Source organism: Oceanobacillus sp. FSL K6-0251 (assembly GCF_038004725.1).
GTDB lineage: Bacteria > Bacillota > Bacilli > Bacillales > Amphibacillaceae > Oceanobacillus > Oceanobacillus oncorhynchi.
Genome location: NZ_JBBORS010000001.1, coordinates 230,236 through 287,906, shown reverse-complemented (window position 1 = coordinate 287,906; position 57,671 = coordinate 230,236). Strand labels below are relative to the sequence as shown.

The 57,671-nt window shown below is 41.0% G+C and carries 51 protein-coding genes, 10 tRNA genes and 3 rRNA genes (2 of these 64 only partly in view); 17 read left to right on the top strand and 47 right to left on the bottom strand.

What is annotated here, in order from left to right:
* On the top strand, positions 1-132 hold the 3' end of the coding sequence (locus MKY45_RS01535; protein WP_193064935.1) for an AAA family ATPase. 462 nt of this gene lie to the left of the window's left edge; only the last 132 of its 594 coding nucleotides appear in the window; its start codon lies off the left edge, out of view; it ends in the stop codon at positions 130-132.
* Positions 133-190: 58 nt separating this feature from the next.
* On the opposite strand, the gene MKY45_RS01530 is transcribed toward MKY45_RS01535, so the two are convergent.
* The gene (locus MKY45_RS01530) at positions 191-1,984 is read right to left on the bottom strand and encodes a S9 family peptidase (protein WP_341172398.1); all 1,794 of its coding nucleotides are present in this window, start codon (positions 1,982-1,984) and stop codon (positions 191-193) included.
* Positions 1,985-2,291: 307 nt separating this feature from the next.
* On the opposite strand from MKY45_RS01530, the gene MKY45_RS01525 reads away from it, so the two are divergent.
* Positions 2,292-3,359, top strand: a complete 1,068-nt coding sequence (locus MKY45_RS01525; RefSeq protein ID WP_193064933.1) for an LLM class flavin-dependent oxidoreductase — start codon at positions 2,292-2,294, stop codon at positions 3,357-3,359.
* A gap of 3 nt (positions 3,360-3,362) precedes the next feature.
* On the top strand, positions 3,363-3,929 hold the full coding sequence (locus MKY45_RS01520; protein WP_042531059.1) for an NADPH-dependent FMN reductase: 567 nt from the start codon (positions 3,363-3,365) through the stop codon (positions 3,927-3,929).
* Between the two features lie 63 nt (positions 3,930-3,992).
* On the opposite strand, the gene glmM is transcribed toward MKY45_RS01520, so the two are convergent.
* From glmM to sigW, 5 genes are all read right to left on the bottom strand, one after another.
* Entirely contained in the window at positions 3,993-5,336 is a 1,344-nt protein-coding gene (gene glmM / locus MKY45_RS01515) for a phosphoglucosamine mutase (protein WP_042531057.1), read from the bottom strand.
* Positions 5,337-5,370: 34 nt separating this feature from the next.
* Positions 5,371-6,603: a CdaR family protein gene (locus MKY45_RS01510; protein ID WP_042531055.1), complete on the bottom strand. Its 1,233-nt coding sequence runs from the start codon at positions 6,601-6,603 to the stop codon at positions 5,371-5,373.
* The gene (gene cdaA, locus MKY45_RS01505; protein ID WP_042531053.1) at positions 6,596-7,417 is read right to left on the bottom strand and encodes a diadenylate cyclase CdaA; all 822 of its coding nucleotides are present in this window, start codon (positions 7,415-7,417) and stop codon (positions 6,596-6,598) included. The genes MKY45_RS01510 and cdaA overlap by 8 nt, the downstream gene beginning before the upstream one ends.
* Positions 7,418-7,900: 483 nt before the next feature.
* Entirely contained in the window at positions 7,901-8,542 is a 642-nt protein-coding gene (gene rsiW / locus MKY45_RS01500) for an anti-sigma-W factor RsiW (protein WP_042531051.1), read from the bottom strand.
* Positions 8,543-8,557: 15 nt separating this feature from the next.
* Positions 8,558-9,121, bottom strand: coding sequence for an RNA polymerase sigma factor SigW (sigW, locus tag MKY45_RS01495; RefSeq protein WP_042531049.1), 564 nt, complete (start codon positions 9,119-9,121; stop codon positions 8,558-8,560).
* Positions 9,122-9,258: 137 nt separating this feature from the next.
* On the opposite strand from sigW, the gene MKY45_RS01490 reads away from it, so the two are divergent.
* Positions 9,259-9,411 (top strand): aspartyl-phosphate phosphatase Spo0E family protein, encoded by a 153-nt coding sequence (locus tag MKY45_RS01490; RefSeq protein ID WP_139089041.1) that lies wholly within the window; start codon positions 9,259-9,261, stop codon positions 9,409-9,411.
* A gap of 288 nt (positions 9,412-9,699) precedes the next feature.
* Here MKY45_RS01490 and MKY45_RS01485 read toward each other — a convergent pair whose 3' ends face one another.
* From MKY45_RS01485 to MKY45_RS01440, 10 genes are all read right to left on the bottom strand, one after another.
* Positions 9,700-10,815, bottom strand: coding sequence for a phosphomevalonate kinase (locus tag MKY45_RS01485; protein ID WP_256705526.1), 1,116 nt, complete (start codon positions 10,813-10,815; stop codon positions 9,700-9,702).
* A 9-nt stretch (positions 10,816-10,824) separates the two neighbouring features.
* Positions 10,825-11,799: a diphosphomevalonate decarboxylase gene (gene mvaD / locus MKY45_RS01480; protein ID WP_193064931.1), complete on the bottom strand. Its 975-nt coding sequence runs from the start codon at positions 11,797-11,799 to the stop codon at positions 10,825-10,827.
* 96 nt (positions 11,800-11,895) lie between these two features.
* A complete protein-coding gene (gene mvk / locus MKY45_RS01475; protein ID WP_042531043.1) occupies positions 11,896-12,852 on the bottom strand; it encodes a mevalonate kinase in 957 nt (318 codons plus the stop codon).
* A complete protein-coding gene (locus MKY45_RS01470; RefSeq protein ID WP_193064930.1) occupies positions 12,849-14,138 on the bottom strand; it encodes a hydroxymethylglutaryl-CoA reductase, degradative in 1,290 nt (429 codons plus the stop codon). Before MKY45_RS01470 ends, mvk begins: the two co-directional genes overlap by 4 nt.
* 334 nt (positions 14,139-14,472) lie before the next feature.
* A tRNA-Lys gene (locus MKY45_RS01465) sits at positions 14,473-14,545 on the bottom strand.
* 95 nt (positions 14,546-14,640) lie between these two features.
* Positions 14,641-14,715: transfer RNA gene (locus MKY45_RS01460), tRNA-Gln, on the bottom strand.
* Positions 14,716-14,724: 9 nt separating this feature from the next.
* A tRNA-Tyr gene (locus tag MKY45_RS01455) sits at positions 14,725-14,809 on the bottom strand.
* Positions 14,810-14,851: 42 nt separating this feature from the next.
* Positions 14,852-14,927, bottom strand: a tRNA-Thr gene (locus MKY45_RS01450).
* Positions 14,928-14,931: 4 nt separating this feature from the next.
* A tRNA-Val gene (locus MKY45_RS01445) sits at positions 14,932-15,007 on the bottom strand.
* Between the two features lie 3 nt (positions 15,008-15,010).
* Positions 15,011-15,085, bottom strand: a tRNA-Glu gene (locus MKY45_RS01440).
* Between the two features lie 438 nt (positions 15,086-15,523).
* On the opposite strand from MKY45_RS01440, the gene fabI reads away from it, so the two are divergent.
* From fabI to MKY45_RS01425, 3 genes are all read left to right on the top strand, one after another.
* On the top strand, positions 15,524-16,300 hold the full coding sequence (gene fabI, locus MKY45_RS01435; protein WP_042531039.1) for an enoyl-ACP reductase FabI: 777 nt from the start codon (positions 15,524-15,526) through the stop codon (positions 16,298-16,300).
* A gap of 183 nt (positions 16,301-16,483) precedes the next feature.
* Entirely contained in the window at positions 16,484-17,908 is a 1,425-nt protein-coding gene (locus MKY45_RS01430) for an aldehyde dehydrogenase family protein (RefSeq protein WP_042531037.1), read from the top strand.
* A gap of 235 nt (positions 17,909-18,143) precedes the next feature.
* On the top strand, positions 18,144-19,382 hold the full coding sequence (locus MKY45_RS01425) for a metal ABC transporter solute-binding protein, Zn/Mn family (protein WP_256705524.1): 1,239 nt from the start codon (positions 18,144-18,146) through the stop codon (positions 19,380-19,382).
* A gap of 56 nt (positions 19,383-19,438) precedes the next feature.
* Here the strand turns inward: MKY45_RS01425 and MKY45_RS01420 are convergent, their stop codons facing one another.
* The gene (locus MKY45_RS01420) at positions 19,439-20,032 is read right to left on the bottom strand and encodes a class D sortase (protein ID WP_256705523.1); all 594 of its coding nucleotides are present in this window, start codon (positions 20,030-20,032) and stop codon (positions 19,439-19,441) included.
* Positions 20,033-20,192: 160 nt separating this feature from the next.
* Here MKY45_RS01420 and MKY45_RS01415 point away from each other — a divergent pair, with 160 nt between their 5' ends.
* From MKY45_RS01415 to MKY45_RS01405, 3 genes are all read left to right on the top strand, one after another.
* Positions 20,193-20,558, top strand: coding sequence for a helix-turn-helix domain-containing protein (locus MKY45_RS01415; protein WP_193065333.1), 366 nt, complete (start codon positions 20,193-20,195; stop codon positions 20,556-20,558).
* 251 nt (positions 20,559-20,809) lie between these two features.
* On the top strand, positions 20,810-21,583 hold the full coding sequence (tpiA, locus tag MKY45_RS01410; RefSeq protein WP_256705522.1) for a triose-phosphate isomerase: 774 nt from the start codon (positions 20,810-20,812) through the stop codon (positions 21,581-21,583).
* Between the two features lie 260 nt (positions 21,584-21,843).
* Positions 21,844-22,326 carry an RpiB/LacA/LacB family sugar-phosphate isomerase gene (locus tag MKY45_RS01405; protein WP_193065331.1) on the top strand — a complete coding sequence of 161 codons (483 nt, stop codon included), beginning with the start codon at positions 21,844-21,846 and terminating at the stop codon, positions 22,324-22,326.
* 96 nt (positions 22,327-22,422) lie between these two features.
* On the opposite strand, the gene MKY45_RS01400 is transcribed toward MKY45_RS01405, so the two are convergent.
* From MKY45_RS01400 to MKY45_RS01355, 10 genes are all read right to left on the bottom strand, one after another.
* On the bottom strand, positions 22,423-23,202 hold the full coding sequence (locus MKY45_RS01400) for a DeoR/GlpR family DNA-binding transcription regulator (RefSeq protein WP_042531025.1): 780 nt from the start codon (positions 23,200-23,202) through the stop codon (positions 22,423-22,425).
* A gap of 303 nt (positions 23,203-23,505) precedes the next feature.
* Positions 23,506-25,518, bottom strand: coding sequence for a transketolase (gene tkt, locus MKY45_RS01395; RefSeq protein ID WP_341172397.1), 2,013 nt, complete (start codon positions 25,516-25,518; stop codon positions 23,506-23,508).
* A gap of 99 nt (positions 25,519-25,617) precedes the next feature.
* Positions 25,618-26,277: a dihydroxyacetone kinase subunit DhaL gene (dhaL, locus tag MKY45_RS01390; RefSeq protein ID WP_226895223.1), complete on the bottom strand. Its 660-nt coding sequence runs from the start codon at positions 26,275-26,277 to the stop codon at positions 25,618-25,620.
* Positions 26,278-26,297: 20 nt separating this feature from the next.
* Entirely contained in the window at positions 26,298-27,287 is a 990-nt protein-coding gene (locus MKY45_RS01385) for a dihydroxyacetone kinase subunit DhaK (protein ID WP_256705521.1), read from the bottom strand.
* An 89-nt stretch (positions 27,288-27,376) separates the two neighbouring features.
* Positions 27,377-28,375 (bottom strand): PdxA family dehydrogenase, encoded by a 999-nt coding sequence (locus tag MKY45_RS01380; protein WP_256705520.1) that lies wholly within the window; start codon positions 28,373-28,375, stop codon positions 27,377-27,379.
* 109 nt (positions 28,376-28,484) lie between these two features.
* Entirely contained in the window at positions 28,485-29,990 is a 1,506-nt protein-coding gene (locus MKY45_RS01375) for a tripartite tricarboxylate transporter permease (RefSeq protein ID WP_042531015.1), read from the bottom strand.
* A 19-nt stretch (positions 29,991-30,009) separates the two neighbouring features.
* The gene (locus tag MKY45_RS01370; RefSeq protein WP_052484944.1) at positions 30,010-30,525 is read right to left on the bottom strand and encodes a tripartite tricarboxylate transporter TctB family protein; all 516 of its coding nucleotides are present in this window, start codon (positions 30,523-30,525) and stop codon (positions 30,010-30,012) included.
* A gap of 61 nt (positions 30,526-30,586) precedes the next feature.
* On the bottom strand, positions 30,587-31,558 hold the full coding sequence (locus MKY45_RS01365; RefSeq protein ID WP_042531013.1) for a tripartite tricarboxylate transporter substrate binding protein: 972 nt from the start codon (positions 31,556-31,558) through the stop codon (positions 30,587-30,589).
* A gap of 84 nt (positions 31,559-31,642) precedes the next feature.
* Positions 31,643-32,476: a sugar phosphate isomerase/epimerase family protein gene (locus MKY45_RS01360; RefSeq protein ID WP_256705518.1), complete on the bottom strand. Its 834-nt coding sequence runs from the start codon at positions 32,474-32,476 to the stop codon at positions 31,643-31,645.
* A gap of 695 nt (positions 32,477-33,171) precedes the next feature.
* Positions 33,172-33,408 (bottom strand): hypothetical protein, encoded by a 237-nt coding sequence (locus tag MKY45_RS01355; protein ID WP_042531011.1) that lies wholly within the window; start codon positions 33,406-33,408, stop codon positions 33,172-33,174.
* A gap of 200 nt (positions 33,409-33,608) precedes the next feature.
* Here MKY45_RS01355 and MKY45_RS01350 point away from each other — a divergent pair, with 200 nt between their 5' ends.
* The gene (locus MKY45_RS01350) at positions 33,609-34,004 is read left to right on the top strand and encodes a VOC family protein (protein WP_042531008.1); all 396 of its coding nucleotides are present in this window, start codon (positions 33,609-33,611) and stop codon (positions 34,002-34,004) included.
* A 644-nt stretch (positions 34,005-34,648) separates the two neighbouring features.
* The gene (locus MKY45_RS01345) at positions 34,649-35,560 is read left to right on the top strand and encodes a glycine betaine ABC transporter substrate-binding protein (RefSeq protein WP_226895222.1); all 912 of its coding nucleotides are present in this window, start codon (positions 34,649-34,651) and stop codon (positions 35,558-35,560) included.
* Between the two features lie 329 nt (positions 35,561-35,889).
* On the opposite strand, the gene MKY45_RS01340 is transcribed toward MKY45_RS01345, so the two are convergent.
* The 7 genes from MKY45_RS01340 to MKY45_RS01310 form a co-directional block, all read right to left on the bottom strand.
* A tRNA-Thr gene (locus MKY45_RS01340) sits at positions 35,890-35,962 on the bottom strand.
* Between the two features lie 6 nt (positions 35,963-35,968).
* Positions 35,969-36,040: transfer RNA gene (locus tag MKY45_RS01335), tRNA-Asn, on the bottom strand.
* Between the two features lie 27 nt (positions 36,041-36,067).
* A 5S ribosomal RNA gene (gene rrf, locus MKY45_RS01330) occupies positions 36,068-36,183 on the bottom strand.
* Between the two features lie 70 nt (positions 36,184-36,253).
* Positions 36,254-39,175 (bottom strand): 23S ribosomal RNA (locus tag MKY45_RS01325).
* Positions 39,176-39,302: 127 nt separating this feature from the next.
* Positions 39,303-39,375 (bottom strand) — tRNA-Ala (locus MKY45_RS01320).
* Positions 39,376-39,395: 20 nt separating this feature from the next.
* A tRNA-Ile gene (locus tag MKY45_RS01315) sits at positions 39,396-39,472 on the bottom strand.
* 76 nt (positions 39,473-39,548) lie between these two features.
* Positions 39,549-41,109: ribosomal RNA gene (locus MKY45_RS01310) — 16S ribosomal RNA — on the bottom strand.
* The 16S, 23S and 5S rRNA genes sit together here with 4 tRNA genes alongside, the layout of an rRNA operon.
* 719 nt (positions 41,110-41,828) lie before the next feature.
* Between MKY45_RS01310 and pdaB the strand changes: the two genes are divergently transcribed.
* A complete protein-coding gene (pdaB, locus tag MKY45_RS01305; RefSeq protein ID WP_256705517.1) occupies positions 41,829-42,584 on the top strand; it encodes a polysaccharide deacetylase family sporulation protein PdaB in 756 nt (251 codons plus the stop codon).
* Between the two features lie 254 nt (positions 42,585-42,838).
* On the opposite strand, the gene MKY45_RS01300 is transcribed toward pdaB, so the two are convergent.
* Complete coding sequence (locus MKY45_RS01300; protein WP_193064229.1) at positions 42,839-43,492, bottom strand: KinB-signaling pathway activation protein; 654 nt, start codon at positions 43,490-43,492, stop codon at positions 42,839-42,841.
* A 272-nt stretch (positions 43,493-43,764) separates the two neighbouring features.
* On the opposite strand from MKY45_RS01300, the gene gerD reads away from it, so the two are divergent.
* The gene (gene gerD / locus MKY45_RS01295) at positions 43,765-44,397 is read left to right on the top strand and encodes a spore germination lipoprotein GerD (RefSeq protein WP_042531002.1); all 633 of its coding nucleotides are present in this window, start codon (positions 43,765-43,767) and stop codon (positions 44,395-44,397) included.
* 75 nt (positions 44,398-44,472) lie between these two features.
* On the opposite strand, the gene MKY45_RS01290 is transcribed toward gerD, so the two are convergent.
* Both MKY45_RS01290 and cwlD read right to left on the bottom strand, forming a co-directional pair.
* Positions 44,473-45,531 (bottom strand): Mrp/NBP35 family ATP-binding protein, encoded by a 1,059-nt coding sequence (locus MKY45_RS01290; protein WP_042531000.1) that lies wholly within the window; start codon positions 45,529-45,531, stop codon positions 44,473-44,475.
* A 281-nt stretch (positions 45,532-45,812) separates the two neighbouring features.
* A complete protein-coding gene (gene cwlD, locus MKY45_RS01285) occupies positions 45,813-46,541 on the bottom strand; it encodes an N-acetylmuramoyl-L-alanine amidase CwlD (protein ID WP_042530998.1) in 729 nt (242 codons plus the stop codon).
* A gap of 356 nt (positions 46,542-46,897) precedes the next feature.
* Here cwlD and MKY45_RS01280 point away from each other — a divergent pair, with 356 nt between their 5' ends.
* Entirely contained in the window at positions 46,898-47,329 is a 432-nt protein-coding gene (locus MKY45_RS01280; protein ID WP_042530996.1) for a DUF948 domain-containing protein, read from the top strand.
* A 43-nt stretch (positions 47,330-47,372) separates the two neighbouring features.
* Here MKY45_RS01280 and MKY45_RS01275 read toward each other — a convergent pair whose 3' ends face one another.
* Genes MKY45_RS01275 through MKY45_RS01265 form a run of 3 tightly spaced genes read right to left on the bottom strand, consistent with a single transcriptional unit; the run spans position 47,373 to position 48,491 of the window.
* Positions 47,373-47,606 (bottom strand): hypothetical protein, encoded by a 234-nt coding sequence (locus tag MKY45_RS01275; RefSeq protein ID WP_042530993.1) that lies wholly within the window; start codon positions 47,604-47,606, stop codon positions 47,373-47,375.
* Complete coding sequence (locus MKY45_RS01270; protein WP_042530991.1) at positions 47,596-48,048, bottom strand: DUF948 domain-containing protein; 453 nt, start codon at positions 48,046-48,048, stop codon at positions 47,596-47,598. Before MKY45_RS01270 ends, MKY45_RS01275 begins: the two co-directional genes overlap by 11 nt.
* Entirely contained in the window at positions 48,045-48,491 is a 447-nt protein-coding gene (locus MKY45_RS01265) for a DUF948 domain-containing protein (protein ID WP_193064228.1), read from the bottom strand. The genes MKY45_RS01270 and MKY45_RS01265 overlap by 4 nt, the downstream gene beginning before the upstream one ends.
* Positions 48,492-49,062: 571 nt before the next feature.
* On the opposite strand from MKY45_RS01265, the gene MKY45_RS01260 reads away from it, so the two are divergent.
* Positions 49,063-49,923, top strand: a complete 861-nt coding sequence (locus tag MKY45_RS01260) for a YihY/virulence factor BrkB family protein (protein ID WP_042535876.1) — start codon at positions 49,063-49,065, stop codon at positions 49,921-49,923.
* A gap of 60 nt (positions 49,924-49,983) precedes the next feature.
* Here MKY45_RS01260 and MKY45_RS01255 read toward each other — a convergent pair whose 3' ends face one another.
* From MKY45_RS01255 to MKY45_RS23210, 5 genes are all read right to left on the bottom strand, one after another.
* Positions 49,984-51,159 (bottom strand): GNAT family N-acetyltransferase, encoded by a 1,176-nt coding sequence (locus tag MKY45_RS01255; RefSeq protein ID WP_193064226.1) that lies wholly within the window; start codon positions 51,157-51,159, stop codon positions 49,984-49,986.
* A gap of 78 nt (positions 51,160-51,237) precedes the next feature.
* On the bottom strand, positions 51,238-51,888 hold the full coding sequence (locus tag MKY45_RS01250; protein WP_042530983.1) for a YdeI/OmpD-associated family protein: 651 nt from the start codon (positions 51,886-51,888) through the stop codon (positions 51,238-51,240).
* 95 nt (positions 51,889-51,983) lie between these two features.
* On the bottom strand, positions 51,984-52,667 hold the full coding sequence (locus MKY45_RS01245; protein ID WP_042530981.1) for a hypothetical protein: 684 nt from the start codon (positions 52,665-52,667) through the stop codon (positions 51,984-51,986).
* Positions 52,668-52,801: 134 nt separating this feature from the next.
* Positions 52,802-54,208: an NADP-dependent phosphogluconate dehydrogenase gene (gene gndA / locus MKY45_RS01240; protein WP_042530979.1), complete on the bottom strand. Its 1,407-nt coding sequence runs from the start codon at positions 54,206-54,208 to the stop codon at positions 52,802-52,804.
* A gap of 202 nt (positions 54,209-54,410) precedes the next feature.
* Positions 54,411-54,836 carry a CotD family spore coat protein gene (locus tag MKY45_RS23210; protein ID WP_374705762.1) on the bottom strand — a complete coding sequence of 142 codons (426 nt, stop codon included), beginning with the start codon at positions 54,834-54,836 and terminating at the stop codon, positions 54,411-54,413.
* A 268-nt stretch (positions 54,837-55,104) separates the two neighbouring features.
* Here MKY45_RS23210 and MKY45_RS01230 point away from each other — a divergent pair, with 268 nt between their 5' ends.
* On the top strand, positions 55,105-55,371 hold the full coding sequence (locus MKY45_RS01230) for a hypothetical protein (RefSeq protein ID WP_042530976.1): 267 nt from the start codon (positions 55,105-55,107) through the stop codon (positions 55,369-55,371).
* 154 nt (positions 55,372-55,525) lie between these two features.
* Here the strand turns inward: MKY45_RS01230 and lhgO are convergent, their stop codons facing one another.
* Positions 55,526-56,731: an L-2-hydroxyglutarate oxidase gene (lhgO, locus tag MKY45_RS01225; protein WP_193064225.1), complete on the bottom strand. Its 1,206-nt coding sequence runs from the start codon at positions 56,729-56,731 to the stop codon at positions 55,526-55,528.
* Positions 56,732-56,751: 20 nt separating this feature from the next.
* Positions 56,752-57,671, bottom strand: partial view of a (Fe-S)-binding protein gene (locus MKY45_RS01220; protein ID WP_256705514.1) — the 3' portion only. The gene runs 361 nt beyond the window's last position; only the last 920 of its 1,281 coding nucleotides appear in the window; its start codon lies off the right edge, out of view; it ends in the stop codon at positions 56,752-56,754.

Genomic DNA, 57,671 nt, shown 5'->3' with positions numbered 1-57,671 from the left:
GACCATTTATCCATTGACGGCGTTGTAGAAATCCTTGCAGCAAAAGCCAATTTAGTATTACAAGAAGATAACCGCTCCAATCTAAAAAAGCGATTGGACCGGATAACAACACAGATAAAACATATTCGATAATTTATAAACAAAAAACATCAGCAAAGCTATCCCATTCGCAGCTTCACTGATGTTTTTTCTACTTATGCTTTTCCATAAAATCTAACATCCGCTTATACACTTTAATCTCATTCTCTTTTTTAGAGAATCCGTGCCCCTCATCCTCCAGCACCAGGTACTCCACATCGCGGCCTTTATCCTGCAGCTTTTGGACAATTTGATCTGATTCTTCCTTCACCACACGCGGATCTTTTGCACCTTGGATAACCAGCATCGGCTTTGTCATGGTTTCCAAATAAGTCACTGGAGAATCATTTACAAAGCGCTCCTTATCACGCTCTGGATCACCTAGCCATCTTTCCATAATCGGCTTCCAATCCGCCGGTACAGAATTGACAAAGGTAAATAAGTCGGACGGGCCAAAGATATCAATCACTGCTTTAAAATATTCTGGATGACGTCCATGCAGGAGCAGCGCCATATAACCGCCGTAGCTTCCTCCTACTAAGAATAGATGATCCGGGTCCGTAATCTTTTGATCAAACAGCCATTTGATGCCTTCCACATTATCGAGGCGCGGTCCATGCCCCCAATCCTGCTCGACGAGTTTCACAAAAGAGGAACCATAGCCTGTACTCCCGCGAAAGTTTGGTGCGAAAATATGATAGCCGCGATTGAGGATGCTTTGGAACATCGCACGGAAAAATTTCCGTTCTGCTGCCTGTGGTCCACCATGCGGCCAAAAAACGGTATACCCATTGGCATTTTCCGGTTTTGCCCTGAACAGAAGTGATTCGATTTCCATCCCGTCAAATGAAGCATAGGTCACAATTTCAGGATCCACGAGCTCCTCTTCCGATACACCCAGAACACGATTATCTGTGAGCTGCTCCCATTTTTCACCATTTGTCAGACGATAAATGTTATCCGGCTTAACTGCAGATCCCCCAAGGAGATAAACTGCCCCTGATTCTGTTACAGTCACCTGATCAATTAAATCAAAAGGTTTTGTGATTTCTTTCAGCTCTCCTGATTTTACTTTATACTGATAAAGCTTATCGACAACACCCTTTTCTGCTACCAAATAGAGTGAATCAGATGATTTATCATATTTTACGGTTTCAATCGATTCTTCCTCCAGCTCAAGAACTTTTGAAAACGTCTCTTGTTTCATGTCATATTTGGCTAAATACATATATTCACCTTCATAATCCGTCGGGAAATAAATGCTGTGATTATCCGTAAAAACCGGATCATAGGATACATGCACTTTTTTCGGATCAGGAGTAAGATAGATTTTCTCTTCCCCTTTTTCGATGAATATATTATTATACGTGTTCGCAAACACGCTTTCGTATATTAATGTCTCTTCATCTTCCGATACACCTGCCAGTGTAGTTGGCGCTCCTTCTCCCTCTGCTAACAGCTCATCTTTATCTGTATCCAGATGGCGCACATGTGTGTTTAAAAAGCTCGGATTATTTTTAGAGGTATTATAATAAATTCGTTTTCCGTCCTTGCTCAGGTGTGCAAACAAGTATTTTTCGTCCTCTGCTCCCGTAATCAGCGGCTGCGGTAATCCGCCCTCTGGAGGCAGGGCGTAAATGTGATAATTTTCATCTCCATCTGCATCAAAGCTTGTTAAAACATACTCCCCATTTGGATCAAACTGAATAAATGAGGAGGATTCATCCTTTTGAGAAAACTGAAATGGATACGCATGCTCTTTACTCAAGTCTAATGCCCATAAATTACGTTTACCGCTCAAGTTCGTTGAATATACCAGCTTTTGTTCATCTTTGCTCACTTGGAAATGATCGATACTATACGTATAAAAGAACTGTTCTACTTTCGGTTTTGGAAATTTTATCATTCTGCCCGCACTCCCTTTTATCTGTATTTTCTATATTATACCACTATTTATAAAATACACCATACACTCTGGCCTTTCCGTGCGGAATAGCAAAACTATCTTTAATTCAAGCTACTTTGATTGTCATTTTATCATTTGAATAGTAAAGTGATATAGAGAGGAGAATTTGAGACGATACATGCAGAAAATAACACGCCATTTTCCTATCTGCCTGTAGCTCACTTCCTCCCCAAAGCAATTTACTTCAAATACATTTTTTAATAGATAGGTTTAACCTTAAAATCTAAAACAATGGAGGAGCATAGGTATGGAACAATATCGCATTGACCAAAAGAAAGGATTAGAATTTGGGCTTTATACACTGGGAGACCATCTGGCCAACCCTTTCACCGGAAAACGGATTTCGGCACAGCAGCGTCTTCAGGAAATTATCGAATTAGCAAAGCTGGCAGAACAAGCAGGGTTAGATTTTTTCAGTGTCGGAGAAAGTCATCAGGATTATTTCACTACGCAGGCACACAGCGTGGTATTGGCGGCGATTGCGCAGGCGACAGAAACCATCAAGCTGGGCAGCTCGTCAACGATTATCAGCACTTCTGACCCCGTTCGGGTTTATGAAGATTTTGCTACGATTGATTTAATTTCGAATGGACGTGCCGAAATTATTGCCGGAAGAGCTTCCCGAATCGGGCTATTTGAATTATTAGGATATGACGTACAGGATTATGAAGCGTTATATGAAGAAAAATTTGATTTGCTGCTGCAAATTAATGAGAAGGAAAGGCTCAGCTGGGAAGGGGACTATCGTGCACCCTTAAAAGATGCCCATGTGCTGCCCCGCCCGAAAGATAATACACTGCCCATCTGGCGTGCAGTTGGCGGAACCCCGGCCAGTGCAATGAAGGCAGGCTATACCGGGGTACCGATGATGCTGGCAACACTTGGCGGACCGGCCAGCGCTTTTAAAAATGTTATTGATGCGTATCGGGAAACAGCTGAAAGAAGCGGACATCATACTGACGATCTTCCTGTCGGCGTCACCGGTTTTTTCCATGTGGCAGAAACAAGCCAGGAGGCACTGCAGCAAATGTACCCTTATATCAATGAAGGAATGAAGCTGACGAATGGACAAGGATTTCCAAAGCAGGCATTTGCACAAGCAAAGGATAAGCGCAGTGTCATCAATGTCGGCAGTCCGCAGGAGGTTATTGAAAAAATTCTCTATCAGCATGAGCTGTTTGGACATCAGCGCTACTTAGCGCAAATGGACTTTGGTGGTGTTCCATTTGAACAATTGGCTAAGAATATTGAAATGATTGGCACGAAAATTTTGCCTGCCATTCGTAAGCACACTGGCATGAATCAGGAGGATTAGCACATGAAGATCATTGGTTTATCCGGCTCCATTGTCGGTTCAAAAACACGGACAGTCATGGATGCTGTAGCAAAAGAAATTGCTGAAAAATATCCAGAAGCAGATTTTCAGCTGATTGATTTAAAAGATTATGATTTGCAATTTAGTGACGGCCGGAACTATCTCGATTATTCCGGAGACACCGCCTGGGTCACCAGGCAAGTGATGGAGGCAGATGTGATGATTATCGGCACGCCTGTCTTCCAGGCATCGATTCCGGCAAGCTTAAAGAATATTTTTGATTTGCTTCCTGTCGGGGCATTTCAGGATAAGACCGTAAGCTTTTTCGTAACCGCAGGCTCTTCCAAGCATTATTTAGTTGCTGATCATCAATTAAAACCAACTTTATCCTATATGAAAGCACAAATAGTACAAACCTTTGTTTATGTTGAGGAAAAGAGCTTTCAACAAAAGAAAATCGTCGATGACGATGTCTTCATTCGATTAGAGCGTTTGATTGAGGATACCATGGACACGTATGAAGCCAACGAAATCATCCGGAAAAAGAAAGAGGATTCCTATGGATTCTAGAAGCTAAAAAAACGCATGGATGGGTATATCCATGCGTTTTTTTACTTTAGGTACATGATATTATTAAGCACCTAAATGATTTTCAATGACTTTTACGATTCGTTCTGCATAGGTCTGGCAATCTTCCTCTGTCTTCGCCTCTACCATGACACGCACAAGCGGTTCTGTTCCAGATGGGCGGACTAAAACGCGTCCATTCTCTCCCAGTTCTTCTTCCACAGCTTGTACTTCATCTAAGATGATTGGACTGGTCAATGCTTCATTCTTATCTGTAACCCGAACATTAATCAATGTCTGCGGGAAAATAGTCATTTCGTCTGCCAGTTCTGACAAGGTCTTGCCTGATTCACGCATTACATTCACAAGCTGCAATGCAGATAACAGACCGTCTCCTGTCGTAATATAATCTAAAAAGATAATATGGCCGGATTGTTCCCCGCCTAGGTTATAGTCGTTTTTACGCATTTCTTCCATAACATATCGGTCACCGACTGCCGTCTTATCGCTTTTCAGACCAGCTTCTTCTAATGCCTTATAAAAGCCTAAGTTACTCATGACAGTGGATACGACAGTGTCCTTACGAAGCATCCCAATTTCTTTCAGGTATTTTGCGCAGATGAACATGATTTTATCGCCGTCCACGATGTTTCCTTTTTCATCCACAGCAATCAAGCGATCACCGTCTCCATCAAAAGCCAGTCCGACATCCGCTTCTTTATCCAGCACATATTGCTGTAGTCCTTCCGGATGTGTAGAACCGACACCATCATTAATATTCAGGCCGTTCGGTGTAGAGCCCATGGAATGAATGTCAGCCTCCAAATCTGCGAATAGATGTGTAGCCAGGCTGGATGTTGCTCCATGTGCACAATCTACAGCGATACGTATTCCGTCAAAATCGTTATCAATCGTATCTTTTAAGAAGGACAGGTATTTCTGTCTGCCTTCAAAATAATCACTCACTGATCCGATACCAGCGCCTGTCGGGCGAGGCAGATCATCCTCTTCTTGTTCTAATAAAGCTTCAATTTCCGCTTCCTGAGCATCTGTCAGCTTAAATCCATCTGAGCCGAAGAATTTAATCCCGTTATCTTCTACAGGATTATGGGATGCAGAAATCATCACCCCTGCCTGCGCGCTCATTGCTTTTGTTAAGTAAGCGACCCCCGGCGTTGAAATAACACCCAGCCGCATTGCTTCTACGCCTGTTGACAGAAGTCCTGCAATCAACGCGCCTTCCAGCATATGTCCAGAAATACGTGTATCTCTGCCGATTAAAACGCGTGGCTTTTCACTGCCTTTTGTTAACGTATATCCGCCAAAACGACCGAGCTTAAATGCCATTTCAGGAGTCAGCCCTTCATTTGCTACTCCCCTGACACCGTCTGTTCCAAAAAATTTACCCATTATTATATCTCTCCTTTGACCATACAATATACAACTATTCTTCTGCTGTTTCAGCCGGATCGATTATTTCCACCGTGACCTCTTCCACATTTCCTGTGGCAGTGACATCTTCAGGAGCTTCAATGTCAATAGGCACTTCATGCTCTCCTGATTCTAAATCAGATAAATCCAGTACGGCGTTGATATCATCTGCCGTTAAACCATTTACCACCGAGGCATCCCCTGTCACTTCTACTTCTAATGCAGGGTCTGCATAAGATGCTTCCAATCCATTTGCTAAGCCTTCTTCTTCTAAAGCTACATTCTCGATTACATTTGTTCCTTCTACTTCTACCGTAACTTCTACCTCTTCCGTCTCCGGTGCTTGCACGTTTTCAGGCAAATCAAGCGGTACTTCAACTGTGCCGGATTCTTCAATCTCGGATAAGTCCAGCGGCTCGGTAGTCACTTCTGAAATATCCTCCAGCACGTCACTTTGAGAGTAAATCTCCACTTCCTCTTCATTTGGAGAAATAGAGTCCAGCTCAAGGTCTTCTTCCAGCTCACCTGTTGTCTCTACAGACAGTGGTACAGACTTGCTTGGATTGTCGACTTCTACGGAGACCTGAACACTTTCAGGGTCTAATCCGACATTCAATTCATTTCCTTGTATATCATATACACTAATCGGAAGCTCCCGATTGTTAATTGACTCATCGACACCTTCCATATTCACATAAGCCCTTACAGAGCCAATCGATTCAATGACGCTCGCTGAGCTTGTTATCGTTATCGTTTCCGGATCGACACTATAATCGACCACTTCGTAACCATCTGCCATCAGGTCTTGATTAATCAGATCAGCAGTTACAGTAAACTCTTGAGATGCCCGTTCTTCAATGGTGACTTCTGCTGTTTTCGGCTCAATAAATACTTCCACATCTCCTGCTATATTATGCTGCAGTTCAACAACATGCGTTCCTTCTTCTAAGCCTTCTAAGTCGACGTATACATCAAAATTACGTTGAAGTATATACGGTGTCATACTGCCTCGATTCCCTTGTAAAGTAACATCGACCTCTTCTGGAACATCACTGACAACATAGCTGTCGCGGTCAATACGGATATCTACTGGAATTTGTTCCAAGGTTTCTGTGGAAGTGGTTGAACCAGAAAATGTTGAATCGGAATTTGGTGTTTCGGACACATTGACAAAAGCATAGAGTGTTACCGCAAAAGCTAAGGAAAGGATACGGACAAACCACTTACTCTTAAACCAATTATCCACGCTTACCAGTCCTCCGTTTCCATGATTTTTTGTCAGAGGCTTTCGGGACGATTGATAAATGCGTTAAAAGCATTTCTCTTAATTTTTCTTCATCGATATCACGATGCAGCTCTCCATTTTTTGTACAAGAGACGGCACCTGTTTCCTCAGAAACAACAATCGTTAACGCATCTGTTACTTCACTTATTCCCATTGCGGCACGATGCCTTGTTCCTAATTCCTTGGAGATAAATGGACTCTCGGATAAAGGCAGGTAACAAGCCGCAGCTGTGATCTCTTCATTTTTTATAATTACTGCCCCATCATGAAGCGGTGTATTTGGTGTAAATATGTTTGTCAGAAGCTGGTGAGTAAGCTTTCCGTTGATTGGAATCCCGGTTTCCGCATAATCCCCAATTCCTGTTTCTCTTTCAATGGAGATAAGCGCACCAATTCTTCTTTTACCCATATAATTACAAGATGTAACAATAGCCTCAATTTCATTTTGAATAATTTCTTCAGCAGAGCTTCCCGATCTGGCGAAGATATTCCCTCGCCCCAGCTGTTCCAGTGCTCTTCGTAATTCCGGCTGGAATAAAATAACAATTACAATAACTCCCCAATTAATAACTTGGCCTGTGATAAATTGGATGGTTTGTAAGTTTAACAGCATACTTACTCCCCACACAACCATTACAACTGCTATTCCTTTTAATAGCTGAATAGCCTTTGTACCTCTGATCAGCATGATTAATTTATATAATACATACCAGACGAGAGCGATATCAACGCCAATTCGCAGCAGATCTAAAAAGTCAAATCCCCCATCAAGCATGTGCACACATCCTTTACCCAATAGAATTACCTGTTTGTTTTAAACATTATCTTAAAAGCAATTATTTCTCTCGGAGAACCGGCCGTAAAATTCCCGCCTTTAAATAGAGAATGAAACTCGATTTATTTAAGCAGAAGATAACGTGATGCAGCTCTCTGAATCCTTCAGCGGAGGGAAAGAATAAATTCCCGCTGAATGAAGTTTCGTTTTATATTATCATGAACTATTATGAATTACAGTCGATAATTATTATATCATAAATTTGTAAAAACAGACCTGTCTGTAGTTTTTTATTTTCTTTAGAAAATGGAACACCATTAAAATGTGTGTGTAGAAATCCTGCCAAATTTGACCACTTCAATACCCTGAACCAGCTGTTTTTTCATAATTGATGGAGCAGCTATGTTTTACTCCATTATGACAGTTTCTTTCGCCCAAAAAAAGAGAGCGACATCATCTCGCTCCTTTTTTCATTGTTTTATCTTAAAATGCGAATAATCCTTTAAAGAAATTCTTTATATGATACCATATCCACTCAAACGTTTGGTCTACGGTTTCCAGTTCTCCGTTGACTCCTCCTGCAGAGGCCATCAGGCCGCCGCCTTCCAGCTCCGATTCGCCGTCTAAAAGCTCTCCATTAAACAAGGTAACATTGCCGTCCACCGTTCCAAGCACTAATAAATCACCGTTTTTCACGTAGACATCTCCGGAAACAGTGACACCCTCGGGCACAATCACGGTGTCTCCATCAACGACAAGCTCTTCCTGTGCAGAAACAACAAGCTGATCCGTTCCTTGATTAAAAGTGGAGGAAAGACTGCCTATCATCAACAAGAAGAAAATAGCTGCTGCAACAAGGATTGGATGATGTTTAAACCAGCGCTTATACTTTACCGATTTCTTTTCTGTCGGCAATTTATTCATAACATTTTCTGTAAAACCAACCGGGGCTTCCATCCGTTCCGCACTTTTTATTAAAGCAATGGTTCGATGAAGCTCATGAAAATGCTTCTGACAATCTTCACAATCCTCCAGATGCCTTCTTAGTAAGCTTTCTTCTTCTGCGGAAATATCCCCATCTAAATAGTCATGCATTTTTTTTATATACTCTTTATTGCAGCTCACATCAAGCACGCTCCTTTACACATGTCGAAGCCTCTTTCTCAAGGCCTCTCTTCCACGATGAATCCGCGTTTTTACCGTACCAAGAGGAACATCAAGAATTTCACTGATTTCCTTTAGTGAAAATTCTTCCAGATACCTGAGCATGATAATACTCCGGTATTTAGAAGGAAGCTGAGAAATCTCATGATGAATATACCGCTGCAGTTCTCTGCTTTCCACTTCTTCTCCAGGCAGACGTTCCGTACTGGCAAGCTGAGAATACATATCCAAACCTTCTGTCCCTTTTACTTCTGCATCAAGATGAAAGTCCGGTTTACGCTTGCGCATGCGGTCAATGGTTAAATTCGTAGCTATGCGGTATAACCATGTAGAGAATTTTCTGCTCTCATCAAATGAATCAATATTCACATATGCACGTATAAACGCTTCTTGTGCAATATCTTCCGCTTCGTGCTTATTACCCAGCATACGGTAGCAGTGCTGGTATATTTTATCTTGATAAAAGGATACGACATCCGAAAAAGCAGATTGGTCTCCTTTTTTAACTTCTATAATCTTTTTCTTTATAAATTGGTCCATCTAATTACCTCCGCACTATGCGGTACTCTCTATACGAAACAACCGCTTGTAAGGTTTCACATTTTAAAAAAGAATGTTTATTTTTTTTCCGACAGGGTATATCTAACGATAAGTATACTAAAAAAGGAGTGAAATTTGTGGATAAAAAATCGTTATTCATGGAGATTGAACAGTGCAGGCAAGAAATGCTGGCATTGTCTGAGGAGCATGGATTAGACTCAGAACCTGTTCTGTCCACAAGCGAAAAATTGGATGCATTAATTTTTGCTTATTTAAAAAAAACCTCTTAAATCATCCTTACTCAATTTTCAAAGACATCTTCTGTGTATGTCTTTTTTTGTTACATTTCCTATCCACAAACATCTCTATGTAATCTTCCCCTCACCAACTATATCTCTATGAATAATAATATCTTATTTTGTCCTTCACTTCATTAAACATTTTTTATTTTTTATAAGAAACTTGAAAATATTTGAAGATGGTATCAGAATTCCTTTGATTTAAATGCAAAAATAAAAGAACCGATTTACAATGCATCGAATTGCAAAACGGCTCTCCTTTATCTTTTCTAATATTTCTTAAACAGAATGATTCTCTTCCATCACCGTCTCTCCGCCGGTAGAAGGAGATAACGTCAAAGCTTTGATTCCTGCTTCTTCCCACGCATGCGCTAGTTGTTCCGCAGCTTCCTGCGAAGGCATAAAAGCAATCCCGCAATCTCCGCCTCCAGCGCCAGAAGGCTTTCCTGCGCCACCCAAATCCTCTGCCAAGTTACATAAGACGGTTAAATCGGGTATCTCAATATTTGTATCTGCTGCTTTCCCAACTTGATTCAACGCTTTTCGGTTAGCTGTTATCCCAGCAAATAATTGATTGATATCATTGTCTTTTGAGCCAGTTAAAAACTGAGATACGGCATGTTCACTGTCTTTCAGAAATGAAGTATAAGCTTTCGCATTGTTTATTTTCAATAAGCGCACCTGGTTCACTAAATCTTTCGTAGATGCAGCACTGCCTGTCCAGCCTACACAAAAGTAAACATTTTCTGGCAGCGTAATCGGCTTCGTTTTATAATATTTCCAATCCTTCTCTACGACTTCTGTGACAGACCCCGCTTCCTGGTATGCTTCGAGAAGCCAATCTGCCTGAAAAGAAGAGAATTGAAGCAGCCCGCCATAAGTGGATGCAGCGATATCTGCTCCCGATCCGTTTCCTTGCGTAATCACATGCGATATCGCAGCCAGACGGAAAATGGTATCTTTTTCAGCCAATTGCGGAGCCTGAAAACGTAATACTCCCGCTACGATAGAAGTAACAATCGCTGCACTGGAGCCCAATCCATATTTCACGCCAGAGGCATCATCCAGCTCACTGCGTGTAGAAACATGCATCGGAAGAACCGGCAGTCCTTGTTCTTCTAAATAACGATATGTAATCCGGAGTGCATTCTTAACAAAAGACAGCCTGGGATCGTCTGAATCAATATGTATGTCTGTCTCTCGCCAAGACCATGGAACCTTATGAAGAGAAAAGTCCGAAAGAGTCAGCTGGTGGCTATCCGCTTCCGCTACCGTCGCATAGACAAAACGGTTCACAGCCATCACTGCCAGATTCTGATAAGGCTCTAATACGGCAAATTCTCCCGCAATCATTAATTTCCCTGGTACTTTGACCGTGATTGATTTTGCCACCATATTATCCTCCTATCTATAGCTTATTCCGCTTCCGGGTTTACTGATTATAATATCCTCCACGCCTTCTGTTGCCTGCAGGCGTTTTTTCACCTTAGCTTCGTTTTCTGGTAAATATAAAACTTTTACATTCGGGCCGGCATCAATCGTAAAAAAGGCAGGAATCCCTTGTTCTCTTAAGGTTTGTACCGTCTGCATCACTCGCATCGTGGTATCCTGCCAGTATGTAAACGGAGGATTCGCTCCCAAAGTTGTAGCATGCATGCGCATGCAGTTCGCTTCTGCAACGCTTCCCATCTTCTCAAAATCCTTCACTTTAATGGCTTGTTTTATTTCTTGCAGATCCTTTGCTGTCTGCTCCAGCCAGCCTGCATAAAAAGGAGAGGTTTCTACGGTACGGCGCATCCCCTCCCTGCTTGAGACCTTTTTCTCTGTTTTTGACAAAACCACAGCAGCAATGCGAATATCCCAGTGTGACTTGTCAGCAATTTGCACGGCAAACGAATCGGATCCATCTTCCCGTTTCCCCATCTGCCATTCAACAAAACCGCCGAAAATCGAACGGGAAGCAGAACCAGAGCCTTGACGAGCCAGCTTCGATAATTCCGTATCATTTAGAGAAAGTCCGATTGCTTTGGAGCTTGCTGCAGCTAATGCTGCAAGACCAGATGCAGAAGAAGCAAATCCGGCAGCAGTAGGAACATGATTCACAGATTGAACCTGTGCATAGATTTCCTTTCCAGAAAGAGCACGCACCTTATCTAAAAATATCGCTACCTTTCCAAGCGCATCTCCTTCTACATTCTGTTCATTCAAATGAAAGGAATCTTTTTTTAACCCTTCCTGAAAATGAACGGTTGTCTCTGTAGAAAAACCATCTAATGTCACGGAAAGGTTACTGTTGGCAGGAAGAATCAATGATTCATTCCGCTTCCCCCAATACTTGATTAAAGCAATATTCGTATGCGCTCTTGCTGTTGCCTTCATATTATTTGAATCTCCTTTTCTACAATCCCTGTCAAATCATTCTTTTCATGCGGCTTCATTCAGCCGGGGAAAAGCCCCGCCGAATGAGGCATCGCTTTATTTCTTCAAAACAAACGGCCAGACTGCTGCTGCACCAAAACGGCGTAATTTCTCTGCCAGCTGCTTTGAATGAACTTCATTTTGCGCAAGCGCAATGATACAACCGCCATTTCCGCCGCCTGTCAATTTCGCACCTAAAGCCCCTTCTTCCCGGGCAAAGCGAATCAATTTATTTAAACCGGCATCACTGACTCCTAATGCTTCCAGTTCTTTTTGTGCTTCATTTAACAGTTGACCTAAAAACTGTTTACTAGCTTTTTCCAATGCATCTTTTGCATGATGCGTTAACGCCCCGATCCGTTCTATTTTGGAATGGATACGCTGCGGAGCTGCTTTTAACAGACTTGCTACCGATTCAACTGATGTACGTGTATCCCCAAATCTGCCGGAGTCTGCAACAATAAAATGCAGGTCTTCTCCTAATTCAATGTGCTCAACAGGACTTCCTTTTTTATACCACACTGGTTTATCGGAAGTGATCGTTAAGGTATCCAGCCCGCTTGGTGCTCCATGCGCATAGGTTTCTGCCACATTCGCTAATTGCAGCAAATCTTCTGTCGAGCATTCCTTATCGCAATAATGGAATAAAGAGCGAATAATAGAAATAGCGACAGATGCACTTGAACCAAGACCCTTTCCTGGCGGTACCGAGGAATTAATCCGTATTAACAAATCCTTATAAGGAATCCCAAGATATTCACAAGAACTAGAGACACATTCCACAATTCCTTCCAGCTCTTTCGGGGCATGCCGCAATGGGCCATGATAAAAGGTACTGTCCATTTTCACCGCTCCAGGAACATACTCAATTACCGTCTCTACGCCAATTAAAGGAAATGGAATAGCAATTGCCGGCTGCCCGTGTACAACCGAATGCTCTCCAATTAAAATGACCTTACTATGAGCTACGCCAATAGCTGTTTTTTCCGATGCTGTTACTTTTTCTGCACTCATTGTTTATACTGTTCCACCAATTCTTTAGCTTTTCCCACACGGATTTCTTGTTGTTCTACTAATTGTTTTGCTATCACATCAATCATCTCCCCAGTTGCTCCGCCAGCTATCGCAACAGAACGTGAATGAAGCGCCATATGCCCTTTTTGAATCCCATCGGTCGCCAACGCTTTGAGCGCTCCAAGATTTTGAGCAAGACCAACTGCTACAATTACCTGCGCAAGCTCTTCTGCTGATTCAATTTGCATAACGGATAAAGAAAAATCAGCTAATGGGTGCACGCGAGTCGCTCCCCCGACAGTTCCTATCGACATTGGCAACTCAATTTCACCAACGAGATTACCTTCTTCATCCTTTGACCACGTAGTCATGGAGCCATAATGACCATTTCTGGCAGCATAAGCATGTGCCCCCGCCTCTACTGCCCGCCAATCATTTCCTGTCGCAATCACAACAGGGTCAATGCCGTTCATAATCCCTTTATTATGCGTTACTGCACGATACGGGTCAGAGGCAGCAAATTCATACGCATGGATGACACCATCTCTGACCTCTTCTCCAGCAAACGAACCTGTTTTTAGCAGATGCGGAGGTATTACACATTTTGCTGTAGCCAGGCTGCGATCGGCATAGTTCGATAAAATACGCAAATGCACTTTTCCTTTGGTTATTTCTTCCACGATTGGCGCAATCGATTCCACCATGGTATTAATCATATTCGCTCCCATGGCGTCACAGGTGTCTACATAGATATGCATGACCAGCATTTTGCTATAAGACGATGCATCGTTCTCATTCAAAACCCGTACATCTAAGTCTCTCACACCGCCTCCGCGGCTGACAATGCTTGGATAGGCATCATCGGCAGCTTTCATTAATATATCTTTTTGACGAAGGATTTGCTGCTTTGCTTCTTGAAAATCCGGACATCCAACCACTTGAATCTGCCCAATCATCAGTCTTTCTTTTGATTCTGTCCGAAAACCGCCAGCCTCTCTGACTATCTTCGCAATATGACTGGCAGAAGCAACAACAGAAGCTTCTTCAATAGCCATCGGTACTACATATTCTTTCCCGTTTATTAAAAAGTTTAATCCCAATCCGAATGGTAATTGATAGGTGCCAATGACGTTTTCAATCATATTATCTGCTTTTCCTACCGTAAGCGCATCGGCGTTAGACAAATTTTGCGTTTCTGCATCTGTTAAAGTAAAGGCCTCACGTAATAATGCCCGCCTTTCTTCTACCGTCATATTATAAAAACCTGGTATTCTTGAAGAGGTCATGCCTAGCTCATCCTTTTTATTTATCATATCTGAAATATGCTTTTTTATTACAATGTACTAAAATAAACTATTTTGATTATAACACGAATTCTATCGTTTTTTCATTCAGAAGATACTTATTTCGTGACTTAAACTATGTTTGCAGCATTACCGTAATGCATTGGTATTTCCAGCTTCTAACATATACCAAAAACGCTGGACTGCTCAGACTATGGCAGGCTCTTTACTAACGTTGAACTGTTGTTCAAATAATATGAGATTTTTATGCTGATAAAGAAAAAAACGAGATAAGATTATCCCGTTTTTCTGTGTTTTATACTTGTCATGCTTGTAGTGAGCCATGAAGGATTCGAACCTTCGACCCTCTGATTAAAAGTCAGATGCTCTACCGACTGAGCTAATGGCTCCTATGATAAGACAGGTTATTATATATAGCCCTGTCCATAAAAAAATACTATTATCAGTAATAGTATTATCATGTATTTCTTCTAAAAAATAAAAATGGCTGGGCCACCAGGATTCGAACCTGGGGTACACGGGATCAAAACCCGATGCCTTACCGCTTGGCTATGGCCCAACAAAAACATGGTGGAGGGGGGCAGATTCGAACTGCCGAACCCTGAGGGAGCGGATTTACAGTCCGCCGCGTTTAGCCACTTCGCTACCCCTCCATATTATTGTTAACCATATTATCAATTATATACATGAAAAAATGGTGCCGGCCAGAGGACTTGAACCCCCAACCTACTGATTACAAGTCAGTTGCTCTACCAGTTGAGCTAGGCCGGCGTGATGGTGGAGGATGCAGGGCTCGAACCTGCGACCCCCTGCTTGTAAGGCAGGTGCTCTCCCAGCTGAGCTAATCCTCCATTTGGTGACCCGTACGGGATTCGAACCCGTGTTACCGCCGTGAAAGGGCGGTGTCTTAACCGCTTGACCAACGGGCCATAATGCGTTTCTGAGAGGCTTTTTGAAAGCTTCTCTCGCAAACTGACGAATTTTATTATATCGAGGAACCAACCGTTTGTAAAGGGAAAAATGAAAAAAACTTTATTTTATTTTTCAAAAGTCGATAAATCACTCCACCAAACCCGTTATGACACTATTTCCAAGGCTTCTCATTTCTTATTTCCTCTCTTTTCTTCTATAAATATAAAACCAGCGTGAGTATCTTTTTTGACAACAAGAATTCTCCGGCAGGAAAGTACCGTATATTTTCCCGACTGCGATTACCTGGGTTCTGAATCGGCAAAGCGGTCCAACTGAACTGCTTTTTTACTTATCACACATACTTCTTATAGAAAAGAAAAACAGTTTATAACTTTATCACCTGGTACTAATCCGTTATAATAGATGCTAAGTTAAATGTTGAATGGAGGATACGTATGACAAAATTATTAGAAGGTAAAAACATTGTTGTAATGGGCGTCGCTAACGAAAGAAGTATTGCTTGGGGTATTACAAAATCTCTACATAATGCCGGAGCGAACCTTATTTTCACCAATAGACAGGAAAGATCCTACAAAAAATTAGTAAAACTTTTAGAGAAGCATGAAATTGAACCAAAAGCAATCATCTCTTGCGATGTTGAATCCGATGAAAGTATTCAGGGAGCCTTTCATGAAATAAAAGAAAAAATCGGCGTGATTCACGGCTTGGTTCACTCTGTTGCCTTTGCTAAACGGGAAGACCTGCAGGGTGAATTTGTCACTACTTCCCGCGATGGTTTCCTGCTTGCTCAAGAAATCAGCGCTTATTCCTTAGTAACCATAACAAATGCTGCGAAGGAACTGATGACTGAAGGCGGTTCGATCGTGACACAAACTTACATCGGAGCAGAACAAGTCGTTCCTGGCTATAACGTGATGGGTGTTGCTAAAGCTTCTCTGGAAGCAAGCGTCCGCTACCTAGCTGAAGATGTGGGCAAAGATGGCATTCGTGTGAACGCTGTGTCAGCCGGCCCAATCCGTACACTCTCTGCAAAAGGAGTAGCTAATTTCAACGAAAAATCTCAAGTTGTGGAAGAAAAAGCTCCGCTGCGCCGCAACATCGATCAAGACGAAGTTGGAGATGCAACATTATTCCTTCTTAGCGAACTGGCACGTGGAATCACCGGCGAAGTATTGCATGTAGATGCCGGATTCAATATTATTGGCGGCTAATCTCTCAAAAACTGTCTCTCTTCATTATTTAAGAAGAGACAGTTTTTTTATTGGCTAAATCCATGTTCTCTACTACGTTTAATCACTTTTTATTGCGGGAACAAGTAGTAATGGATATTCAAAAAGGCTGATAACGTATTATTGAATATTCTTTATTGAAAAACAAGCAAAGGGGTGGAGAAAATGTATAACTATATACAGCATTATATTAACGGTCAGTGGGTTGATTCCACTGGAAACGAAACAATTGATGTAATCAACCCTGCAACCGAAGAAAAAATTGGTGAAATCAGCTCTGGTACCAAAGAGGATCTTGATAAAGCAGTTCAAGCTGCACGGGATGCTTTCCCGGCGTTTTCACAAACAACCAAAGAAGAACGTGCTGATTTATTAGACCGAATCGCAGATGAATATGAAAAACGAAAAGATCAATTTATTGAAGTTATCATGGCAGAGCTTGGCTCTCCAGTAACATTTACAACCAACGTACAATATCAGATGGGATTAAATCATTTCCGGACAGCGGCAAAACTGGTACGTGATTTTGACTTTACTGAAAACCGGGAAAACTCCTTTATCCAAAAGGATGCGATTGGCGTCGCTGGTTTAATCACGCCTTGGAATTTCCCGACAAATCAGGCGTCCACAAAGCTGGCTAGTGCGTTTGCAGCGGGCAGCACCGTCGTATTAAAACCATCAACAGAAACACCTTTCGCGGCTGTCTTATTAAAAGAAGTGTTCGAAGCTGCCGGTGTTCCAAAAGGCGTATTCAATCTGGTAAACGGAACAGGCTCTACCATCGGTAACGGCATCAGCTCTCATCCAGATATCGACTTTGTATCCTTTACAGGATCCGGCGGCGTAGGTACGAAAATTATGGAAAACGCCGCTCAAGATATTAAAAAGGTTTCCTTAGAGCTTGGCGGCAAATCGCCAATTGTCGTATTGGATGATGCAGATGTGGATTATGCTGCAAAAACAGCTATTTCCCATATCGCTGGCAATACAGGTCAAGTATGTACAGCAGGAACGCGAGCATTGGTCCCAGAATCCATGCATGATGATTTTATCCAAGCGATTAAAAACCATATTTCCGAATATCCTGTCGGCGATCCAAAAGACGAGTCTACTTTCACCGGACCACAGGTATCGGAGGATCAATGGAAAACCGTTCAAGACTATATCCAAAAAGGAATCGACAGTAACGCAACTCTAGTTACCGGCGGAACAGGTAAACCAGAAGGCTTGGAAACCGGATATTATTCTAAACTGACTGTATTTACTAATGTAAAACCTGAAGATACGATTGCCCAGGAAGAGATTTTCGGTCCTGTACTTTCCGTTATCACCTATAACGATTTAGATGAAGCAATTGAAATTGCCAATGGTACAATTTATGGGTTAGCAGGCTATGTTGTCGGTAATGATCCGGAGGCGCTGACCAAAACAGCAAAAAGCCTTCGCTCCGGCAGAATTGTAGTCAATAATGAACAAGCTGACTTTACCGCTCCATTTGGCGGTTTCGACCAGTCTGGTATTGGACGCGAATGGGGAGATTACGGCATCGAAGAATTCTTAGAACCAAAAACGATTGTCGGCTTACCTTAATAAATACCACATCCATTGTCAGCAGCAAATGAGCTGCTGACAATTTTTTTGTAAAAAACTCCTTGACAACCCCTCTAAAAACCTGTAAATTTTAAATCGTAACGATTACGAATAATAAGAATTACAGGTTCATTGTTTGTTTTTTACGAAGCAAACCATAATAGTAAGGATTACTTATTTTTCTTTTTTATAAGAAATTCAAACGCACTATATAAATTAATGGAGGTTCAATTCAATGAAAAAACGGGTCATTCTCTTTTTCGGTTTATTCCTTCTTTTCCTTGCAGGCTGTCAATCCGCAGAGGACAGTCAGGATGGAGATCAGGAACAGCTTGAAATTTCTACTACTATTTTCGCATTAGAAGATTTTATTTCCAAAATCGGCGGCGATTATGTCGATGTAGAAAGCATCTACCCGCCAAATGCGGATGCACACACATACGAACCAAGCTCACGTGAGATGGTCGATTTAGCTAAGAAGGATTTATTTATTTATTCCGGTGTCGGCATGGAGCCTTTTGCTTCCAAAGCGGAGGATATTTTAGAAGGAGAAAATGTAGAGGTTTCTGCCATCGGTGAAGATATCCCTCTTCGCGGAGAAGCGGAGCACGCTCATGAGAATGAAGAAGAACATTACAACGAGGAAGAAGCAGAGGACAACGGCGACATTATCATTGACGGCATCAATGACCATTACCACAGCGGCGATACAGCTTCCATAGAAGCAGAAGCAAATGTCGATGAAGACATCGCGGAATGGAACTGGTATTTCCGCACAGAGGGTTCAGAGGAATGGGAATTGGATGAAGAAGCGGACGATGCTTCCTTTGAAACACAAATCAACGATACGTTAGAAGTAAAACTGGAGCTTGAAGATGCAGATGGAGAAGTAATTGCCGAATCAGGCGTCGTTGAATTATTGATCGATAATCATGACGGCGAAAGCGGTGTGGGTGATCCGCATGTTTTCCTTGACCCTGTCATCAGCATTCAATTAGCTGAAAATATTACCGATCTTCTTATCGAAAAAATGCCAGAACATGAAGCATATTTCACGGAGAACTTAGAGGAATTAGAAGGACAATTGGAACAGGTGGATCAGGAATTAGCACAAACGATTGAGAACGCAGACCATCCGCAAATGATTGTCTCCCATGCAGCATATGGCTATTGGGAAGATCGATACGGCTTAGAACAAATCAGCATCCATGGACTCTCCTCTTCGCAGGAGCCTTCTCAGTCTGCTTTGGTGGAAATAGTGGATACTGCCCGCGAATATGATTTAAAGTATGTTGTCTTTGAACGAAATATCAGCAGCAGAATTAGTGAAATTATCCAAGACGAAATTGGCGCTGACAGTGCTGTACTGAGCAATATGGAGACTATTACCGAAGAGGATATAGAAAACGGCGAAGATTACTTCAGTCTAATGGAAAAAAATATTGAAACGTTAAAAACCGTACTAAATGATTAAAAAGAAGCTTTCAGCCAGATATGATTTATCAGGTTGAAAGCTCCTTTTTTGTTCTATTATTCAGAAACCGGATAAGCATAGGCAACAAAACGATCCGGCGCACTGCCCACAAAGTGGAATGGATAACAGGTAGTGACAACTAATACCTCTTCCCCCATCTCACCGATGACAGAAGTGTCATCCTCAGGCACAATTTCCGTTTCTCTTATTTCATACGTATACTCACCATAAGGCATCTGCACCACAAATGTATCCCCTATCTCCAATTCACCAAAATCACGAAAAACCGTATCCCGATGCCCGGATAAGAGGATTTGCTCCCCCTGCCCAGGAAAAACGGAATTGGATAAGTGTCCGACTCCTTTTTGCAATGAATCTGGGTCTGTCCCCTCCACAATAGGCAACGTTTTTCCCAATTTAGGTATCTCTAATGTAGCAAATGCTTCGTCCTGGTCCGCATCGAACGCTTCTATTGATTTTTCTGTATCCTCCCCGCCTGCTTCACCCTGCTCATTGGCGCCTTGTTTGATTCTTTCCTCCGCCTGAATCAAAGACTGCTTTTGCGATTGTTCGTGTCCTATAATTTGATAGCCAAAAACACCAATACAAATGACACCTGCTATTATAAAAAGGATTCCTACCCGTTTCATTGAAGCCGCTCCTTCATCAACCAAAATATGTATCTCCAACACTGAATCTATAACAATTATACTATACTTTCGCTTTTCTATCCAAACCTCGCCAGAAGTTATTTTTCACCGTTTTCATATGTTATAATTAATTTCTAAAATAGAAATAAAGAGGTGCGCAATGAATACCGGTCAACGAATCATTCAATTACGGTCGCAACGAAATTGGACACAAAAAGAGCTGGCTAAACAAGTAAATATGAACGTCAGTGTCATGAATCGGATCGAATCTGGCGAACGCCCAATTAAAGGAGAAGAATTAACCGCTATTGCCGATACATTGAAGGTTACTGCAGACTATTTATTAGGCAGAGCAGAAGAAGCTCCTTCTAGTGCAGCTGACCACGAGAATGAATTGGTCCAGCACATTCAAAAGATAAGTCCCGATGCCGAAGCGATGCTCCGTGATATGGCAGCTCTCACTCCCGAGGAAATGCAGGATGTGTATGATTATATGCTATTTAAAAAAAGCAGAAGAAAGGATTGAGAATCCTGTTTCTATCTGATTTGCCCCATGACGTTGGCACGATGATTTAAAATGCACCCAAGCTGTTGAACAGCCATTCTTTTAAACTTCTACCTGAAAGGGGTGATGTATTGCCAAAACCCGAATTCGCCTGCCCTCCGGCGAATGTACAGTTTCTTTGTAAAAGGTACAATGAAATACCTATACGATAGAGGGAAAAATACAATCATAAATGGAAACGCATTCAAAAAGTAGAAAGCGAGGATAATAATATGAGAAAACCAGTCGTTGGAATCAGCTATAAAACATATGTTAACACAATCGACAAAGCAACGGAATTAGTAAAAGCCTTAGCAGAAGTGGCCAAAAACGAAAACGAAGTAGAAAAATTCGCCTTCCCATCTTTAGGTGTCCTCTACCCAGCAGCACAAGCCTTAAAAGGGTCTGAAATTGCCTTTGGCGCACAAAATATTTCATCCTATGAAAATGGCGCTTATACCGGAGAGGTTTCAATTGAATCTATTATCGACATAGGCGCAACCTATGTGGAAATTGGCCATGCAGAAAGACAACGTATTTTCCACGAAACACTGGATATGATTCATTTGAAAACAAAACTTACGCTGGAAAAAGGACTGACCCCCGTTCTATGCATTGGTGAAGAGGAATACTTAGAGAATAAATTGGAACGTAAACAGGTGTTGAAGGAACAAATCCTTACTTCCTTTGGTGAAGTCGACGTAAAACATATTGGAAGGACCATCTTAGCTTATGAGCCAGTCTGGGCAATCGGAAAGACAGAAGCAGCCGATGCAGCATATGTGCATCAGACACATGAACTGATCCGCGAAATTGTTAAAGAAGCATATTATGCAGAAACAGCGGAAGCCATCCGTATCATTTACGGCGGCTCGGTGAGCAAAGACAATGTCTATGAAATTACCGCCCATGACGATGTAGACGGGGTTTTCATCGGCCGATTCGGACATGACCCTGCAAATTACAAACAAATTCTTCATACAGTGAAACAAGTAAAAATAAAATAAAAGCAAATGAAATAAAATAATAATTGATATAAAAAATGATTGAAACCTTCAACGTCCTCTCGTATATCTAAAATATATACTTTGAATCAAAAGAATCTTTTTCTGTAGAATTGTACACAGTCGAAAAAGATGCTTCCATAAAGTACGCAATTTTATTTTCATTTTTTATCAAATTGATTAAAAACGAAAATAAAAGTTGATAAAAGAAAATTAGAAGTATATAATGAAAGTAGATTAAATATACGAGAGGAGTTTGCAGAATGAAAATTGGTATTGGTGCAGACCATAACGGATATGAATTAAAAGAAACGTTAAAGAAATTTATTGAAGAATCAACCGATCATGAAGTGGTGGACTTCGGAGCACATTCCGGCGATGCTGTGGACTATCCTGGGGTTTCCTTCAATGTAGCAGAAGCCATCAGCGAGAAGAAAATAGAACGCGGTGTGCTTATTTGCGGAACTGGTCTCGGCGTTGCAATTGCAGCTAATAAATACCCGGGAATCCGCGCAGCGACAGCGCATGACACGTACTCTGCAGAACGCGCTCAATTAAGTAATAACGCCCAAATCATCGCAATGGGAGCCCAAGTCATCGGACCAGAGTCCGCTAAAAAAGTAGTGGAAGCCTATCTGAATGTAGCATGGTCCGGCGGATCTCAACGCAAAGTAGATCAAATCACTGACAGAGAAAGCCAATTTCTTGATCAGAACTTCAAAGATGCAGCAAAAAGTTCTTGTTAATGTTTTCGATATTATCATAAGGAAAAGCACTGTACGCAAGAAAATTCTTGTACAGTGCTTTTCCTTAAAGTATATATAAACAAAAAATTACTCGCTTTACAGCGCCGAAATCACTTGAATATTATGATTCACAAGAATCCGCTCTGTATCCGAATCGATGGAATCATTGGTAATAAGTACATCTATCTGATCTGTACTTGCAAATGGCGCACTAGAAGTCACCCCAATTTTAGAATGATCAATAACAGCCACAATTTTCTGCGCTTTCTTCACCATATGTTGTTTTAATTCAACCTCATACAAATTAAAATCGGTCATTCCATTTTCTACAGAAAACCCATTGGCAGAAGTAAAAAGAATATCAATATTAAGCTTGTTTAATAACTCCACCCCTAATGTGCCTTCCATTGTCGTAGAACCCTTCGTCACCACACCGCCAATTAAAATAACCGTAATATTCGGGTTATCCTTTAACTCCAGCGCTGTTTGAATCCCGCTCGTTACTACTGTCAGCCGGATCATTTGTTCATTAAGATAACGTGCTAACTCAAGTGCTGTCGAACTGGCATCGAGCAAGATACATTGCTTTTCTTCAATGAACTGAAAAGCTTCCTTAGCAATCAATGATTTTTCTTTACGGTTTTGTTTTTCACGCACAGAAAAACTGGTATCATAATCAACCTCGCTCTGTTGATTTAACATTGCCCCGCCATGTGTACGAGTTAAAAGACCGTTTTTCTCCATTTTGTTTAAATCTGTACGCAAGGTTGCTTCAGACACACCGATTTGCTCCGACAATTCTTTCACGGTCAGCCGCTGCTTATCATGCAAGAGTTCCATTATCTTGTTTCTTCTTTCCGTAACAAACATTTTCATTATCCGTCATCCTCGCAAAAAAAGTATCTATTCCTATTCCTGATTAGTCCATAGTTGTCTATGGTGTATTATACCATAAAATGAATGAATAAAATAATAAATGAAAGCGATTGATAATTTTACTTTAAATAATGAATTTTTTTATTAAAAGTTATGTATCCATGCTCCCTTAGCAGAAACAAAGGAAATGAAATATCCTCCATCTATCGGATTCGGTTTGCTCCCGATTCTTAATAGATGAGGATATTATGAGTTTGGCAGAACCAAAATTGGGTTCACCAAAAAATTAAATCTCTGCGGATTCTAAACAAATAAACGCTCCACTTGCGCCACAATATTATCAACACAGAATCCATATTCTTCGGTTAACTTATTTCCATTCCCAGAAGCCCCAAACGTATCTATACCAATCATTACTCCATCATTCCCAAGATAACGGTCCCAGCCAAATGAAGAGGCCATTTCAATAGCAACCCGCTTCTTCACGTTAGGCAACAAAACACTCTCTTTATACGATGCCGTTTGTGCTTCAAAACGATCCCAAGATGGCATACTTACGACAGAAGCATCTATATTTTTCTCCCGCAATACTTTTTGAGCCTCGACAGCCAGCTGAACTTCAGAACCGGTTGCCAAAAGAATAGCATCAGGCTCACCTTGAGAAGAATCACTCACCACATAAGCACCTTTCTTCACGCCTTCATAAGCACTTTCCTTTGTTCCTGGTAAAGTCGGCAGATTCTGCCTCGATAATACAATAGCTGTGGGCTGATCCGTTGATTCCACAGCAAGTCTCCATGCTGCCTGCGTTTCATTTCCATCCGCAGGTCTGATAAGAGACAAACCAGGCATTGCACGGAAAGAAGCTAGATGCTCCACTGGTTCATGAGTCGGTCCGTCTTCCCCGACCGCAATAGAATCATGTGTCCAAACATAGGTGACTGGCAATTTCATTAAAGAAGACAATCTTACTGCCGGACGTAAATAATCACTGAATACAAAGAAGGTGCCGCCAAATACGTTTAATCCGCCATGAAGGGCCATTCCATTAAGCGCTGCCGCCATTGCAAATTCACGCACTCCAAACCAAATATTTTTCCCGGCGTAATCAGCCTTTGAAAAATCAGATACATCCTTTATCGTTGTTTTATTAGATCCCGCCAAATCCGCACTGCCACCGATGAAATTAGGTACATTCTTCGCGATGGCATTTAGCACTTCTCCAGACGAGGCTCGCGTTGCCAGAGAAGAACCAGCTTCATAGACCGGGAGATTTTTATCCCAATTAGCCGGTAATTCTCCTTTCAACACTGATTGCAATTGTTTCCCCTCTTCTGGATACTTATCAGCATAAGCTTCTACCAGTTCATTCCAATCACTTTCTGCCTTGGCACCTTTTTCTGCAACTTTATTTTTAAAATCGTCATATACTTCAACGGGGACGTGAAAAGCACCATATTCCCAGTTATAGTTTTGTTTCGTAAGTTTCGCTTCCTCTTCACCAAGAGGCGCTCCATGCGAAGAAGAAGATCCTGATTTATTGGGCGACCCATACCCAATTACCGTTTTCACTTCAATTAGTGTCGGCTGTTCCGTATTTTGTTTCGCTGCTTTCATTGCTTTTCTCAAAGCATCGACATCATTTCCATCTTCCACCCGAATGACTTCCCAGCCATAGCTTTGAAAACTCTCCTGCACATTCTCTGAAAAAGATCTATCTAAATCACCATCTAGTGAAATATCATTTGAATCATACAAGACAACTAATTTCCCTAAACCAAGATGACCGGCTAAGGAGGCAGTTTCATGAGAAATTCCTTCCATTAAATCTCCGTCACCCACAAGTGCAAAGGTATGATGATCGACTACATTAAAACCTTCCTTATTATAAGTAGCAGCCAGGTGCGTTTCCGCTATCGCCATTCCAACAGCTGTCGCAATTCCTTGTCCGAGCGGGCCAGTTGTGGTTTCTACCCCATCCGTATGATGCACTTCCGGATGCCCTGGAGTTTTAGATCCATATTGACGAAAATTTTTAATATCATTTAATGATACGTCATAGCCTGATAAATGCAGCAAACTGTACAAAAGCATCGAACCATGACCAGCCGAAAGGACAAAACGGTCACGGTTAAACCATTTTGAACTTTTCGGATGATGCCTCATAAATTCCGTCCATAGCGTGTAAGCCATTGGTGCTGCCCCCATCGGCAGACCGGGATGTCCTGAATTTGCTTTTTCAATGGCATCAATGGATAATGTTCGAATTGTATTAATAGATAATTGTTCTGTTGATACGTTTGTAGTACTTGTCATTTTAAATCACCTTCTCCTTACTTTATATAAACTGCTGTTTTTAATCGCCTCAATAATATAGAGGCACTCCTTAGAAATGCCTCTATATTAACCTCGTATCTATTTATTTAATTGCTCTACCCATTCTCTCATGGATTTAAAGATGATCCATACACTTGTAGCACCAGCATCTTGATTACCAAGCGCTCTTTCCCCTAAAGATTTTGCTCTTCCAAATTTCGCAATATAATTCTTAGAATTCTCTACTCCATCAGCAGCATTTTCTTCTGCTTTTTTCAAAGCTTCTAATAGTGTTGCAGAGTCAGTTACACTCTCTTTCAACCCATTAACAGCCGGCTCCAGAGCGTCAATCATTGTTTTATCTCCTAAACTGGCTTTACCCCGCTGCTTAATCGCATCTAAGGATGCACTAAAAATTTCCGAAAGTACAGGTACATCTAATTCACTTTTAGAATCCAGATCTTTTACACCGCCAAGAAACATCGTGCCGAAAATAACGCCAGAAGCTCCTCCCATAGATTGCACCATGGACATACCCGTCTTTTTAAAAATATCATTAATCGTTGTAAATTCTTGATCTTTTAGATTTTCTTCCACTTTTTCAAAGCCTACTGACATACCAATTCCATGGTCGCCATCACCAATCGCGCTATCGACTTTGGTTAACAATGGCTTATTTTCTCTTATTTTTTCTCCTGCATAGAGAATCATTGCTTTTGTTTGCGCAGCATCCAATTTTTTTACGTCCGTTGCCGTCATTGTAAATCCCTCCAACTCCATTATTTCTTGTAGTATGGTGCATTTGCCGGGGCATCATAATATGCTTTTAATTCATCATCCAATTTCAGTAAAGAAATCGAAAATCCACCCATTTCCTGGGTTGTACAATAATTATTTACATCGATATCATGAATGCCAATTCCTTTTTCATCGAGAATTTGCGCTACTTTGCGATTAACAATAAATAATTCCATTAATGTTGTTGAACCAAGGCCATTGATTAAAACACTCACTTCATCACCCAATGTCAATTGACTTTCATCTAATAACTTTTCCATTAATTGATTGGTCAGTTCATCAGCCGGCATTAGTTTGGTCCGTTCCATCCCCGGCTCCCCGTGAATACCCATCCCTAACTCTATTTCATCATCAGCTAATGTAAACGTAGGTTCCCCAGAATCAGGAATGGTTCCAGGCGATAATGCTACCCCAATAGAGTAAGTATATTCATTCGCTTTTTGTGATACCGCTGTTACTTCTTCTAAAGAAAGACCTTTCTCAGCAGCTGCTCCTGCCACTTTAATAACGAAAATATCTCCCGCAATTCCACGGCGATCTTCTTTTCTTTCTAACGGTGCAGAAACCACATCGTCCGTCACTTTAACAGTGGTCGTCTGCACATCTTCAAATTCAAGGAGCTCTGCTGCCATATCAAAGTTAAGAACATCCCCTGCATAGTTCCCGTATATAAATAAAACCCCTTTGCCAGAGTCCACTGTTTTTGCTACCTCTTGAACCGTATTCGGCGTAGGAGCAGCAAAAACGTTTCCAATCGCAACTCCGTCAGCCAACCCATCCCCAACTACACCAAAGAAAAGAGGTTCATGACCGCTACCGCCACCAGTAACAACAGCTACTTTATCTTTTAATTCTTTTTTAACGATTCCATTTACTCCATCTATTTTTTGGAAGCTACCATGATGTGCGCGCATAATTCCTTCTAGCATTTCTTCAACTACATCACCTGGATTGTTAATGACTTTTTTCATGAGAGGAACCTCCTCGGTTATTTATGTATTGTTCTGTAGAGTTCTCTCCTTTCTCTTTAAAGGAGAGAACTCTACAAGTTATAATCGTTTTACTTATATCCGTTATTGATTAATTTCACACACAATTTTAATGATTCTTCCAGTGCGTTCGAATCCGCGATTCCCTTACCTGCAATATCAAATGCTGTCCCATGAGCTGGAGTTGTAATTACAATTGGCAGTCCTCCACTAATCGTAATTCCTTTGCTAAATCCTAATGTTTTCATTCCTATTTGAGCTTGGTCATGGTACATTGCGAGCAGAGTGTTAAATGATTCTTTTTCTAACCTAAGGAACATTGTATCTGCCGGGAATGGTCCATGAGCATCCACACCATTCTTTTTCGCTTCTTCAATTGCCGGGATGGTAATATCATTTTCTTCATCACCTAATAATCCATTATCTCCTGCATGTGGATTCAGTCCAGCAATTGCTATTTTGGGTTTAATACCCGCTTTAGAAACAATCTCATTAGCAAAATAGATACTTTCTAGTACACTTTCTTTAGTAATATTTTCTGCGACTTCTTTTAAAGGAACATGAGATGTCACACGCGTAAACCATACATCATTCATTACATTCACTTCACTAAATCCTGATTCTAATTCAAATACAGAAGCTACTAAATGAATATCATCCTTAAATTCATACCCTCCCTGATACAGGGCACTTTTATTCATAGAACCATAAGTTAAACCGTCCAACTTTCCTTCTTTTGCCAAATTAAGCGCATATACTAAATTGTCTCCTGCAGCTTTTCCTGAAGCAGCAGATAAAGTACCATATTCGACATCATTAGGATCAGTAGATTTTACATCAATAAGCCATAAGCTGCCCTTCGCAGGATCAACATCGTCTATTGTATCTACCTTTTGATACTTCATTTCATTACCCGCTACCTCAGCACCTCTTTGAAAGATTCTTTCGTCTCCTATTAAAACCCATGTTGCTTGTTCTAAAATTTCTTCCTTTATCATTGCTCTCGCAACAATTTCCGGTCCTACCCCTGCCGCATCTCCATATAATAACCCAACTCGTGGTTTACTCATTTAAACTCCTCCTCAATAAATAATTTCACATTCTTTGATGATGATATTTCTCTTGCCTTTCATTTTAATGAGAGCAAATATAAATCATTAATTTTCTTTATCTATTAGGTTAGCCCTCTTGCTCTTGATTTTTTCTCTTTTTAAATAATCCGCTAATTAATGGGAAAAACAACATTAATGCTGAAATAATCAATAAAGTTAAGCTAATAGGTCTTGTGAAGAAAATAGAAAAGTCTCCGCTAGACATCTCAACAGCTCTTCTAAATTGACTTTCCGTTAACGGACCTAACACGACACCCAGAATAATTGTCGCCAAAGGAAAACGGTATTTTTCAAGGATAAAACCAATAATCCCAAACACAACCATAATCAAAATATCAACATAACTATTCCGGACTGTGTAAGTACCAATAACACAAAACACAACAATAAGCGGACCTAAAATAGAATAAGGAACATTAACTATTTTTTGAAATATTTTTATAAATGGTTTTGATACAATCAGCATAACTAAATTCGCAATCAGCAATGCTGCAAATATGGTATACATCAATTCTGGCTCCGTACTGAATAGTGTCGGGCCCGGCTGCATTCCATGAAGAACAAAAGCACCTAATAAAACTGCTGCAGTTGCGCCGCCCGGAATCCCCAATGATAATAACGGAACAAGCGTCCCCATTGCTGCAGCATTATTTGCTGTTTCCGATGCAGCAATCCCCTTTGGATTACCTTTACCATAAGAATCTTTTTCTTTTTCTTTAGACCACCTTACCGTTTCACTGTAACTAAGCATAGAGGCGGTAGTTGCACCTATCCCCGGTAAAATGCCGACAAATATACCAATAATAGTAGATCTGGCCATTGTACCTTTTATTTTTTTAAATATTTCTATTTCAAATAACTTTGTTTTAACATTTGATATTACCTCTTGCACAGCATGGCTCTCTGTCGTTTTTTTAAGGAATTCCGATAAAGCAAAAAGTCCAATAATTACCGGAATCAAATCAATTCCTGATAATAAAGCTGAAGATCCAAAAGTATAACGCAATGTTCCTGTCAACGGATCCATACCTATTGTACTAATCATTAACCCGATTAATACTCCTATCAACCCTTTTGCCAAAGCCTTTCCACTAAGCGAAGCTACTACCGTCAATCCCATTACTGCTAAAGCAAAATACTCTGGAGCTGAAAAAGAGAGGGCTACGTTCGCCAACGCTGGGGAAATTAGCATCAAACAGAGTGTACCAATAACTCCTCCTACAACGGAGCAGAAAATTGCTATCCCCAGAGCTCTTCCAGGCTGCCCTTTCTGCGCCATAGGATAGCCGTCAAACGTGGTTACTACCGCTTCTGGAGTTCCTGGTGTTCTAAGTAAAATAGCACTAATAGCACCTGAAAATGCAGTTATTGCATATATCCCAGTAAGTAAAATAAAAGCCGAATCTGGTTCAAATGAATAAGTAACCGGAACCATTATTACCACCAGCATTGTTCCACTAACCCCCGGAATAGCTCCGCCCAAATATCCAATAAATATTGCAGCAATTAGCATAATTAGGTTTATTGGGTCAGTGACTACATTTAATAGTCCCGATATTAAATAATCCAACATTGTGTTGCCCCCTTACAACTTAGTAAAAAAACAGGCTGAGTTCTCTAAAAACACCTATACCCCTTGGTAATGGGATTTGTAATAAAACAGAAAACAGAATAACAAAAACTACCATTGTTATAATTGAAAATAAAATAGCCGTTAATTGTTTTTTTGTACCAAGTAAAAGCGTAATGCCATATAAGAACAAAACGGTAGAGAAAATAAAACCAATTACATTCAGCAATAATACATAAATAATTACTACCAATAAAGAAACAACCGGAATGGACAAATGAAATATTTTCTTTACTGGTGCTGCTTCTTCTTTAGCTATTAATTCCTCTGACTTCATTACCTTTGCTTTAATTAATGTGCTAACAATCCCGTACAGTCCCAAAAAAATCATTAAAATCAGAAGAATATATGGCCATGTCGCTGGTCCAATAATAAAAGATTGATTTGTACTCTGGATTTGAGGAGTAGAAGCAAGAAAAAAAATAGCAAAGATCATGACAATACTATAGAAAATATAGTCTTTTTTTGCTTGATTCATTTTCGTCCCACCTTTATATCGTAATGCTTAAGAAAGGAGGGTTCTTCCCTCCCTTTCTCAATTAATTTCCTTGCAATTCATCAGCAACTTCTGTATATCGTTCAATTAACTCCTCTGTCCGCTGTGTAAACTCTTCTGAATCCATCCATCCTTCACGTAAGTGCAGATAATTTTCCTCTTCATACGCTTTATATTCTTCAGAATCATAGACTTCTTTCATAGCCTCTTCTAATACACTAATAATTTCAGGGTCAGCATCGCTTTTTATATAAAAACCACGCTCATTCCCATCTGTTAAGTCCCAACCATTCTCAACCGTTGTGGGTAAATCTGGAAATTCATCTAATCTCTCTTCTGAAAAAACTACAAGAGGTTCAACTGAACCATCATCATAAAGCGCTTTTGCCGGACCGAATTCTTCAACCATTGCATCTAAATGTCCTCCAATAACTCCAGCGTGCATATCACCTGCACCTTCCATCGCTATAAAACTCAAATCTACTTCTGCTTCTTGTCCTAGAAGAAATACTGTAAATTCATCCATCCCCATAGAACCTGTTCCACCTACAGTAATTTCACCTGGGTTGTCCTCTGCAGCTTGGATAAAATCTTCAATGCTGCTATATTTATCAGGGTCTACCCAAAGCGCATATGTATCACTTTGAAAACGGGCAATTGGGGTAAAATCATCTAACCCATGCTGATTCGTACCCGCAGCTACTGTAAGCGGGAAAGCAGCATCCCCCACTAAAGTATATCCGTCTGATGGAGCATTATAAGCATTCTGAGCCGCAACAACCCCAGCTCCTCCTTCTTGGTTAACAACATTAATATTTACTCCTAAAATATCTTCTAACTCCGAAGTCACAGCACGTGCAAATAAGTCTGTTCCTCCTCCTGCACCATGCCCTACTAAAACTTCAATGTTTCTTTCCGGATAATTATTTGCCGCATTACCCTCTTCACTGTTTCCCCCGCATCCTGCCAATAACATCATCACGGATAATAAAACAAGACCTATTTTAAACTTCATAATAATCCTCCCTCATCCTTTATAAATATTGAAAATCAACTAGCGTTAAATTAAAAACCTAAAAATATTACTGTAAAACGGAAATTAGTTATCCTGGTTAACACCATCTGTAATCGGTCTCAATTTTTCCTCAACATATTTCCCAACATTTAAAATCACCTGATTCGGGTCTTCCGCAGCCTCTTCTGTTTCCTCTTCAATCATTATCCACCCCTGGTAACCGCTATCTTTTAAAGTCTGTACGATATAAGGGAAATCAATATCTCCAGTGCCCATTTCCTTCCACTCAAAATTATTAGAACAATCTTTAAAATGTACATGTTTGATAATAGAAAGATTCTCTTTAATAATTTCTTCTGGGCGCATTCCTCCAGCTTTTATATGACCAGCATCAGGAGTATAACTCATATATGTTTTATCTAGCAGTTCAAACAAAACATCATAGTCTTGCTTTGTTCTGAAATAAGACGTTTTTGGTGAAGCAGGATGAAAAGAAGCTTGTACTCCTTTTTCATATGCTCTTTTTCCTACGGCATTTGCACAAGCGATAATCTGCTTTTGACGCTTTAATAAATTATCTCTATTAGGACCGACACGAGACGGGAGATTCATAACTACTCCAGGAAAATTTATCAGATAATCAATATAATAGTCCGCACGTTCCTTTTCTTTTTCTGTTTCTTCATCATTTTCCCAAGTAAAAGGTACTGTTAAAGCTGCTAAATATATACCTCTTTCATCTAATGCTCTTTTTAGTTTTTCAGGATTATTTTGATATCTTCCTAACATCGCAACCTGTACGTCTACCCCTTTAAATCCTGCATCCTTCACTGTGTTCATTACATTGTCTAAATAGTCTGTCTCTTTATCGTAATCTAGTTCCCAAGTTGATGTATGACAACCAAATTTAATACTCATTTGTAACCTCCCTATTTGTATAAAGGATAAAACTTTAAAAGTGACTTGAAATCGGTTTCAAAATCCTTAGATTAATATTATCATTTATTTTCGATTTGTCAATAATATTTTTGTTTTTTTGTGATAAATTTAGTTAATATTTTTTTTCGTTGTTGATTATGTTTGTAATTATTATTTATATCATTTTCATTTTGATTATTTTCCCAATTAAACCAACGAAAAGACCTATCTTATTTAAATTTCTCTTTTTTAACAAGTTCAATTACTTAATTCTTGCTATCTTATATAACTTAGATGCAGCGCTTGAGCATACTTATTGAAGCTACTCTGATTAATTACAATAGGTGTCAGAAATTACGAAATCATCAGGTTTTCAATATGAATGATTAAATACTATCTTTAAACTCTAAAAGAGTCATCGTTTATTAGCCTTTAAAACATTATGTTAAACGAAAACATTTGAAAAAAATCAAAAACAGGAAATTCATAAATAGAATTAAGAGATGTTGAAAAATCTACTTAGAAACATTTACAACATTGAAGGCAAAACAGAACAATAATGGAAAGGTTTTATTTAACAACCACCGAGGAAAACATTTTGAGGGTTTCATTGTCTCATGGAAAAATCTATTACTTACGCACATAAAAAAGGGGTGTCAGTATATGTAGTTCCCTAACTGAATACCCCTCATAGTTTATTCTTTATCAACAAGATAAAGTGAAATACTCTCTAATAGATCATCGCAGCTATCTGCATGAACTCTTAATTTTAAAGGTTCTGTCAAATCCAGGCTGAATATCCCCATAATGGATTTTGCACTTAATATATATGTGTCAGAAATAACCTCTGCCTTGTATTCAAACCCAGATACTCTTTCTACAAAATCTTTAACGTCATTAATTTTATCTAATTTAACATAACGCTCAACCATCAAACTCCTCCTCCAATACTTTTCTTTATCATCTAGCTCTTCTATAATAGATTATAATGCATTTATTCTATCAAGATATATACTATTTATTTTCTCATTCATCCCGTATTTTGTAAACTTTTTTCAAACCTGTTGTATCTATCTGCATAGATAATAATTAAGTAAGTCAAGATAATTACTGCATTTAAGGAGGCGTTCCTTTGAACCATGGTCTAATTCATCATATTGAAATTTATGTTACTAATTTAAATAAAACGATTCATTTTTGGGACTGGTTTTTAAGCGAGCTGGGATATACACCTTTTCAAAATTGGGACGGCGGGCAAAGCTGGAAACTGGGAGAAACGTATCTCGTTTTTGTACAAGCGGAAGAAAGATTTCTGGATATTCCTTATCATCGATGCCGAGTTGGCTTAAATCACTTAGCCTTCCATGCAGATTCCCGGAGATTTGTAGATGACATGACGAAAAGGCTCCAGCAAAGAGGGGTATCTATTCTTTATGCTGACCAACATCCATTTGCGGGCGGAGACAATCATTATGCCGTTTATTTTGAAGATCCGGATAGAATAAAAGTAGAGCTGGTTGCACCTTAATATCAGCTATTTGTTGTACAACGAATGTAGTATAGTTTAATGCCTATATAAAAAAGCAAATCCTATTTTCAATGGATTTGCTTTTTTATATAGGCATTTTCAATTTTGAAAAAGGTAGAGAATTTAAAATGGATTACACATGTTTTATTTACTCTTTTCCTCTATCGGATGCTAGCCTGAGGGAAGAAGACTCATTAGCTACATAATGCTTTTATTTCTACTTTTTGAGCTTTTTAAATTCAATTATTAACTATATTAAATTTAATTTTTTCTAACATCATATGTTGTTTAAACTACTTTGATTTCCTATGATCTAAGCGTTCCAAACTAAGACTGTACTCTTGAAAATTCTTTGCTAAATTCCTACCACCCTATACTTCCAATACATAAACTTCTAACTAAAATTCGAAAGCAACATGTAATACAGAGATAGACGCAGTAAAAGGCTGCTCTTTTACAGAAACCTATGTTTAATCCGCTTTTAACAACTTATTTATGCAGAAACAACTATTTTTAGCGTTTGAATTAAAAACCTAATAAGTATAGCATTGATTCTGCCGGCTCATAACAAACTCTGTGTATTATAAAGTAATTGGTAACGTTATTAGAAAAGCAGTACATAAAATTGGAGGGTATTTTTACATATGATGAAATTTAAGAAATTCACTTGGAAAAGTCTCGGTATAATTACTGGTTTATCTTTATCACTCATTGTTGCAGGCTGCAATTCCAATGATGGGGACGTACACGCTGAAGCAAATATTAGTGACGAACTAGATTATACAATCACTGGAACAGAACCTGGTGCCGGGCAAACTCTAAAAAATGAAGAAGTTTTAGATTCCTACAATAATCTTGCTGGTTGGGAGCAGGAGCTGTCTTCCGCAGGAGCAATGTTAACGCAATTAAGTGATGCTATTGAAAATGAAGAACCAATCGTTTTCAGTGCTTGGTCTCCTCACTATAAGTTTGCTCAGTGGGATTTAAAATACTTAGATGATCCACAGGGAATCCATGGAGATGAAGAACAAATCACAACGATAGCAAGAGAGGGCCTGAAGGATGAAATGCCTGAAGCTTATACAATTCTTGATCGTATCGAGTTAGAGCTTCCAGACGTAGAAGAAGCGCTATTAGAAGCTCAAGAAAAGGATTTTGAAACAGTAGCGCAGGACTGGGCAGATGCTAATCAGGAAATTGTTACAGAGTGGACAGATGGCGTAGATTCTGTAGATGGCACTTCCATTGAGTTGGCTCTTTTACCCTGGGATGATGCTATTTTCACAGCAAATGTTGCTAAAATTGCATTAGAACAACAAGGGTTTCAGGTAACATTGACACAAGTTGACCCAGCTATTATGTTTGAATCCATCGCTACTGGAAGTGCTGATGCATCCTTAGCTGTATGGATGCCCGTGACACATGCCGAATTATATGAGCAATACGAAAGCGATTTTGATGATTTGGGACCAAACTTAGATGGTGCTAAGACTGGTTTGGCAGTACCAGCTTATATGGATATTGATTCACTTGAGGATTTAGAACCAAAGGATTAATTCTTAGCTCTAATCATTGCTATATAATTAAAAGGTTTCCATTCAATAAATATATCTATTGAATGGAAACCTTTTTTAAGTCTGATATCCACACATCTACATGAGAATCTTTTATTCCTAATAACTCTGTGATAAAATGATGATGCACTCTTTTCCTCTCCCATTCCTTTTGTCTCGACAACTCAAGGGTATCAGAGAGAGGAAAAGGAGTGTATTTTTTTGCCTTCTTTCCATCTGACGATGGAACGGAGGACACCACCACATTCAGTATAGAGCCTTATAAACACAAAAAAACGCCCTACCCTTTATAGGATAAGCGTTTAACACTAAGCTTCCAAGCGGACTCGAACCGCTGACCCCCACCTTACCATGGTGGTGCTCTACCAGCTGAGCTATGGAAGCAAAAGGCTCCACAGGTAGGATTCGAACCTACGACCGATCGGTTAACAGCCGATTGCTCTACCACTGAGCTACTGTGGAATATAAATTAAATATGTAAAAAAATAAGCCTGGCGGCGTCCTACTCTCGCAGGGGGAAGCCCCCAACTACCATCGGCGCTGAAGAACTTAACTTCTGTGTTCGGCATGGGAACAGGTGTGACCTCTTCGCTCTCGCCACCAGACTTGTTCATTTATCTTGTACAGGGATTTGCACCCTGAAAACTAAATAAGAGTAACGCGACATGAAAAAACTTAGATAAGTCCTCAATCGATTAGTATCCGTCAGCTGCACGTGTCGCCACGCTTCCACCTCGGACCTATCAACCTCATCGTCTCTGAGGGATTTTACTCACTTCAAGTGATGGGAAGTTTCATCTTGAGGGGGGCTTCATGCTTAGATGCTTTCAGCACTTATCCTTACCACACGTAGCTACCCAGCTATGCTCCTGGCGGAACAACTGGTACACCAGCGGTGTGTCCATCCCGGTCCTCTCGTACTAAGGACAGCTCCTCTCAAACTTCCAACGCCCACGACGGATAGGGACCGAACTGTCTCACGACGTTCTGAACCCAGCTCGCGTACCGCTTTAATGGGCGAACAGCCCAACCCTTGGGACCGACTACAGCCCCAGGATGCGATGAGCCGACATCGAGGTGCCAAACCTCCCCGTCGATGTGAACTCTTGGGGGAGATAAGCCTGTTATCCCCGGGGTAGCTTTTATCCGTTGAGCGATGGCCCTTCCATGCGGAACCACCGGATCACTAAGCCCGACTTTCGTCCCTGCTCGACTTGTAGGTCTCGCAGTCAAGCTCCCTTCTGCCTTTACACTCTTCGAATGATTTCCAACCATTCTGAGGGAACCTTTGGGCGCCTCCGTTACCTTTTAGGAGGCGACCGCCCCAGTCAAACTGCCCGCCTGACACTGTCTCCGAACCGGATTACGGTCCTGGGTTAGAATGGTCATACAGTTAGGGTGGTATCCCACGGATGCCTCCACGTAAGCTGGCGCTCACGCTTCAAAGGCTCCCACCTATCCTGTACAAACTGCACAAACATTCCATATCAGGCTACAGTAAAGCTCCACGGGGTCTTTCCGTCCTGTCGCGGGTAATGCGCATCTTCACGCATAGTATAATTTCACCGGGTCTCTCGTTGAGACAGTGCCCAAGTCGTTGCACCTTTCGTGCGGGTCGGAACTTACCCGACAAGGAATTTCGCTACCTTAGGACCGTTATAGTTACGGCCGCCGTTTACTGGGGCTTCGGTTCAAAGCTTCGCTCCGAAGAGCTAACTCTTCCCCTTAACCTTCCAGCACCGGGCAGGTGTCAGCCCCTATACTTCGCCTTTCGGCTTCGCAGAGACCTGTGTTTTTGCTAAACAGTCGCTTGGGCCTATTCACTGCGGCTCACTCACAAGTGAGCACCCCTTCTCCCGAAGTTACGGGGTCATTTTGCCGAGTTCCTTAACGAGAGTTCTCCCGCTCACCTTAGGATTCTCTCCTCGCCTACCTGTGTCGGTTTGCGGTACGGGCACCTATAATCTAACTAGAGGCTTTTCTTGGCAGTGTGAAATCAGGAACTTCGGTACTCTATTTCCCTCCCCGTCACAGCTCAGAATCATGTCAGACGGATTTGCCTATCTGACTTCCTCGCATGCTTGGACGCACATCCATCGGTGCGCACTCCTTATCCTCCTGCGTCCCCCCATTGCTCAAACAATCATGAGGTGGTACAGGAATATCAACCTGTTGTCCATCGCCTACGCCTGTCGGCCTCGGCTTAGGTCCCGACTAACCCTGAGAGGACGAGCCTTCCTCAGGAAACCTTAGGCATTCGGTGAAAGAGATTCTCACTCTTTTTTCGCTACTCATACCGGCATTCTCACTTCAAAGCGCTCCACCAGTCCTCACGGTCTGACTTCGCAGCACTTTGAACGCTCTCCTACCATTGTTCGTAAGAACAATCCGCAGCTTCGGTGATACGTTTAGCCCCGGTACATTTTCGGCGCAGCGTCACTCGACCAGTGAGCTATTACGCACTCTTTCAATGATGGCTGCTTCTAAGCCAACATCCTGGTTGTCTGTGCAACGCCACATCCTTTTCCACTTAACGTATACTTTGGGACCTTAGCTGGCGGTCTGGGCTGTTTCCCTTTCGACTATGAACCTTATCACCCATAGTCTGACTCCCAAGCGTAAGTAACTGGCATTCGGAGTTTGACTGAATTCGGTAACCCGGTAGGGGCCCCTAGTCCAATCAGTGCTCTACCTCCAGTACTCTCTATCTTGAGGCTAGCCCTAAAGCTATTTCGGAGAGAACCAGCTATCTCTGTGTTCGATTGGAATTTCACCGCTACCCACACCTCATCCCCGCATTTTTCAACATACGTGGGTTCGGGCCTCCAGTCAGTGTTACCTGACCTTCACCCTGGACATGGGTAGATCACACAGTTTCGGGTCTACGACCGCATACTCATTCGCCCTGTTCAGACTCGCTTTCGCTACGGCTCCGTGTCTTCCACTTAACCTTGCATACGATCGTAACTCGCCGGTCCATTCTACAAAAGGTACGCCGTCACCCATTAACGGGCTTCGACTACTTGTAGGCACACGATTTCAGGTTCTATTTCACTCCCCTCCCGGGGTGCTTTTCACCTTTCCCTCACGGTACTGGTTCACTATCGGTCACTAGGGAGTATTTAGCCTTGGGAGATGGTCCTCCCGGATTCCGACGGAATTCCACGTGTTCCGCCGTACTCAGGATACACTCCGGAGGAAATTCCTTTTCGATTACAGGGCTGTTACCTTCTTTGGCTGACCTTTCCAGGTCGATTCATCTAAAGAATTTCTTTGTCACTCCAATGGAATGTCCTACAACCCCAAGAAGCAAGCTTCTTGGTTTGGGCTCTTTCCGTTTCGCTCGCCGCTACTCAGGAAATCGATGTTTCTTTCTCTTCCTCCAGGTACTGAGATGTTTCAGTTCCCCGGGTCTGCCTCACCTACCCTATGTATTCAGATAGATGTACTGTTCCATTACGAACAGTGGGTTCCCCCATTCGGAAATCCTCGGATATCATGTTTACTTACAACTCCCCGAGGCATATCGGTGTTAGTCCCGTCCTTCATCGGCTCCTAGTGCCAAGGCATCCACCGTGCGCCCTTATTCACTTAACTAAAGTTTTTGAATAAGATGGCTGATTACAGAATGTAATCAGTTGTGTCGCTATATCAATAGCTTTTTTGCCTTATTTTTAAAGTTTGATGTCGTTGTTACTCTTATTTAGTTTTCAAGGTACAAAAATGGAGCCTAGCGGGATCGAACCGCTGACCTCCTGCGTGCAAGGCAGGCGCTCTCCCAGCTGAGCTAAGGCCCCATAAATATAATATAATTAGATGGTGGGCCTGAGTGGACTCGAACCACCGACCTCACGCTTATCAGGCGTGCGCTCTAACCAGCTGAGCTACAGGCCCATCTAAATATGATAGAGAATTGCTCTCTCAAAACTGAACCAAACAACCACGTACGAATTCCGTTATATATCCTTAGAAAGGAGGTGATCCAGCCGCACCTTCCGATACGGCTACCTTGTTACGACTTCACCCCAATCATTCGTCCCACCTTCGGCGGCTGGCTCCAAAGGTTACCTCACCGACTTCGGGTGTTACGAACTCTCGTGGTGTGACGGGCGGTGTGTACAAGACCCGGGAACGTATTCACCGCGGCATGCTGATCCGCGATTACTAGCGATTCCGGCTTCATGCAGGCGAGTTGCAGCCTGCAATCCGAACTGAGAACGGTTTTATGGGATTTGCTGGACCTCGCGGGTTCGCTTCCCTTTGTTCCGTCCATTGTAGCACGTGTGTAGCCCAGGTCATAAGGGGCATGATGATTTGACGTCATCCCCACCTTCCTCCGGTTTGTCACCGGCAGTCACCTTAGAGTGCCCAACTAAATGCTGGCAACTAAGATTAAGGGTTGCGCTCGTTGCGGGACTTAACCCAACATCTCACGACACGAGCTGACGACAACCATGCACCACCTGTCACTTTGTCCCCGAAGGGAAAACTCTATCTCTAGAGCGGTCAAAGGATGTCAAGACCTGGTAAGGTTCTTCGCGTTGCTTCGAATTAAACCACATGCTCCACCGCTTGTGCGGGTCCCCGTCAATTCTTTTGAGTTTCAGCCTTGCGGCCGTACTCCCCAGGCGGAGTGCTTAATGCGTTAACTTCAGCACTAAGGGGCGGAAACCCCCTAACACCTAGCACTCATCGTTTACGGCGTGGACTACCAGGGTATCTAATCCTGTTCGCTCCCCACGCTTTCGCTCCTCAGCGTCAGTTACAGACCAGAGAGTCGCCTTCGCCACTGGTGTTCCTCCACATCTCTACGCATTTCACCGCTACACGTGGAATTCCACTCTCCTCTTCTGCACTCAAGTCCTCCAGTTTCCAATGCACGTTTGCGGTTGAGCCGCAAGATTTCACATCAGACTTAAAGAACCGCCTGCGAGCGCTTTACGCCCAATAATTCCGGACAACGCTTGCCACCTACGTATTACCGCGGCTGCTGGCACGTAGTTAGCCGTGGCTTTCTGGTCAGGTACCGTCAAGGTACGATCAGTTACTATCGTACTTGTTCTTCCCTGACAACAGAGTTTTACGATCCGAAAACCTTCATCACTCACGCGGCGTTGCTCCGTCAGACTTTCGTCCATTGCGGAAGATTCCCTACTGCTGCCTCCCGTAGGAGTCTGGGCCGTGTCTCAGTCCCAGTGTGGCCGATCACCCTCTCAGGTCGGCTACGCATCGTCGCCTTGGTGAGCCGTTACCTCACCAACTAGCTAATGCGCCGCAGGCCCATCTGTAAGTGACAGCAAAAGCCGCCTTTCAACTTTCCATCAGGTGATAGAAAGTGTTATCCGGTATTAGCTCGCGTTTCCGCGAGTTATCCCAGTCTTACAGGCAGGTTGCCTACGTGTTACTCACCCGTCCGCCGCTCGTTCCACGAACTTCCCTCCGAAGAGTTCCGTTCGCTTCCCGCGCTCGACTTGCATGTATTAGGCACGCCGCCAGCGTTCGTCCTGAGCCAAGATCAAACTCTCCATAAAAGTGTTTGAAACATTAGCTTTCAGAAGTCAACTTCTGACTTATTTTTTAAGAAAAACGAGGTTGTCTTTCTTCTTTCGTACTGGTTGTTTTGTTCAGTTTTCAAAGAGCAATTTGTTTCTGTCGTTTTTAGCGACAAGATATAATTTATCATGTTTCGTTTTTGTTGTCAACACTTTTTTTAAAGTATTTTGTCGAAATAATTTCGCTTTATTTCGTTTGCTTCCGACAACAAAAATTAATATACCATAGAAAATAGAGAAGGGCAATACCTTTTTATAAAAAAATGACTAAACAAATCACTTTTTCTATTTTCTATGTAAAAATGATTGTAAAACCGCAGACTGAGCATCGTCATTTTAATCAGGATGAACAGTTCCAGTCACAATCAGTAAATGTGATACATAATTACAACGCTTTTAGCCGGAATGTTTCATCAGTAATAGTTTTGGTGAAACAAGTAACCACAAAAAGCTCCTTCTGTCTCCTCTCAATTTTAACATTATCTCTGCAAAATATACCTATACCATATATAACTTGCCGTTTCTTTCCTTCGCCAACACATCCGCTGCTCCTCTGGATACCAATTGTCTTTAAAAGAATATTGCAAGCTTGTACATATCTCTATAAACAGAACATATACATAAACTAGAACGAATTATTTCGCACTACTACAAATGCTTGTCATGGGTTGTACTACATTAAAAAAGGAGGAACAAAAGTGAATCACTTCTACACAATTCGTTTGAACCGGAAGAAAATTATATTAAGCACCGTGATTGTTTTAGCAGCAGCCATTCTTATTTGGACGCAAACTCCTTCTATTATGGCTATGTTCACGAAGGATGAGCCTGCTGCTCTTTCAAAAGGGAATGAAGATTTAGAAGATGTTGCCGTCACCTTCAATATCAGTTGGGGAGAGGAAAAAGTAGAAAGCATTCTTGAAGTACTGGAGAAAGAAGAAGTACAAGCTACCTTTTTCGTCAGCGGAGAATGGGCGGAACGTCATCCGGATTTATTAGAAGCAATTTCTGAAGGCACACATGAAATTGGGCTGCTCGGCTATCGTTATAAAAGTTATTTAGATCAGGAACCAGAACAAATAAGACAAGATTTAATAAAAGCACAAGAGGTTATGGATAAATTGGGGTATGAAGATATTCGCCTTCTCCGCACACCTCATGGCCATCTGAATGAAGAAATCATCGAATTGGCAGAAAGTATGCAATTTCAGGTTATTCATTGGAATGTCAACCCGGATGATTGGGAGAATCCCGGAGTAGAATCAATTATTGATGAAGTCATGGAGCAAACAGAAAATGGTGATATCATCCTGCTACACGCTTCTGATAGCGCCAAACAGACTGCCGAAGCTTTAGAGACAGTTCTTCCCGGCTTGAAAAACAAAGGGTATGGTTTAATTACTATATCGGAAATGGTCAACCAGGCAAAAGCAGATACGGAACTTATTGATTAATCCTTGTTTCCATTTCTCAATTCTTCCTCTTTCATAAGGAATTTCATTCACAAATTTAGACTTAGGCGATGAGCCGGTCTTTTAAATATAAATTATCAACACAGACGTAAACGTGAAAGGCAGCTCCCCTCATTATCTGAAGAGGAGCTGTCTTTTTATCATATAGAAGAAACAGCTTCGGCATACTTTTACATAAATCAGATAAAGCAAGCTGACAGAGCTCTTCCATGGTAAGGAAGGAAGGGCTCTGAGACTTACGCTTTCTTCGTTTGCCCTTTTTTTGGATTTGATGCCGATTTTTGCTCCTTTTTCGGTTCTTTTTCCACAAAAGGCAAGCGATGCAGCGTTAACATCTGGTAGGTGTTGCATACTAATAGCGGAACAACCATTAACCAGGCATAATCTGTACCATCTACCATTAAGCCGGGAACCCATTCGACAGTTGTAAAAACAACCATGAAAAAAAGTGCTGGAATAAAAGCTGTCGAATTCGTCCCTTTTGCTTTTATCTTTGCTACAATCCAGCCAATCAAAAGCATCGCAGCAGCAATCAATATAAACCAATAAATTGCTACCTCTCCATCTGTGGCGCGATATGGAAAATAGACCAGATCAAATAAAATAAAAATAATCAAACCAACCTGCACAGTAGGCCAGTATCCTTTAAAAACATTCAGCCCCATCCGATTCACAAATAAATATGCAAAGAAACCTGTCATACTTACCGCCGCAAAAGTCAGGCCAAGCCCTAAAAAGAAAACAAATACCCCAAATAACTCCATTGCATCAAACGGAGACATATATGTAAGATATTCCTCCGGCCGTATAAAAAAGCTCGCAATTAATCCAGCAAGCCCGCCAAGCCAGAATGCTTTCCAAAAGAAATTAACCAATATTCTTGTGTTCAATTCTTCACCCCCTAAAGAAGTAACCACTGGTATTTTATCATGAAGTGACCTATTTTTCTTCATTGCTTGTGTATATTTTGTTAAATTATCAAACATATTAAGAGTGTAGATTATATTCTTATCACTGAAGAAGTATCAACGACTGAAACACATGATTATTGCGGAAAATGTTGATTTTTGGCACCTGAGGCCAAGCTAATGTAATCCCAACCTGAAAATAAATTCATGAAAAAGGTATACTTTCTGATTCCATGAAGAAAGGAGCGTAAATTATGAAACGTCACCTGTCCATTCTATTTCTACTCCTATTGTTTTGCTTTATCTCTGCTTGTGGAAATAATGATGAATCCCGTGAAGCAGAATACGAAACCACGAAACGAATGGTTGTCGATATCCTGCAGACTGAGGAAGGCAAAAAAGCGTTAAAGGATATACTAAACGATGACGAACTGCAGGAAAGCGTGGTTATTGAATCGGATGAAGTAAAAGAGGCAGTTACAAAAGCTTTATCATCTGAAGACAGCAAGGAAAACTGGAAAAAAATGTTCCAAGACCCTGAATTCATACAAACTTATGCGAAATCCATCTCCGCAGAACAAAAGAACCTGATGAAGGACCTGATGCATGATAGTCAGTTTCAAGAGCAAATGATTGAGATATTAAATAACCCTAAGGTGGATGAGCAAATGCTTTCTATCATGACGAGCCAAGCATTCCGTGCTCATTTGGAGAAAACAATTCAAGAAGCGTTTCAATCTCCATTATTTCAGGAAAAGATAGATCAGGCATTAAAAGAAGCTGCCAAGCAAAACGCTTCCGGCGGTGGTGGAGAAAATAGCGGAAATTCCGAAGAGAATAAAGAAGAAAAGAAAAACGAAAACGAAGGCGCAAATTCATCCGGTTAAGGAATTACTGCATGCATTTCTCTAAAACAAATAGGGTGCTGTTTATCTAAACAGACACCCCGTTTGTTTGCACCCCTATTCCTCTAATTTCGCAATGATTTTGGCAGCTACCTTATGATACTCTTTGCCATTTGGATGGTCCTCCTGGTAAACAGACGGCGCGAATTCATCCTCTTCTTCATACGGCTGTTGTAGTGACAATTGACCAAGAACCTTTGTTTTCAAAACATCGGCAAGCTTCTTACCTCCGCCTTTTCCGAAAACATATTCCTTCTCACCGGTTTTCTTGCTTTCAAAATATGCCATATTCTCCACAACACCAAGGATTTCATGATCTGTTTTCAGAGCCATTTGTCCCGCACGAGCCGCTACAAAAGCTGCGGTCGGATGAGGTGTTGTTACAATAACCTCTTTACAAGATGGTAAGAGTTCATGGACATCCATTGCGATATCGCCTGTTCCAGGTGGTAAATCAAGCAATAGATAATCTAATTCTCCCCACTCTACTTCTGTGAAAAAGCTGTTTAACATTTTCCCGAGCATCGGTCCGCGCCAGATAATTGGCGAATTATCTTCCACAAAGAATCCCATGGAGACGACTTTGACACCAAAGCGCTCAACAGGAATAATCTTTTCTCCGCGAACGACTGGTCTTTCCTCGATGCCCATCATATCCGGTACACTAAAGCCATAAATATCTGCATCAATTATTCCTACTTTTTTGCCTAGACGCATCAAGGAAACAGCTAAGTTAACGGTTACAGTTGATTTACCAACACCGCCTTTTCCACTTGCCACGGCGATAAATTGTGTATTAGTGGCGCCGCTGATCAGCGTTTCTTCTTTTTCTTTTTCTGCTTCAGACTGATATTTCTTCACTGTTTCATCAGGAAGCTGTTCAAATCGGAGACCAACTGTATTGGCACCATTCCGTTTTAAAACACCAACAATTTCTTGCTGCATCTGCATCTGCTCGCCAGTATTCATCTTGGAAATTCCAACCTTGACACTGACATGCTTCTTCTCTTCCTTAATGGTAACAGAAGTAATCGCGTTCAATTCCTTCAAGTTTCTATGTAAAAAAGGATCCTTTATAGAGCTGAGTAACTCAATAACCTCTTCTTGTGTTAACATATTTTCACCATCCCTTATGAATCTGTCCAAGTGCAAGTATAACATAAAACGAAACTTCATTCAGTTGGTTTGCTCTTTAACCAACTGAATGTTAGCTTGAGTTAATCAGGAAATGCAGCGTCCGTTTTTCTCCATCTATTATTTACATTTCTTTTCTGTCCCTCGTTGGAGAAATTACGGACGCTCATGCTGCGATAGTATTTATCCATAAAAAAGACCTGACATCTGCCAAAGCCTCTTCACGGGTCAAAGTTAAAAAGCCATCGTCATCCTGGCACTGTTTACTCACTTTCCTCTGCCTGCGGTTCTTCCGTAACGTAACGCAAGATTCCTTCATAAATACTAGCCGCCATTTGTCTCTGATACGTATCATCTTTTAATAGCTCCCGTTCTACCTCATTCGATAAAAAACCAATCTCTACTAACGCACCAGGAACCTCTGCATGCTTTAATAAATACATTTGGTCAATCGCAAGGGGCTGTCTATCCGTATTTTCTAAATTACGGATAATTTCCTCCTGAATCATTGTCGCCAGATGTTCTCCCTCCTCAAACCTTGGGTAATAAAAGGTCTGAGCCCCATGCCACTGGGAATCAGGTAATGCATTTAAATGGATGGAAATAAAAAACTCAGCTTCTTTCTCCTGAATAAACGCTAATCGATTTCGTATATCCTCTGATTTACGATTAGCCAGACCGCTTGTCCCCTCCGCTGCCAGATCCACATCCTCTTCACGCGTCAAATGAACAATCGCACCATGCTGCATCAAATAAGACTGCACAATTTTAGCTACAGACAGTGCAATATCTTTTTCAACGGTGCCGTCTGATCCTACCGCGCCGCCATCTGGTCCGCCGTGCCCCGGATCAATAACAATCACTTTTCCGTTTAACGGCATCGACCACGTAGAATTAGAAGAATTAATTGCTTGTTTGGTGGGATACTGTAATAAGAAAATAAGTAATAATAAACCAAGAAACCAGAAGGCCTGCTTTTTCTTTTTAGACATATTGTCTCGTTCCTTTCGTTCCCATCTTCAGGGATGTATTTTGGCACTATCCAGAAATAGTCGATATAAGGATGGCAATAATACATGTTAGTAACCTTTTACCGGGACGAGCAGCCGCTGTCTCAAGCTAATCTGAGAAAAACGGATTCTTCACACGTTCTGCTATTACAAAGCTGTTTCCTACAGCATGTACAAACGTTAAGGAATATAAACTGCCAAAGCCTTTATTAAAATTTATGGGCGCATCCTTAGGTTTATGACTTATCTTTTGTAGTATGCTAAAATAAAAATAAATGTTTGAAACTGTTCCTCATGTGATATTGTATATTTAGGAATAATGATTCGGAGGTATGATTATGGCTGATTGGATATTAATTGTATTAGGTATTGGAGCTGTTCTGATTGGACTTGGTTTATTGGCGGTAGCTGCTTTTCTTTTTCTAAAATTAGGAGGGGCGGGCAAACTCATCGCAAGTGCTCAAAAAACAACGGATCAACTGCCGGAGCAAGTAGAAGGCATCACCTCGCAAATAACAGATGTCCTTAAAACAGGAAATGAAACCTTGCAGCAAGTGAATCAACAAATCAAGGAATTATCTCCTTTATTCTACTTAGTTGGTGATGCAGGACGAGCTACACACAACCTGTCGTCGTCTGTACTTAAAACAGCAAATCAATTACAGGAAACTACAGAAGAAGCAAATATGACGATAGCCAATAAAAATTTGCAAGGCATTTATGGCTTAGCTACTATTGGATATTTTCTTGTAAAACAGAACAGAAAGTAGCTCCATTCAAAAACGCTTGGAACAAAGGTTCCAAGCGTTTTTTTTACTTTTCTTCTGCAATTCTATTTTCTACTTCCTGCCGTATCTCCTGAAGCTCTGTCGATTTTTGAAAACCATCATGATACAGACGCTGTTCAAAATCACGCAGACGAGTTAATAATGACGGATTTTCTTCTAAATTTCGTTTCTTATCTACATAAGAACTTGCTGCCCAGCCTAATACAGCACCAACAGCTGAACTGACAACGATACCCGTTTTAGATCCTTTATTGCTCATGGGTATATGCCCGTTTCTCGCGTTTTAAATCCCGCTTTTTCTTTAACCAATAATAACCAAGGGCAACTCCGCCATACACGCCGCCTAAGTTGTTTTTACCGGAAACTTCCTGACCAACTTCTGTTTTTGTTTTTACAGAATCCGTTACATCCACTAAGGAAGAAGATAGCTTCCGTGTTGCATTCCCAACATCACCAACGATATAAAACAGCGGGCTCAGCTGCTCCATCTTGTTATTAATATCAGCTAAAGCCTGGTTACTTTCATGCATAATACTTGTTGTCTCTTTTAAAATACCATCCATTTGCTCCGGTAATTGCTGTACTGTCTTATCGACGCCGCTTAATACACTTGCTAAGTTATTTAATAAATGAGCAATAAAAATAGCTAAAATAACACTTGCGACTCCAATAATAATGACGCCGACTCCGATTAATGTCATTTTACTTCCTCCCTCGTCTGGTTGACTTTATTTGTTTTACCTGCCTGGTAACTTTTATAAATCTGCATCGCAGCTTCACTCCACGTGATACCTTTCATTGCCAGATTTAATTTTTCTTCCAATTTCGCATCATCCAATGCTTGTCGTTTCACTTTATAAGCTTCATTTAAGCTCTGGACAGAGGTGCCTACATCTTCTAAAGACCCAAAGACACTGTCTGTTGCCTGCAGCTTCTCGTGCGTATCATCAATTAAATGGTTCACTTCTTGTAAGGATGTCGAAATTTCAGGTGTGATGTGATTCATTTCTTCTTCCATTTTTACGACTGATTTGCCGAGCGAACGAATATTATACGTAAGCCGATTTAACATAAAGGCTATATAACAACACACGACCGCAAACGCGATAGCAACAAGTAAAATCCCTACGGAAATAATAGGCATATGTAAAAAACCCCTCCTTCTTCAAAATATAAGCGCGTATAAGTTTGGGCTTGAATATTTCTTATCTAAGAACAGCTGCACCCGGCTCCTGCTTGTTCAAAAGGACCAAATGGCCTTGCCGATTCTCTTCGATTGCCGCCCATATTTCTCAATTTTTTCAATCAGACTTTTTGAATAGCCTCTTTAAACAATATTATACCACCTGCCAAAATAAATAAAACGTTTCTTCTTTATAATATCAGAAAACCCGGCATTCGTTAAAGGGAGTCATACAAGTACATGGTATTTTCTTCAAATTCTTTGCCCACTGACGCACAACTCTTCAGGCAAACAAACGCCTCCCCAGACAATCTTCCTGCGGTGATGAAAATCATCAAGGCTGGTGTTCGTCTTCTGTCATACGTACAGAAAGTTATCTTATTTCCCATTTACCAAGATTACATCTCTTCATTTTTGGGTATAGAATTTACATACCTTCATCTTTCCCTAATCGTTATGGATATATTTATTCCATTTTTCAGGGACTCCCTCTAAAATGGAAAGGTATGAAAAAATTTTATTGGAGGCGACTATGGATATTAAACAATTCGGCAAAGATTTTATGAAACGTTTCACCGAAAATAATACGACATTACTTGCAGCTGCGCTTGCTTATTATTTTCTATTAGCCGTCTTCCCGCTTCTTATCGTTGGCTTTGCAATTATCCCTTATTTTAACATAAGCCCGGAAGATGCTGTCGGGTTCCTCGGCTCCATCTTACCGCAAGAGCTTGCAGCAACCTTTGAAGAAAATATTATCAGCTTGGTAGAGACCCCCCGCGGCGGATTATTGACTGTCGGGATTTTAGGTACAATCTGGTCTGCATCCAACGGAATCAATGCTTTCATTAAGGTATCCAATCAAGCATTTGAAGTGGAAGAAACCAGATCATTTATTAAAGCCCGCGGAATAGCTATCCTGCTGACTATCGGCGTACTGTTAGCGGCCATTTCATCTATCATTTTGCTTGTATTCGGAGATGCTATTATCAATTTCTTGATTTCCTTTATCGGCATCAGCGAAGGCACCGGGTTTATTCTGCAAATCTCACGTTTAGTGATGGTCATTGTAATTGTTACCATTATTTTACTCGGCTTATATCGTTTTGCGCCCAATAAACGGCTTCCTTTCCGCCATATTTTACCTGGAACATTAACAGCAAGTATTTTATGGCTGGTGAGTTCTTTTGCTTTTTCCATTTATGTATCTAACTTCGGCAATTACTCTGCAACGTATGGAAGTCTTGGAGGAATTATCATTCTGATGATCTGGTTCTTCTTAACAGGTATTATTCTTCTGGTAGGCGCGTTATTAAATAGTATGTATCACCAGAAAAAAATAGATGATGCTACAGAAGCCAAAAAAGAAACGGCAAGCAGTAAGGAAGTCTAATGGAAAAAACCAAAGTCTGTCTTCTTGATATAGAGGATCGACTTTGGTTTTTATTGTAGTTTAGAAAAAATCTGCAAGATACGGATGTTTTTTCTTAGGGAGATACGTATCCAGCTTTATCATATTTTCTAATTCACCTGAGATAAACGCCTGCTGGTAAAGCTGCTCCAAGGTTTGTTTCCCTAACAAAATCATCGTTAATTGTTGAATTGTCACCGATGCTGTCACATTCTCTCCTGCCGTCTCCTCTGTTTTTTCTGCATAATGTGATCCGTTTTGAAAATAAATCTGATAAACGCCACTGTTTTCTTCCAAAACGCCATCTTCCACTTTCAATCTAAAGCTTTCTTCCTTTTCTGCCGGCGTCAAAAATGGATATACCTTTAGAAAGGCTTCTACATCAACAATTCTTGTCATAAAATATGGCTTTTGTTCTTGCTTTGCTCTCGGCTCTTCCAGAAAAAGCGGAAATAAATCATCATCCGGCAGTGTCATCTGTACTTCCTTTGCCATTGAATCATGATTAGCAATAAACTGAAGCAGCCGCTTTTTACTTTCCGGGGTAACCGCAGCCCATTCATCGATGTCCAGCTTACTATTCTTTACCTGATAACGGACATATCCGTCTGCCTTGCCCGCATCATCATAACTAATCGCTGTAATTAATTCTTCTTTACTGAAAATCTTGTGCTCCCACCAATGATTATCGCGTACCAGCATCCCTGTATACTGTTCGGTATAAGCATGATAAACCTCTTTTAAAATCGCTTCTTCACCCTTTTTCATCCGACGCACACAGCCTGTTATATCCTTGTATTTAGGCACATGTTCCATTGGAATTGTAAACTGCATTTCATTGATGGTCATTTCCCAGCCAAACTTCCGGTAAAACGGGACACTGAATGGCGCCAAATAAGAAACAAGATAACCTGCTTTTTTCATTTCACCTAGAGCGTGGATAAGCAGCTGCCGAACAGCTCCTTTCCTCCGATACTCCGGCCAAGTTGCCACAGAGGCAATGCCCCCTGTTTTGATAACCTTGCCATGGATACGTGTTTCCAATGGAATCAGATGGACCTTTGCAGCAAGATTTTCTCCTTCCACCCAGCCCCAAACTGTTTCATTCTTTTTTGCTTCTTTTTTCTTTTCTATTTCTCCTGGTGCGGGTGTAACTTGAAAGGCAAAAGCGGACAGATCATAAATTTCATCATTGGTTACTGGAATTTGTTTAATCATAACAGTCCTCCTCTTTGACGGATAAAATGAAACTTCATTCAGTGAAAATGATACGGGCGATTCCTCTTTTAAAGCCAATTATTTCTTCTGCTGGCGGTACAAATCAATCGATTTATACCCTTGAGACAAAATATCAAGCATTTGCTGTTTACGCTTGTCACGTGTTTTTTGCTGTTTCGCGGAAAAAAGATAGCGCGCCCAGTCTTTTTGATAGCCAGGTGTCAGACTCTGATAAAATGAAAGCACCTCAGGAAATGCTGCCAATAACGCTTCAATATCTTTCACATTCTCGGCATAATCTGCTACGCGCTGGCTCGACGAGGCGGATTTCTTCTCTTTTTGCTTCTCGCGTTTTAAGCCAATTACGGTAAACACGTCATCCATACTTACCATACGGGCAAATTTCAGATCACTTCCTGACACATACCCTTCTTCGTCCACCTTCATAGCGGGGAAAATCTCATCTCTATGGATAGAGGTTGTATACCGCTTATTTCCCTTTTTAGGGTAGGCAAAAAATAAATATCCTTTGGGAAGCAGTAATTGCTGCTCTAAAATTTGATTTGTATATGTAATCATCTCATCCAACGTTTCTACAAAAATAAATATCGCATCATGCTCTTGTTGCAATGCTTGATTTGATTCCGTGAATACACCATAGTCATTCGGCTGATTAATAACAGCCATACTGTTGTATTTATGAAGCTTTAATTTATCTATAATTGACATAATATTCACTCCCTGCCTTATGTAAATATATCATTTTTACCAAGAATCAAGAAAGCATATTGATGGGCAAATACGGTGTTCTCGTTCTTTTCTATTCAGTAAAGCACATTATCATTTTTCTCTAATTTCAAATGTTCAACCATAAAGGATACGAGTGTATCTAACGGGTTAATAATCGGCTTCGATGAATTACCCTCCACCTGCCGGGATGCCTCAACCATAGATAATTGCGCAACAGAAATAATTTTATTATTATCCTTTGTCATTTGATTTAAGAACTCGGAAATTTTTTGATTATATTCTTTTTTCATCCCCTGCATGATCAAGTCAAAAGTATCATAGATAATTTTAACTTCTATATCTAACGGTTGCTGATGACAATCTGCATGCTGCTTCAGACGTTCCATCGTCCCTTTAACAGTTGCAGGGTTTGAAAAAAGAATAACCTGAGGCTGATCTATCTGGCAAATGGAATCAAAAAAAGGTTCATCGATTTTTATAATCGGCACAGCTATAGAGAGCTGGTCTTCCTTTAAAAGGCCTATATAATTTGTACAAGTAATAAGGATGGCATCGACATCACATTGAGCCATCCACGCTATTTGTTCATTGACTTTCTTTTGAGCGTCGGATTCTTGGAATTTTTCATCAGAAGTAACTCGATACATTAATGCAGGATCAACAAAATGAATCAATTCGATATTAAATTCGGAAAGTACATCATCCAAATATTTTATATTGGAGTAATGAGCGTGTAAACATCCCATTCTTTTTCTCATCGTTATCCCGCCCCATCTTATTTTTTCATGCTGCTTACTTTACACGGAGTGATATTAAAAAGTCCCGGAATCAACCAATTGACTCCGGGACATCATAGCATTATTAAAAATCAAACATCTTTCTCACAAATTCATTAAAACCATTGTGAATGGAATACACCATCTTTATCCTTACGCTCATACGTATGCGCACCGAAATAATCGCGCTGCGCCTGGATTAAGTTAGCTGGCAGGTCCTCTGAACGATAGCTGTCATAGTAAGCAATCGCACTCGCGAACGTCGGTACAGCAACACCATGCTGCACAGCTAAAGAAACAACCTTACGAAGAGACGCTTGATATCCTTCAACAATCTCTTTGAAGTATGGATCGAGCATCAGGTTTGGCAGATCTCCATCGCGATCATATGCTTCTTTGATTTTTTGCAGGAAGTTTGCACGGATAATACATCCGCCGCGCCAAATCATTGCGATATCGCCATATTTCAAGTCCCAATTGTTTTCTTCAGACGCTGCACGCATTTGCGCAAAGCCCTGTGCGTAAGAAACAATTTTACTCATGTAAAGCGCCTGACGAATTGCTTCCACAAGCTCTTCTTTGCTCTCAGATACTTCCGTTTTAGCAGGACCGGAGAACACTTTGCTTGCTTTTACGCGCTCGTCTTTTAAGGAAGAAATAAAACGTGCAAATACAGACTCTGTAATTAATGGAAGCGGCACACCTAAGTCCAGGGCATTTTTGCTTGTCCATTTTCCAGTACCTTTTTGGCCCGCTTTATCAAGGATCACTTCCACTAACGGTTTGCCCGTTTCCTCATCCACTTTTGTGAAAATATCTGCTGTAATTTCAATTAGAAAGCTGTCTAGCTCTCCTTTATTCCACTCTTTAAACACTTCATGCAATTCTTTTGCATCTAAGCCGACCACATTCTTCATTAAATCATATGCTTCAGCGATTAACTGCATATCTCCATATTCAATTCCATTATGAACCATTTTCACAAAATGTCCTGCACCATTTGGTCCGATATACGTTACACATGGTTCGCCATCTACTTTAGCAGAAATTGCTTCAAAGATTGGAGCAACTAAATCATATGCTTCTTTTTGTCCGCCAGGCATCATAGAAGGTCCTTTTAATGCGCCTTCTTCCCCGCCGGATACACCAGTTCCAATGAAATGGATACCGGTTTTATCTAATTCCTCATTACGGCGCATCGTATTTTCATAAAGTGTATTTCCTCCATCAATCAACACGTCGCCGTCTTCTAAGTATGGCTGCAGGGATGCGATCGTTGCATCTGTCGCTGGTCCAGCTTTCACCATAAGCATTATTCTGCGGGGCTTCTCTAAAGATTGAACAAAATCTTCAATCGTTTCGGCACCATAGAAGTTCTTCCCTTTTGCTTCGTTTGCCATAAATTCTTCTGTTTTCTGGTAGGTACGGTTGAAAACAGATACAGCGAAGCCACGGCTTTCTATATTTAATGCAATATTTTTACCCATAACAGCTAAGCCAATAACACCAATCTCTTGCTTCATATATACTCGATCCTCTCTGCCTAAAAATTTAAAATGAACCTTTTCCTATTATAACGGATTTCTTCTAAAGAAACCAAGTCCCACGCTATTTTTTCTCAATACTATGATAACTTGGCCGATTTTTTGACAGAGAAAAATCACCAATCCGCAGCATCACATCAAACTGCGAATCGATGATTTTTCTAGTTACACACAAAGCTCCTTAGCATCCGCAAGGGCCTTGCGGCGGACAAGGATGATGCGGCTTTCCGCACATAACATGCTGTTCTTTAATATCATTTACAACAGATTCTGTATGAGGGAAATAGTGTTTGTGTGTTGTCATATGCTTATTAACATTTGTAGTGTGACTAGGATGGACATGCTTTACCTCAGTATTAGAAACGTTTGTTTTAACGTATTGCTTTGTTGGAGATACTTGTGTTGGGCCTTGTTGTGTAGGTGATACTTGTGGTGCACAGTATTCTGGCTGCATTTGTTGCTGCGGCATTTGCTGCATTGGCATTTGCTGTGGCATTCCATTGCAATTCCCATTCATCCCATTCATAGAAGCTCCTTGTACCTGTTGATTTTGGTTCCCCCAGCCTTGATTAAATTGTCCTTGATGATGTTTGTTACTACCTCTCACCGTAAAGGACCTCCTTTCCATTTCTTTAATCTTTCTCTATAGACTATGTGTCCCCCCCGTACTCGGTTTGATATAATAACCTATTTTTCAGGAATTTCTCTTGGATTCTTATTTAAGTGGCGATTCTAAAAAGGAACAGAGAGCTTTATTCTCCTGTTCTTTGTATGAGAGAGGGATTAGGATAAAAGTGTCAGATTAATTACATCCAAAATCGGGAAACTTTATACAATAGAAGCGTCATATTTAGTTCAGTTACTGGAGTGATATAATGGAATTTTTAACAGGATACTTACCAATCATGCTTGGCGTTGCCGCTATTCTCATATTAATAAGTATATTTGTGAAAGAGAAACGGATTGTTCCACCGATGGTTGTCAGTTCAATCAGCCTTATTTCTATCTTTATCAGTTATTTCTTTGAGGGGGAAGATGCCGCTCTTATCGGCAATATCAGTCTGGCTGCCTTTATCAGTTCCGTCATTGTTCTGATTATAATGACAGCTATTTCCTGGTCTCGTACACGTCCAAAAGCATAAGATTGGCTGCCTCCATCGGAGGAATTACAGCAAGTCCGGCTGTGAAAATATTGCTTAAACAAAAATCCCAGAATGTCTTCCGTTCAAATAATAGAAGACATCCTGGGGTTTGTTTGTTTCCAAATCAAAAGTGTAAACTATCGAAAGATACCTTTCAGGTTACCGCCGGCATTTTTTGGTTAAAACGCTTTGCAATTTCCTTTCCTATTTCAATCGAGCACGTTGCAGCAGGTGATGGCGCATTCAACACATGTAAACTTGACGCATTTTCTTCAAAATAGAAATCATCTAGCATGGTCCCATCCGGTTTCATCGCTTGCGCACGTACTCCCGCTTCCATCGGCTTGATATCCGCTGCTGTTAATGAAGGAATTAATTTTTGTGCTTCTTTGACAAATGCTTTTTTACTAAATGACCGATAATATTCACCGATAGCTTCCTTCATGTTTTTTATGCCCATTCGATACAGCCCCGGAAAGGTTATGATTTGCGTTGTTTCTTTCAGGTTAAAACCAATTTTTTGATATGCTTCTTTTTTAAATCCCAACACGGCATTAGGCCCTACATCGACTCCGCCGCCAATCATATTTGTAAAATGGACACCCAGGAATGGCAAATCCGGATTAGGGACTGGATAAATCAACGTTTTTACATAATGTTCAATACGCTCATCTAATTCAAAATACTCGCCGCGAAATGGAATAATTTGAACATCTGTCTCGATACGCGCCATACGAGCCAGTTTATCACTATATAACCCGGCACAATTAATCAAATAATCCGCTTCATATGTCGTTTCATTCGTTACTACGGTTATTTTTTCTGTTTCCATTTGGATATCTTTCACTTCATTATGTAACCGCAGCATGCCGCCATTTTCTATAAACAGCTCGGCGTATTTCTCTGTAACCTTTTTAAAATCCACAATGCCGGTATTTTTAACGTGGATCCCGCCGACTGTATTTACAAATGGTTCAATCTCTTTTACTTCATCACGGCTTAAACGTTCGACATCTAATCCATTTTCGATTCCCCGCTCATATAGTTTATTCATATTCGCAAGCTGGGACTCACTTGTTGCTACAATTACTTTGCCACATTGGTTATACTCAATTTGATGCTTTTCACAGAACTCCACCATAGATTTCGATCCATTACGGGCAAATCTCGCTTTGTAGGAGCCCGGTTTATAATAAATTCCTGAATGAATCACACCGCTATTATGTCCTGTCTGATGCTTCGCTACCTCTGCTTCTTTATCTACGACTGCAATGTCTTTATCTGGATGCTTTTTCGATAGCTGGTAAGCGGTGCTCAAGCCAATAATCCCTGCTCCAACAATCACTATGTCTACTTTCACTGTGCTTCCCCTGCCTCTGCTTAAGTTGTTTGAATACCGCAAGCTTCCGCGACTACTTCCACAATATGCTTCACTGAAATCACATCCGATAAGCCTTCTCTTTCTACTCCCAGCTGCATTTGGATATGACAGCCCGGATTGGAAGTGATGATTAATTCCGGTCTTGCTGTTTTAACGTTTTTCATCTTCATATCTAAAATTTGCATGGATTCCTCAAAATGCAGGATATTATAAATACCTGCTGAGCCACAGCAGAGCGCTTTATCTTTTAACTCCATGTAGTTCAGGCCGGGAATACGTTTAATGATTTTTAACGGGTCCTCAAACACCTGCTGTACATTCTCCAAATGACATGACGGCTGAAATACAGCATTCTTCGGAATTTCATATTGAAAATCCAAATCAGCCATTGCCATCAGTTCAGAAATATCCCTAACCTTTGCCGTAAACTTTAATGCCCGCTCATGCCATTCCGTTCCTTCCTGAAATAACTTAGGGTATTCTTTTAACGTCGCTCCACAGCCGCCGACGGTATTAACAATATAGTCAAAGTCATATCCCTCATAGGCTGCGATATTTTTCTTGGCTAGCTCTACCGTCTGATTGTGCTCTCCTGCATGATGCTGCAGGGCACCACAGCATGTTTGTGACGGAATATTCGTCACTTCCATTCCATGTCCGTTTAAAATGTTAACAGCTAGATCATTAATCCGGCTGAAAAATACGTCCATAATACAGCCTTGAAAGAAACCAACCTGAATTGCTGATTTTCTAAAAGGATTCGGCGGATTTTTCAGCCGCTTACTTAGTTGGACTTCCGGCATGGCTTTATTCAAGTCTCGGTATTTCTCCATCGGTTTTAGAAGATTACGCCGATTAACCACACGCTTCACTCCGGTCACCTGATAAGCATATAAACTCCTGTTCACCAGTCTCAGAA

Bases quoted from the DNA above. Each gene is read 5' to 3' on its own strand.
- MKY45_RS01530 (WP_341172398.1), bottom strand. From the start codon at position 1,984: ATGATAAAATTTCCAAAACCGAAAGTAGAACAGTTCTTTTATACGTAT.
- MKY45_RS01525 (WP_193064933.1), top strand. From the start codon at position 2,292: ATGGAACAATATCGCATTGACCAAAAGAAAGGATTAGAATTTGGGCTT.
- MKY45_RS01520 (WP_042531059.1), top strand. From the start codon at position 3,363: ATGAAGATCATTGGTTTATCCGGCTCCATTGTCGGTTCAAAAACACGG.
- glmM (WP_042531057.1), bottom strand. From the start codon at position 5,336: ATGGGTAAATTTTTTGGAACAGACGGTGTCAGGGGAGTAGCAAATGAA.
- cdaA (WP_042531053.1), bottom strand. From the start codon at position 7,417: ATGCTTGATGGGGGATTTGACTTTTTAGATCTGCTGCGAATTGGCGTT.
- sigW (WP_042531049.1), bottom strand. From the start codon at position 9,121: ATGGACCAATTTATAAAGAAAAAGATTATAGAAGTTAAAAAAGGAGAC.
- MKY45_RS01485 (WP_256705526.1), bottom strand. From the start codon at position 10,815: ATGGTGGCAAAATCAATCACGGTCAAAGTACCAGGGAAATTAATGATT.
- mvaD (WP_193064931.1), bottom strand. From the start codon at position 11,799: ATGAAGGCAACAGCAAGAGCGCATACGAATATTGCTTTAATCAAGTAT.
- mvk (WP_042531043.1), bottom strand. From the start codon at position 12,852: ATGAGTGCAGAAAAAGTAACAGCATCGGAAAAAACAGCTATTGGCGTA.
- MKY45_RS01470 (WP_193064930.1), bottom strand. From the start codon at position 14,138: ATGACCTCTTCAAGAATACCAGGTTTTTATAATATGACGGTAGAAGAA.
- fabI (WP_042531039.1), top strand. From the start codon at position 15,524: ATGACAAAATTATTAGAAGGTAAAAACATTGTTGTAATGGGCGTCGCT.
- MKY45_RS01430 (WP_042531037.1), top strand. From the start codon at position 16,484: ATGTATAACTATATACAGCATTATATTAACGGTCAGTGGGTTGATTCC.
- MKY45_RS01425 (WP_256705524.1), top strand. From the start codon at position 18,144: ATGAAAAAACGGGTCATTCTCTTTTTCGGTTTATTCCTTCTTTTCCTT.
- MKY45_RS01420 (WP_256705523.1), bottom strand. From the start codon at position 20,032: ATGAAACGGGTAGGAATCCTTTTTATAATAGCAGGTGTCATTTGTATT.
- MKY45_RS01415 (WP_193065333.1), top strand. From the start codon at position 20,193: ATGAATACCGGTCAACGAATCATTCAATTACGGTCGCAACGAAATTGG.
- tpiA (WP_256705522.1), top strand. From the start codon at position 20,810: ATGAGAAAACCAGTCGTTGGAATCAGCTATAAAACATATGTTAACACA.
- MKY45_RS01405 (WP_193065331.1), top strand. From the start codon at position 21,844: ATGAAAATTGGTATTGGTGCAGACCATAACGGATATGAATTAAAAGAA.
- MKY45_RS01400 (WP_042531025.1), bottom strand. From the start codon at position 23,202: ATGAAAATGTTTGTTACGGAAAGAAGAAACAAGATAATGGAACTCTTG.
- tkt (WP_341172397.1), bottom strand. From the start codon at position 25,518: ATGACAAGTACTACAAACGTATCAACAGAACAATTATCTATTAATACA.
- dhaL (WP_226895223.1), bottom strand. From the start codon at position 26,277: ATGACGGCAACGGACGTAAAAAAATTGGATGCTGCGCAAACAAAAGCA.
- MKY45_RS01385 (WP_256705521.1), bottom strand. From the start codon at position 27,287: ATGAAAAAAGTCATTAACAATCCAGGTGATGTAGTTGAAGAAATGCTA.
- MKY45_RS01380 (WP_256705520.1), bottom strand. From the start codon at position 28,375: ATGAGTAAACCACGAGTTGGGTTATTATATGGAGATGCGGCAGGGGTA.
- MKY45_RS01375 (WP_042531015.1), bottom strand. From the start codon at position 29,990: ATGTTGGATTATTTAATATCGGGACTATTAAATGTAGTCACTGACCCA.
- MKY45_RS01370 (WP_052484944.1), bottom strand. From the start codon at position 30,525: ATGAATCAAGCAAAAAAAGACTATATTTTCTATAGTATTGTCATGATC.
- MKY45_RS01365 (WP_042531013.1), bottom strand. From the start codon at position 31,558: ATGAAGTTTAAAATAGGTCTTGTTTTATTATCCGTGATGATGTTATTG.
- MKY45_RS01360 (WP_256705518.1), bottom strand. From the start codon at position 32,476: ATGAGTATTAAATTTGGTTGTCATACATCAACTTGGGAACTAGATTAC.
- MKY45_RS01355 (WP_042531011.1), bottom strand. From the start codon at position 33,408: ATGGTTGAGCGTTATGTTAAATTAGATAAAATTAATGACGTTAAAGAT.
- MKY45_RS01345 (WP_226895222.1), top strand. From the start codon at position 34,649: ATGATGAAATTTAAGAAATTCACTTGGAAAAGTCTCGGTATAATTACT.
- gerD (WP_042531002.1), top strand. From the start codon at position 43,765: ATGAAACGTCACCTGTCCATTCTATTTCTACTCCTATTGTTTTGCTTT.
- MKY45_RS01290 (WP_042531000.1), bottom strand. From the start codon at position 45,531: ATGTTAACACAAGAAGAGGTTATTGAGTTACTCAGCTCTATAAAGGAT.
- cwlD (WP_042530998.1), bottom strand. From the start codon at position 46,541: ATGTCTAAAAAGAAAAAGCAGGCCTTCTGGTTTCTTGGTTTATTATTA.
- MKY45_RS01280 (WP_042530996.1), top strand. From the start codon at position 46,898: ATGGCTGATTGGATATTAATTGTATTAGGTATTGGAGCTGTTCTGATT.
- MKY45_RS01275 (WP_042530993.1), bottom strand. From the start codon at position 47,606: ATGAGCAATAAAGGATCTAAAACGGGTATCGTTGTCAGTTCAGCTGTT.
- MKY45_RS01270 (WP_042530991.1), bottom strand. From the start codon at position 48,048: ATGACATTAATCGGAGTCGGCGTCATTATTATTGGAGTCGCAAGTGTT.
- MKY45_RS01265 (WP_193064228.1), bottom strand. From the start codon at position 48,491: ATGCCTATTATTTCCGTAGGGATTTTACTTGTTGCTATCGCGTTTGCG.
- MKY45_RS01260 (WP_042535876.1), top strand. From the start codon at position 49,063: ATGGATATTAAACAATTCGGCAAAGATTTTATGAAACGTTTCACCGAA.
- MKY45_RS01255 (WP_193064226.1), bottom strand. From the start codon at position 51,159: ATGATTAAACAAATTCCAGTAACCAATGATGAAATTTATGATCTGTCC.
- MKY45_RS01250 (WP_042530983.1), bottom strand. From the start codon at position 51,888: ATGTCAATTATAGATAAATTAAAGCTTCATAAATACAACAGTATGGCT.
- MKY45_RS01245 (WP_042530981.1), bottom strand. From the start codon at position 52,667: ATGAGAAAAAGAATGGGATGTTTACACGCTCATTACTCCAATATAAAA.
- gndA (WP_042530979.1), bottom strand. From the start codon at position 54,208: ATGAAGCAAGAGATTGGTGTTATTGGCTTAGCTGTTATGGGTAAAAAT.
- MKY45_RS01230 (WP_042530976.1), top strand. From the start codon at position 55,105: ATGGAATTTTTAACAGGATACTTACCAATCATGCTTGGCGTTGCCGCT.